This is a genomic window from Polaromonas sp. P3_B4, from assembly GCF_056402835.1.
Genome location: NZ_JBFUGQ010000002.1, coordinates 331,070 through 388,740, shown reverse-complemented (window position 1 = coordinate 388,740; position 57,671 = coordinate 331,070). Strand labels below are relative to the sequence as shown.

Sequence of the window (57,671 nt, the reverse complement as noted above, 5' to 3'; positions counted from 1 at the left end):
CGCCAACACTGCCCCCGTCCGTATCGATCTCGCGATTCCTGATGTCTACCCCGCCCTGCTCAAGGTCAGTCAAACCATTGGCGCCCAGGGCCTGGACAAAAAACTGCACCACCTGATTCACCTGCGCGCCTCGCAAATCAACGGCTGCGCTTTCTGCGTCAAGATGCACCTGCGGGAAGCCCGTGAAGACGGCGAAACCCAGGACAGGCTGGACCGCCTCGTCGTCTGGGCGCATGTCAACGACTTCAGTGAAGCCGAGAAAGCCGCACTGGCCTGGACGGAAGCCCTGACCACGCTCGACCACAAGACCGACTACGCCAGCCTGCGCGGCCGCCTGCGTCAATCGTTCAGTGACAAAGAGATTGGCGCTCTGACCGCTACCATCGGCATGATCAATCTCTGGAACCGCATTCAGGTCTCGGCACACTAAGGTTTACGCATCATGGCCAGCATCGACCCCACCGCCGTATTTGAAGAAAGGCGCAGGCACCTGTTTGGCCTGGCCTACCGCATCCTCGGTTCGCGGGCCGATGCCGAAGACGCCGTGCAGGACGTCTTCATCAAATGGCTGGCGGCCGACCACGCGAGCATCGCGACACCGGCCGCCTGGCTCACCGCCATCTGCACGCGCCACTGCATCGACATGCTGCGCGACGCGCAGCGCAGCCGGGTCGACTATGTCGGCACCTGGTTGCCTGAACCCATCCATACCCAGACCGAAGACACACCCGAAACACACGCCCTGCTGGCCTCGTCGCTGAGCATGGCTTTCTTGCTGCTGCTCGAACGCCTCACGCCCAAAGAGCGCGCTGCCTACCTGCTGCATGAGATTTTTGAGACCCCCTATGCCGAAGTGGCCGAGATGCTGGACATGGAGGAAGCCGCCTGCCGCAAGCTGGTCTCGCGCGCCAGCACCAGCATCTCCCAGGGCAAGGTACGGCACGTGACGCCGCCCAAGGTGCAGGACGACCTGCTCACCGCTTTCCGCGAAGCCATCACCGCTGGCAGTACAGAATCACTCGCCAGCCTGCTCTCGGACGACATCGCACTGAGCACCGACAGCGGCGGCAAGGTCAGCTCGGTTGAAGGCATCTTCCAGGGCAAGGGCAGCGTGCTCACCCTGCTGACGACGCAGCTGGCCCGCTACTGGGCCCACTACGAATGGGTACCCTGCGAGATCAACGGTGGCCGCGCCATCCAGCTGCGGACGAGCACCGGCGAGATCGCCGCCGCCATCACCTTTGCCTATAACGACGAAGGCAAGGCCAACAACATCTTCATCATGCGCAACCCGGACAAGCTTGACGGGCTGGCCTTCGGACCCGAGGCGCTGGAATGAACAACACCTCAAGCAACACATCAGGCATCGCTCCCACAGGCTGGATCGCCCTGCTGACCGGCGTCAATGCCATCCGCACGCTGGCGCTGGTCGGCGGCGTCGCACTACATGCCATCAACCTCTACATCGGCACCACCATCCTGCCATCCGTCGTACGCGACATTGGCGGGCTGGAGTTCTACGCCTGGAACACCGCCCTCTTCGTGGTGGCTTCCATCATCAGCGCCGCCATGGCGACGCAGGTGCTGGGCAAGCTCGGGCCGCGCTTTGCCTATGTGCTCGGCGCCGCGATCTTTGCCGTGGGCTCGCTCGCCTGTGCGCTGGCGCTTTCCATGCCCGTCATGCTGGCCGGGCGTGTGGTGCAGGGCTTTGGCGGTGGCCTGCTGCTGGCCCTGCCCTACGCCATGATTCGCCTGCTGTATGACGAGGCCTTGTGGTCCCGCGCCATCGGCCTGCTGTCGGGTATGTGGGGCGTGGCCACACTGGTGGGGCCCGCCATAGGGGGCGTGTTTGCCCAGATGGATGCCTGGCGCTGGGCGTTTGGCGCGCTCATTCCGGCGGCGGTTCTGTTCACCGTGCTCGCCGTCTGCGTGATTCCACGGCACAACTCCATCAGCAGCCCGCCGACATCCGTACCGTGGATGCAGTTGCTCCTGCTGGCCGGCGCGGTCTTCGCCGTTTCTGCTGGCAGCGTCAGCACACAAGTCATGTGGAATGCGGCCGGTGTAGGTGCAGCGGTTGCGCTCAGCGCGTTGCTGGTCATCGTCGACAAGCACGCCGCCAACCGCCTGTTGCCGCAGGATGCGTTTCGCCCCGGGGCGCTGGGCGCCCTTTACCTCGCGATGGGGCTGCTGGGCATGACGGTCACCAGCACCGAGATTTTTTCACCCTTGTTCTTTCAGGTCCTGCATGCCCAGACACCGCTGGTATCAGGCTATCTCGCCGCCATCATGTCGGCGGGCTGGACCCTGGGCTCACTCATCAGCTCCAGCGCCACCGGCAGCCGGGCCAGGCTGGCCATCCGCGTTGCACCAGTGCTGGCACTGGCGGGCCTGGTGGGCATGGCTGTGCTGATGCCCGCACCCAGTAATGGCGGCTGGCCCGTGCTGGCGCCAATCTGCGCCGCCATGGTGGCCGTGGGTTTTGCCGTCGGCATCGCCTGGCCGCACCTGAGCACGCGTGTGCTGCAGATTGCGCCGCCCGGCGAAGAAGACCTGGCTGCCTCTTCCATCATGACAGTGGAGCTGTTTGCCACCGCCATGGGTGCGGCCCTGGCCGGCATGGTCGCCAACCTCGGGGGCCTCACCAGCCCCGGTGGTGTACCCGGAACGGCGGGCGCAGCGCAATGGCTGTTCGTCGTGTTCGCCCTGGCACCCGCGCTGTGCCTGCTGACTTCACGGCAAACGGCGAAGCCAGACCCGCCTGCCCTCAGGCAGACAGCCAACAGCGCCGCATAAGGTGTGAGGCGTGAAAAAGCCGGCGCACCCGCAAAGGATGCACCGGCTTTACACCGAGATTGGCGTCTTGCTTACTTCCGCGAACGCAGCGCGTCAACGCTCCATGCACCACCGCCGGCAGCAGCAAAGAACAAAAACACAAAGCAGAACAACACGGCCGACTCGCCACCATTCAGCATGGGCGACAACACAAAGCCCTTGGTCGCATGGCCCATGAAATAGGCAAATGCCAGCAGGCCCGACAGCACAAACGCCACAGGGCGCGTGAACAAGCCCACAAGCAGCAGCGCACCACCAAAGAGCTCAAGAATCCCGGCAAAGCCGATCAGCGACAACACCTGCAGCCCGTCGAAATAAGCCACGTGGGGAAAGCCCAGCAGCTTGGCCGTGCCATGCTGAATAAGCAAATAAGCAGAAACAATGCGCAGGACTGAAAGCGCGCGTGAAGTCAGTTGGTCGTTTTGGGCAAAGGCCATGAGGTTCCCTCCGTTAAAAAGATGTCTGACAGGCCTGTAGCGAAAAAGTTCAGCGCCGCTGCGCAAGTTTCTGCCGGGGCCTGGGGCCACCCGATGCGGAGCTGGCGACGCTCGCCAAACTTTTCTCGGCCAGCAGTTGAACCAGATGCTGCCGGATCACCGCGGTGATGTGCTCGCGCTTGCCCTGCTCCAGCATGCCGATCAGCCGTGTCGGTGGCCGGCCCGGCAGCGGCAGCACACGCAGAAGCGCATCGTTGGCCCAGTCGGCGTTCTTGACATGCGGCACGATGGTGACACCGACGTTCTGTCGCACCAGGTCGATGATGGCCGAGAGCGAGCTGAGCTCCAGAAAGTCCTGCGGCACCAGGCCCAGCTTGCGCAAGGTCTGCTCTATGCGGATGCCGCTTTGCGTGCGCCGGTCAAAGCGCAGGAAGGGTTGCTCACGCAGCAGCTTTTTGAAGTCGCTGCCCGGCGACGCTACCTGGGAACTCGCGACCACCGTCAGCGGCTCGGTGTACAGCGGCGTCCAGCGCATGCCCTTTCGCTCCTGCGGCGAGTCGTCGACGAAGACCGCCGCATCGAGCTCACCGCTCCTGACACTGCGCGCCAGGCCGCTGGACTCCTGCATGACCAGCCGCACATTGAGACGCGGATAGAGCGGCTTCATCCTGACGACGGTGTTTGAGAGCAGCCCCATCGCCGTGACGATGGAGCCCACCGTCACGGTGCCGGCGATCTCTCCCTCGCCGTCCAGGCCTTCGCGCATCTGGTCGTAGTACCCGACAATTTTTTCCGCATGCGCAACCAGCGCGCGGCCTGCGTCCGAAAGCACCACGCCGCGCCCCGAACGCTCGAACAGCACGGTCTTGAGCTCGGTCTCCAGCGCGCGCATCTGCAGCCCGACTGCAGCCTGTGTCAGCGCGACGCGATCGGACGCCGCGGCGAACGAGCCGCCCTGCGCGACAACCAGGAAGGTCTTCAAAAACCGGATCGTGCTCATTCGCGCACCGCCCCAATACAAAAGAATAACTTTAGCATCTCAAAACATAATATAGATATATTTTTCAAACCGGATGGAGAACAATCCGGCTTAACAGGGTTGTGTGACGGACACATGTCTCCCGCCGCAACGGCGCATCTCCCTCGAAACGCGCGGCTTTTTCGGGCTTCTTCCGCAGCAGCCCGGCCGCTTGTCTGGCTTGTTTTTTGGGGCGATGATTTATGTCTGATGCACTCCTGGCGAATACCGGCACGGCTTCACCACTCTCATTTGGTGAGAAACGGGCGGCAGCCATTTACGACCTGGGCCACAGCACGATTTTTGCGTCGCGCACTGACCCGCGCTTTTCCTATTGCACTTATGCCCCGCCGCACCTGGGTGAGTCAAAGCAGCCCATGCAGCTCGTGGTCGTGGTGCACGGCACCGGCCGCGCCTTCACCGAATACCGCGACGCCTTCGCCGCATTCGCCAAGTGGAATGACTGCATCGTGTTGTGCCCGCTGTTCCCGGCCGGCCCGCAGGGCGACGGCAACCGCGACGGTTTCAAGCACCTGCGCGAAGCCGACATCCGCTACGACCAGATCCTGCTCAGCATGGTCGACGAAGTAGCCGTCAAGTTCGGTTGCGACTTTTCAAAGTTCGCGCTCTTCGGTTACTCCGGCGGCGGCCAGTTCGTCAACCGCTTCGGCCTGCTGCATCCCGAGCGCCTCTGGGCGCTTTCCATAGGCGCGCCAGGCTCGGTGACTCTCATCGACAACCAGCAAGACTGGTGGGTCGGTGTGCGCGACTTCGAAAAGCGTTTCGGCAAACCGCTGAACCTTGCGGCCCTCAAAGCCCTGCCGGTGCACATGGTGGCCGGCAAGGCTGACATGGAGACCTGGGAGATTACCCACCGCGAAGGCGGCAAGTTCTACATGGCCGGCGCCAACGACGCGGGGCGCACGCGCCCGGAGCGGCTGGAGACCTTGCGCCAGTCCTTTGTGCAGGCCGGCGTCAACGTCACGCTGGACCTGATCGACAACGTTCCCCACGACGGCCTGGCCTGCGTCGACACGGTGCAGGACTTCCTCGCGACCGTGCTGCGCGACGTCCGGAAAAAAGCGGCGGGCCGGGCCCAGTGATGTCACGCCAACCTCAAACCTGAAGACTGACCATGCTGCGTTTTACGCTGTCCCGTCTTTTCATGGCCATACCGACGCTGCTGATCGTCGCGGTGGCGGTCTTTGTGCTGATCCGGCTCATCCCCGGCGACCCGGCGCAGCTGCTGTTGGGTGACCTCGCCGACCCGGTGCGCCTGGCCGACCTGCGCGCCCAGCTCGGGCTCGATAAGAGTTGGCCGGTGCAGTTCGGCATCTGGGGCCGGCACGTGCTGGGCGGCGACCTGGGCGTTTCCATCAACACCGGCGAACCCGTGCTGCACCTGGTGTTGAGCCGCTTCCTGGTCAGCGCGCAGATTGTGCTCATTGCCGTGCTCTTCGCCACCCTGGTCGCGGTGCCCGCCGGCATGATCGCCGCGTGGAAGCAAAACCGCCTGCCCGACCTGATGCTGGTCGGCACCGCCACCCTGCTGGTATCCATCCCTACCTTCTGGCTGGGCCTGTTGCTTCTGCTCTTCTTCGGCCTGAAGCTCGAATGGCTGCCCGTGGTCGGCTATGTCTCGATCATGAACGACTGGAAGTCGGGCCTGCTGTACCTGCTGATGCCCATCCTCACGCTGTTCCTGCATGAGATCGGCGTGCTGATCCGCATGGCCAGGGCCAGCACGCTGGAAGTGCTGCGGCTGGACTACATCACGCATGCGCGCGCCAAGGGTCTGTCAGAGCGTGCTGTGCTGGTGCACCACGCCTTTCGCAACTCCTTCGGCCCGACCTGGACTTTGATCGGCCTGGTGCTGGGCAACCTGCTGGGCGGCGTGGCGGTTGTTGAAACCGTGTTCACGATTCCCGGCCTGGGCCGCCTGCTGGTTGACGCGATCTTCGCGCGCGACTACCCGGTGATCCAGGGCTGTCTGCTGCTGGTCGCCGTGATCTACGTGGTAACCAACCTGGTCATCGACCTCTGCTATCCGATCTTCGACCCCAGGGTGTTGGCCGAATGAAAAAATTTCTCACCCCTCAGGCCCTGATCGGCCTCTTCATCGTGGGCCTCATCCTCGTGGCGGCCGTACTGGCCTTCTTCTGGACGCCGCACGAGCCGCTCAAGATCAACTTCCTGGCACGCCTCAAACCACCCAGCGCCACCTATTGGCTGGGCACCGACGAGTTCGGCCGCGACGAGCTCTCGCGCCTCATGGCCGGGGCCTCCAACAGCGTCTGGATCAGTTTTCTCACGGTGCTGCTCTCTATCACCGCAGGCACTGCCATCGGCGTGCTGACGGGCTTTGTGCGCGGCTGGACCGACCGCATCATCATGGCCTTTGTCAACGCCCTGCTGGCCTTCCCCGGCCTGCTGCTGGCGCTGGCATTGCTGGCTGTCTTCGGCGCCAACAAGTACGGCATCATCCTCGCGCTGGGCCTGGCGTACACGCCCTCCGTCACCCGCATCGTGCGCGGCACGGTGATGTCGCTGCGCGAAAAGGAATTCATCGAATCCTCGCGCGTGCTCGGCAACTCGGAGCTCTACACCATGTACCGCCACGTGCTGCCCAACTGCGTGGCGCCGCTCACCGTGTTAGCCACCTCGATGTTCGGCTGGGTCATCCTGGCGGAGAGTTCGCTGTCCTTCCTGGGCCTGGGCGTGCCGCCGCCGGCGCCCACCTGGGGCAATATGCTGGCCGCCGCCCGGCCCTTCATGGCGCAGGCGACTTACCTTTCCATCTTCCCCGGCCTGTGCATTGCGCTCACGCTGCTGGGCATCAACTTCCTGGGCGACGCGGTGCGCGACCTGCTGGATCCGCGCATGAGGGGCATCGAATGAACCACCTTGTTGATGTCTCGGGCCTCAGCCTTTCCATCGGCAAGGGCGGCCGCGAAATCGTGCGCAATGTGTCCTTCACCGTCGCGCCCGGCGAGATCGTCGGCATCGTCGGTGAATCCGGCAGTGGCAAGACCCAGGCGGCGCGCGCCATCATGGGCCTCACGCCGCCGCCACTGGTGCGCAGCGCGGGTCGCATTTTGTTTGAAGGCGAAGACATGGCGGCGGCCGGCGATGCGCGTTTGCGACAGCTGCGCGGCGCGCGCATCGGCATGGTGTTCCAGGAGCCCATGACCTCGCTCAACCCTTCGATGACGATCGGCCGGCAGCTTGACGAAGGCCTGGCGCTGCACCGGCCCGAGCTCTCGCCGGCCGCGCGCCGCGACAAGGCTTTGGCCATGCTCGCGCGCGTCGGCATCACCGACCCGCAGGCCGCGCTCGCCGCATGGCCACATGAATTCTCAGGCGGCATGCGCCAGCGCATGATGCTGGCCTCTGTGATGCTGCTGGAGCCCGCACTGCTGATCGCCGACGAGCCGACCACTGCCCTGGACGCGCTGGTGCAGCGCGATGTGCTCGAGCTGATGGTCGGCCTCACACGCGAACACAATACGGCCGTGCTGCTGATCAGCCACGACCTGCCCATGGTGGCGCGCTACACCCAGCGCATGATCGTCATGCAGCAGGGCGAGGTCGTCGAAGCCGGCGACACCGCCGCCTTGCTGGCAGGCCCCAGGCAGGACTACACACGCAAGCTGCTCGAGGCCATCCCGCGCCGGCAAGCCGCGCGCACAATTGCCGACGACCAACCCGTCATCGAAGTGCGCAAGCTCGTATTCGATTACCCCGGCAAGCGGCGCCTCTTTGCCAAGTCCGCTGCCAAGCGCGTGCTGCACGGCATAGACCTGGTGGTGCGCCCGCGCGAGATCGTCGCGGTGGTGGGCGGCTCCGGTTCGGGAAAAACCACGTTGGGCCGTGCGATTGCGGGCTTGCTCAAGCCGACCGAAGGCGACATCCGTTTTCGCGGGCGTTCGATCGCGCGCAGCGATGCGGGCTGGCTGGACTACCGGCTCAATTGCCAGATGGTTTTCCAGGACCCGTATTCATCACTCAACCCGCGCATGAGCATTGGCCAGCTGGTCGGTGAAGGGCTGCGACTGGTTCCTGGCCTCTCTTCAGCCGAGCGGAAAACGCGCGTAGCGAAGATGCTTGATGAGGTTGGTTTGGAGCCCCGGCATGCGCAACGTTACGCGCACGAACTCTCGGGCGGCCAGCGCCAACGCGTGGCGATTGCCCGCGCGTTGATACGTGAGCCGGCCTTTGTGATTGCCGACGAGCCGGTGTCCGCACTCGACGTGACCGTACGCGCCCAGGTGCTGGCGCTGCTGGCCGAGCTGCAGGAACGCCACGGCTTTGCCTGCCTCTTCATCAGCCACGACCTGGGCGTGGTCGAACAGGTGGCCGACCGTGTGATCGTGATGCAGGCCGGCCAGATCATTGAGCAAGGCAGCCGCGACGAGGTGTTCGACAACCCGCAACATGCCTACACACGCAAGCTGCTCTCCGCGATTCCTGCGCTCACGCCCACCGGCCAGGGCGGCATGCAACTCAAGTGGCGTTTTGACGAACCCGATGCGCCGGCGGGCGCCTTGAATCTCATCAACCCGATAACCCCCATTCCAGTCTGATCTTTAAGGAGCTTTTGATGCTTTCCCTTCGATTGAAATTTCTGGCCGCTGCCGTGCTGGCGGCTTGTACCGCCGCCCAGGCCCAGACGGCGCAAATCGTGGTCGCGCAGCCGGCAGACATCCGCTCGACCAACCCCGGTGTCAACCGCGACAACACCACCGACGGCGTGGTGCTCAACATCGTCGAAGGCCTGGTTGCCTATCACGAGAACGGCACCGTCGGCCCGCTGCTGGCGCGCTCCATCGTCACCAGCCCCGACGGCCTGACCTATATCTTCAAGTTGCGCACCAACGTGAAGTTTCACAACGGCGAGTCCATGACTTCGGCCGATGTGCTGTGGAGCTGGAAGCGTTATATGGACCCCAAGACCGACTGGCGCTGCCTCAGCGAATTTGACGGCCGCTCCGGTGTCAAGGTCACCTCGGTCACCGCGCCTGACGCACAAACCGTGGTCATGCAGCTGGACAAACCCTCGGCCGTCTTCCTCGACAACCTGGCCCGCACCGACTGCGGCATGACAGCCATCCTCCACAAAAAATCCGTCAAGGAAGACGGCAGCTGGGACAAACCCATCGGCACCGGCCCCTTCAAGTTTGAAGAGTGGAAGCGCGGCGAGTACGTCACGCTCAGCGCCTTTGCCGACTACCAGTCGCCCCCCGGCACCAAGCCAGACGGTTACCTCGGCCTCAAGAAACCGCTGGTCGAGCAGGTCAAATTTTTAACCGTGCCCGACATGTCGACCTCCAAGGCCGGCCTGCAGTCCGGCGCCATCGATGCCGGCCAGATCACCTCGTCCGACGTGCAGGAGCTCAAGGCGAATAAAAACCTGAGCGTGGTCGCCGCTGTGGATGCGGGCAAAAACACGCTGCTGATGCAGACCAATGACCCGCTTCTTAAAGACGAGCGCATCCGCCAGGCCATCGCGCTGTCGCTCGACATGAACCAGCTCGTCGCGGCCGCGTCCGAAGGCCTGGCCCGCGTCAACAACTCGGCCATCCAGGACAGCTCGGCCTTCTACACCGCAGCGCAGAAAAAAGGCTATCGCCACGACCCGGCCAAGGCCAAACAGCTGCTGAAGGAAGCCGGCTACAAGGGCCAGCCTATCGTGATTCAGGCCAACAAGCGCGCCCATGTGCCGAGCTTCTCGGTGGCGGTGATGAGCCAGGCCATGATGCAGGCCGTCGGCATCAACGCGCAGATCGAAGTGCTCGAATGGGCCACCCAGCTGGACCGCTACAACAGCGGCAACTACCAGATGAGCTCCTTCACCTATTCGTCGCGCCTGGACCCGGCCCTGAGCTATGAGCAGTTCTCGGGCAACAAGGCCAAGCAGCCGCGCAAGGTGTGGGACGACCCGGCCGCGCAAAAGTTGATCGACCAGAGCTTCGCCGAAGCCGATCCGAAGAAGCGCCAGGCATTGTTTGACCAGCTGCACGCGTTGATGATCGCCAAGACGCCGCTGCTCATCCTCTACAACGTGACCGATTCGTGGGCCGTGCGCAAGCGCGTGAACGGGTTCACGGTGTGGGAAGGCAAGCCGCTGCTCTGGAATACGAAGCTGGCCGCCAGGTAAGTCTTTTCAGCTTCCCTCTTGGTCGCCTCGCGCGCAGGCCGCGCGCAAGGCATGGACAGGCACGCCTCGCGGCGGTCGTCATCTCTCTTCACGCAACTTCTTACGGCAGCCCAGCATGGCAAACATCGAACAATTCCCCTTTATCTCCGTCTCCGGCAGCCCGCATGAACGCGGCCTGCAGTACGGGCGGCAGGCCGCTGACCGGGTACGCGGCAGCGCGCGCCTGTACGGCCAGACGCTGGTCAACCTGGGCTACAGCGAACAGGCACGCGCGCGCTTGATCGACTTCTTCGCCAAGGAAATCGGCAACTTCGCACCCCACTACATCGACGAGATGCGCGGCATTGCCGAGGGCGCGGGCATGGACTTCCAGGACATCGTGATGATCAATGCCCGCACCGAGGTGCTGGCCAAGGCCCGCGCCGAGAAGGTCAATGCCGCCGACCAGGAACCCGGCGACGGCTGCACGGGCGCCCTCATCCTGCCCGAGCGTTCGGCCAACGGCAACCTGCTGCACGGCCAGAACTGGGACTGGCGCGCCGAATGCGTCGAGACCTCCGTCGTGCTGCGCGTGCGCAACGACAACGGTCCCGACTTTTTGACCTTTGTCGAAGCCGGCGGGCTGGCCCGCAGCGGCTTCAACAGCGCTGGTGTGTCGATCACCGCCAACTACCTCGAATCAGACCGCGACTTCAAGCAGCTGGGTGTGCCTTTATCGCTGATCCGGCGCAAGGTGCTGGAACAAGAGATTTTTTCGCTGGCCATGAAGGCCGTGGCCGCAACACCCAAGTCCTGCTCCAACAACATCATGCTGGGCATGTCGCAGGGCTTCGGTATCGATTTTGAATGCACCACCAACGAATCGTTTCCGATTTATCCCGGCACCGACAACCTGATCGTGCACGCCAACCACTGGATGAGCCCGGTAGCGCTCAGCAAGCTGGTGGACATGGGCATTTCCCAATCACCCGACAGCCACTACCGCGACTGGCGCGTGCGAAAACTCCTGAACGCACAGGAAAAACTCGGTCGGCAGGAACTGAAGAACGCTTTCTTCGACAACTTCGGCCTGCCCTACTCCGTCTGCCGCCCGCCCCGCATCGGCAGCCACGACAACCTGTCGGCCACAGTCGCCATGGTCATCATGGAACCCGCAGTGGGTGAAATGGAAGTGGCGCCCTTGCCGGCCCTGAACAAGGTGTTCACCTGCTACAGCCTGACGGAAGAGCCCAGGATTTCTGCCTGAGCGCATCGCGCAGCCCCTTTGCAGGATTGCTGCTGCCAACGGATCGAGGCACTGCGCCGCCGGGGTCAAGGCTTTGGTTCGCTTGACAACCTGTCGGCAAAGTAAGGCAAAAGAAATAGGAGGAGGCGCCAGGCGTGCTTCCTGACCTCGACGCGGCGGCGGTAGTGATGGCAGTGGTGGTAGTGGCGGCAACTGACTCCCCACCAAGCCTGTTTCCTACAGTGCAATCGGCCCTGCTCCGGGATGCTGGCGGTTTACTTCGCCACTCCCCACTCCATCTTTAAGGACAAAGGCAGAAGCCATGGAAAGCCCCACCGATGCACTCACCATCTCCCGGCGAGGTATCCTGATCGCTAGCGCCGCTTCAGCGGCTGTGACCACTATGCCATCAGACGCCACTGCAGCCCCCTCTTCACCGCTCGCCGCACCCGGCTCCGTCCCTCAGGGGCGCGTGACCATCGAGGTCAACGGCGCGGCCCACACCCTGAACCTGGACACGCGCACCACGCTGCTCGATGCCTTGCGCGAGCACCTGCACCTCACCGGCACAAAAAAGGGCTGCGACCACGGCCAATGCGGCGCCTGCACCGTGCTGCTCGACGGGCAGCGCATCAATTCCTGCCTGACGCTGGCCGTGATGCATGAGGGCAGCAAGGTGACCACCATCGAAGGGCTGGGAACCTTGCAGCGCATGCACCCGTTGCAGACAGCCTTCGTCAAGCATGACGGCTATCAGTGCGGTTACTGCACGCCGGGCCAGATCTGCTCTGCCGTCGGCGCACTCGACGAGCTGCGCCGGGGCGTCCCCAGCCACGTCAGCGCGGACATCACCGCGCGGCCGCTGCTCTCACCCGACGAGCTTCGGGAGCGCATGAGCGGCAACATCTGCCGCTGCGGCGCCTACTCCAACATCGTTGAAGCCATCACTGAAGTGGCGGGGGCGCAGGCATGAAACCCTTCACTTATGAACGCGCCACCTCACCGGCACAAGCCGCAGCGGCGGTGGCCCGCAACCCGACGGCAAAATTCATCGCAGGCGGCACCAACCTGCTGGATTTGATGAAGCTGCAGATCGAAGCGCCTGCGCACCTGGTCGACGTGAACGGCCTGGCGCTGGACAAGATTGAGGCAACGCCCGAGGGCGGCCTGCGTGTGGGCGCGATGGTTCGCAACACCGCGCTCGCCTCAGACGAGCGCGTGCGGCGCGACTACGGCGTACTGTCACGGGCCTTGCTCGCCGGTGCCTCGGGCCAGCTGCGCAACAAGGCGACCACCGCCGGCAACCTGCTGCAGCGCACACGTTGCCCCTACTTTTACGACACCGACCAGCCCTGCAACAAGCGCCAGCCGGGCAGCGGCTGCAGCGCCATCGGGGGCGTGAACCGCCAACACGGCATCATCGGCACCAGCCAGGCCTGTATCGCCACCCACCCGAGTGATATGGCCGTTGCCATGCGGGTGCTCGACGCATCGGTAGAAACCGTGCGGGCCGACGGGCGTGCGCGCGTCATTCCGATTGCTGACTTTCACCGGCTGCCAGGCGAAACGCCGCACATCGAAACCACGCTGGAGCCCGGTGAGCTGATCACCGCTGTGACGCTGCCGCGCCCGGCCGGCGGCGTGCACATCTACCGCAAGGTGCGTGACCGTGCCTCCTACGCCTTCGCGCTTGTTTCCGTGGCTGCCATCGTGCAGCGTGATGGCTCCGGCAAGGTCGCCCTGGGCGGCGTGGCGCACAAGCCCTGGCGCGTTGAAGCCGCAGAGGCTGCCATGCCGCAAGGTGCGCGGGCTCTTGCGGCCGGCGTGCTGGCCGGTGCAACGCCGACACATGACAACGCCTTCAAATTGCCACTGGTAGAGCGAACCATCGCCGCCGTGCTGGCCCAGGCGAGGAGCGCATCGTGAAATTCGACACCCCTGCCACCACCAACCCCATTGACCAGCTCAAGGTCATCGGCAAGCCCACCGACCGCATAGACGGCCCGCTCAAAACCACCGGCACCGCACCCTACGCCTACGAGCGCCACGACGCCGCACCGGACGCGGCCTACGGCTACGTCGCAGGCGCCGGCATCGCCAAGGGCCGCATCGCGTCGATGGATTTGCGCGCGGCCCGCACCGCGCCGGGCGTGCTGGCCATCATTACCGCAGAGAACGCCGGCAAGCTCACCAAGGGCAGCTTCAACACCGCCAGGCTGCTGGGCGGGCCGGAGATTGACCACTACCACCAGGCCGTGGCGCTGGTGGTGGCCAACACCTTCGAACAGGCTCGCGCCGCCGCGCAACTGGTACGCATCGTCTATGAGAGCACGCCGGGCAAGTTCAACCTGGCAACAGAAAAAGACGGCGCGCCGCTGGCCAAGGCGTCTGATTTTTCGGGAGAACCTGAGACCAAGGTGGGCGATTTCGCGGGCGCCTTTGCCGCGGCGCCTGTGCAGCTGGACGCCACCTACACCACGCCCGACCAGTCCCACGCGATGATGGAGCCGCACGCCACCACCGCCGCGTGGACGGGCGACAAGCTCACGGTATGGACAGCCAACCAGATGATCGACTGGGGCGTGGGCGATCTGGCCAAGACGCTGGGTATCCCCAAAGCCAACGTCAGACTGGTGTCGCCCTTTATCGGCGGGGGTTTCGGCGGCAAGCTTTTCCTGCGTGCCGATGTGTTGCTGGCCGCGCTGGGGGCGCGCGCGGTGCGGCGGCCGGTCAAGGTCGCGCTGCAGCGGCCGCTGATGATGAACAACACCACCCACCGGCCGGCCACCATCCAGCGCATACGCCTGGGGGCGGGGCGCGACGGCAAGCTCACTTCTATCGGTCATGAGGGCTGGTCAGGCGACCTGCCCGGCGGCGGGCCCGAGACCGCGGTGAACCAGACGCGCCTGCTCTACGCCGGCGCCAACCGGATGACCGCCACACGGCTGGCCGTGCTGGACCTGCCCGAGGGCAATGCGATGCGTGCACCGGGCGAGGCGCCCGGCTTGATGGCGCTCGAGATCGCGATGGATGAAATGGCGGAAAAGCTGGGCTTGGACCCGGTGGAGTTCCGCGTCCTCAACGACACGCAGGTAGACCCTGAAAAACCCGAGCGCGCTTACTCCCAGCGCCAGCTGATTCAATGCCTGAGAACCGGCGCGCAGACCTTCGGCTGGAACCGGCGCGTGGCCAAACCGGGCCAGCTGCGTGAAGGGCGCTGGCTGGTGGGCCTGGGTGTCGCCTCGGCTTTTCGCAACAACCTGACGATGCCGTCTGGTGCGCGCGTGCGGCTGGACAACACCGGCCTCGTCACGGTTGAAACGGACATGACGGATATCGGCACCGGCACCTACACCGTCATTGCGCAGACCGCCGCTGAAGTCATGGGCGTGCCGCTGCAAAAGGTGTTTGTGCGGCTGGGCGACTCCGCCTTTCCCGTGTCGGCCGGCTCCGGCGGGCAATGGGGCGCCAACAGCTCCACGTCGGGCGTGTACGCCGCCTGCATGAAGCTGCGCGAAGCCGTCGCCCAAAAACTGGGAATGACCCAGGGCGACATCACGTTTGCCGACGGCATGGTCAGCGCGGGTGGCCGCTCTGTGCCGCTGGCTGAAGCTGCCGGCGCCCAGGGCCTCGTCGCCGAAGACACCATCGAGTTCGGCGACCTGGGCAAAAAACTCCAGCAGTCGACCTTCGGCGCGCACTTTGTGGAAGTGGGCGTCGACATCTACACCGGCGAAATTCGTGTGCGGCGCATGCTGGCCGTCTGCGCCGCGGGCCGCATCCTCAACCCCAAGAGCGCGCGCAGCCAGGTGATAGGCGCGATGACCATGGGAGTTGGCGCGGCGCTGATGGAAGAACTCGCTGTCGACAAGCGTCACGGGTTTTTCGTGAACCACGACCTGGCGGGCTACGAGGTGCCGGTGCATGCCGACATTCCGCACCAGGATGTGATCTTCCTGGAAGAGACCGACCCAACCTCATCGCCCATGAAAGCCAAGGGCGTGGGTGAACTCGGCATCTGCGGCGTCGGCGCGGCAGTGGCCAATGCGGTCTACAACGCCACCGGCGCGCGGGTGCGCCACTACCCGATCACACTGGACAAAGTGCTGGACAGCCTGCCGGCGCTGGTGTGAGCGCCGGCGCGCCTTATCACGCCGGCGGCGGGTGTGGAAAACACCTTAAAAATGCCTGTTTCAGGCATAAAAAGTGCCTGGAACCTAATCAGGACGGGCGCAAGTAGCTCCTGATTTAATAGCGCCCCTGCTCAACCCTGAACCCCCTTGCGGAGGCCCGCCGGCGAGCGGAACGGCGGCCCGCCGCACCGCTGGAACAAGTCCTACACAGCAGCGTGTTCGCGCGCACTAGGATTGGTTTTACCTGTGAATCCGTTCCGTACTGACGGTGCCATGTCAACCCGCCCTTTTCGCCTCGCCACACGGCTGATCCTGGCGTCAGCCCTGGCTGCTGCCTGCCTGGGCACCGTTGCGCAGGACAAACCCGCAGGCACACTGCCGCAAGTCACCATCGCCGCCAAGGCAAACCGCGACCCCGTCGAAAAGTCCTACCGCAAGATGGTCCGCGGCATGGATCTTTTCGAGAAGCAGCGTGCTGCCATGGCGCCCAATGCGTCGCTGCGCTTCAAGCTGTTGCCGCGCAAGCGCGAAACGGAGATGGACCGCATCGAGATGGAGGTCATCGGGACGACGGTGGCGTTTGGCGTGGCGGTGGCGCCGGACCATACCTTTACGCTGGAGCGCAATCCCAAAGCGTTTGACGAGAACGCGCAAGTGATTCCGAACCGGAAGGCGCAGACCATGACGTGGCGCACGGAGATACGCACGCCGGGCCTGCCGCCCAACACGCGTCGGCTGGGTGACTTGCGGCTGGAATGCCAGGTGGGCATGGAGGCGGGGCTGGTGTCGAACACCACCAATGTGATCGGCCGGCTGGCTCGGGTGATTCTGGATACGCCGGCCTATTGCGACAGGAAGGCGCCGCTTTATCTTTTCTTTGCGGACCGGCCTTTGTTCAGCGTGGCCATGATGAACGGCGCGCGGCGGGAGATTCTTTCCATCGATAAGCTGTACGCCGCCGCCAGCGACGACCCCAACCTGAACGGCGACCTGCCGTATTGCGACTGCGAGGTGCTGGTAGACCGCACTTACGTGCTGCCGCTGGGCGACCGAAGCTGGCCGGACGACACGCTGGTGGAGTTTGAGTACATGGACGGGCCGTGATGAAAACCTTGCCCCGTCAAACGCTGCGGCATGCCGGTGCGATGCTGCTTGCCTGCCTCTGGCTGGCCGGTTGCGCGGGCCCGGGGGGATTGTTCGGCTCGCAAGAGGCGCCACCGCCTTTTCGCGACCCGGCCATGACGATGGAAAGCGCGCAGGGCGCCATCGTGGCCGGGCAGTCCACCAAGGCCGACGTGGCGGCAACGCTGGGCGACGCCGCCGCGTCGGTGAAGTTCGACAGCGGATTCGAGGTGTGGGTCTACCGGAAAAAGACTTCGCAACCCACAGCGGCCAACCCGGAGCTGGTGATTCTGTTCACGCCTGCCGGCATCGTCAAAAAGACGCGGATTCGCCCGGCTTACCTGGCGCAGGAAGAGCGCAGGGATTGACGGCTTAAGTTACTCAGGACCAGGTTCGCCACCTCAGACCGGAATGACGGTCGTCTCGAACACTTCCTTGAGGCACACAAAGGTGCGCACCTGCCGCACGCCGGGCAGGGCCACGAGCTGGGCGGTGTGCATCTCGTTGAACGAGTCGATGCTTTTGATGCGCAGCTTCACAAAATAATCAAACTCACCGGTCACCAGTTGCACCTCGAGGCAGCCCGTCAAACCGGCGGCGGCTTTTTCAAACGCGGCGAATGAGTCGGTGGTGGAGCGGTCGAGCACGACACCGATGATGACCAGGCCGTTGTAGCCCAGCGCACGCGGGTTGACCAGCACCACGGTCTTGCGGATCAGCCCCAGCTCCTTGAGCCTGGCCACCCGCCTGGAGCAGGCCGGTGCGCTGAGGTTGGTTTTTTCGGCCAGCTGCATGTTGGGCAATGAGGCGTCCTGCTGCAGCAGCTTCAGGAGCTTGCGGTCTACCCGGTCGAGTTCTTTTTCCATTGTGGAATTGTACAAATCTTGCATTAAATGGCAATTCAACAAAATAAATTGTGCATTTATCCAATTCAAAGATTTCTGGGTCGCTTTATTCGCTGAAGTATGCAATTCATTCCACAGACCCGGCGATACGATTTGACCCAGGACTGCACCCAACCATTCACCCACATGCCCTCCTTCTTTGCGGCCATTTCAGTCTACGCACCAGGGCTTCAACCGAGAAAAACTTCCATGCCTACCCCACTTCAATATCCGCTCCAGCTCCAGAAATTTGCAAAACACACGCTGACCTTCGGGCCCAGCCCGATACAGCCGCTCAAGCGCCTGAGCGCCCACCTGGGCGGCAAGGTCGAGCTGTTTGCCAAGCGCGAAGACTGCAACAGCGGCCTGGCGTTCGGCGGCAACAAGACGCGCAAGATGGAATACCTGATCCCCGAGGCGCTAGAGCAGGGCTGCGACACGCTGGTGTCGATCGGCGGCATCCAGTCCAACCAGACGCGCCAGGTCGCGGCGGTGGCGGCGCACCTGGGCATGAAGTGCGTGCTGGTGCAGGAGAACTGGGTCAACTACTCCGACGCGGTGTATGACCGCGTGGGCAATATCGAGATGTCGCGCATCATGGGCGCCGACGTGCGCCTGGACGCGGCCGGTTTTGACATCGGCATCCGCCCGAGCTGGGAGCAGGCGATGGAAGACGTGCGCAAAAAGGGCGGCAAGCCCTTCCCGATTCCGGCGGGCTGTTCAGAGCACCCGTATGGTGGGCTGGGGTTTGTCGGCTTTGCCGAAGAAGTGCGTGCGCAGGAGGCAGAGCTGGGCTTCAAGTTTGACTACATCGTGGTGTGCTCCGTTACCGGCAGCACGCAGGCCGGCATGGTGGTGGGCTTTGCGGCAGACGGCCGTGCCGACCGGGTGATCGGCATCGATGCGTCGGCCAAGCCGGCACAAACCCACGCGCAGATTGTGCGCATCGCACAGAACACCGCCAAGCTGGTGGAGCTGGGCCGCCCCATCACCGAAAAAGACGTTGTGCTCGACACCCGCTACGGCGGCCCCGAATACGGCCTGCCGTCCGAAGGCACGCTGGAGGCGATACGCCTGTGCGCCCGCCAGGAGGGCATGCTGACCGACCCGGTGTACGAAGGCAAGTCGATGCAGGGCATGATCGACATGGTCCGGCGCGGCGAGTTTCCGGCCGGCTCACGCGTGCTGTACGCGCACCTGGGCGGCGTGCCGGCGCTCAATGCCTACAGCTTCCTTTTCCGCAACGGTTGAACATGGAACGGCCTGCAGCACTGACCGTGGCGCTGGCAACCCGGCTGATGGAAGCCTTGTGCGCAGCGCCGCCTGACGCTAAGGCACCCGAGAGCGCCGGCATGCCCCTGCTGCGCGCGGCACTGAATGACCCGGCCATGCACACCGTGGTGCTGGCCATCAGCAAAAACGGACCGGCGGCCAGCCTGGTGCAGGTAATACGGCAGCCGGACACGCTGCATCAATGGGTGGAGCTGGCCTGCATCTGAACGCGACGTCAGCATTTTGCTATCAATTAAATAGCTGCTCGCGCATGACTCTATTGGGTTGCAGGCCTTTTTTACGCATCAAAAGCGGGCTCCAGGGCCTTTTTCCGCGGTCCAGCGCCTGCCTCCACACGCTAAAACCGCTTGAAAAAGGCCATTTTCAAGCATGAAAAGTGGTTGTATCCCAATAGGATCATGCGCAAGCAGCTATGGTTTTAATAGCATTCGTCGGCTAACGACCTCTAGATCCGGTCCTTCCAGCGCTGCATTTCCCATGAAGGCAGGCCCCGGAGGTCGCCGACCTTCGCGCTCTGGAATTCCCCGATGGCGGGTTTGGCACCCATCCGCTCGTAGGCCTGTTTGGCGAGCGGCGCGGTTTGCACGAACACACTTTTCACCTGCGCCCAGCTCAGGGGTTGCGGGATGATTTTTGCGCCTGCAATCATTTTGGACGTGGCGAACAAAGCCAGCGCGTCACCTTCGGTGGACCAGGACCAGCCGCGGCGGAACACGACTTCGTCGCGAACCACCCTGGCGCCATCTGCCGGCGACAGGCCCCAGTAGGACTTGACCAGCTGCGAGACGGCCTCCGGGTCGGCTTCGCTGAGAACGCTCACGGCCTCCTGCTGCGCCAGCAAAAAGGCCAGCACGAGGTTGGGGTGTTTTTCCACGATGTTGTTGTGGACGATGCGAAAGGAACGGTGCAGGTAATAGCCGTCTGGATAGAAAGGCGAATTCTTCACCGAGGGCAGCAGGATGCCGGCGCCCTTGCCGACTGGCCCGTCGTAATGCCCTTCGGTGTAGCCGTAGGAGTTCATCACAGCCACCGTGCCCGTGGCCTGCGCTTTCAGGAAGGCCGGGTACACGGCCAATGTGGCGTCCACGCCGCTGGGCACCTGCGCCGCTTCGGGCAAGGTGGGCAGATGCACCATGCGGATGCCGTGCGCGGCCGGGTCGGGGTTGCCAAGTTCATAGCGCAGGATTTGCGTGAACGCGTTGTACGGGTCAGCGCCCACCAGCGTGCCGACCGTCTTGCCCTTGAGGTCCTGCACGTTGCGGATGGGCGAGTCCTTGCGCGTGCACAGCAAAAAGCGCAGCCGCCCCTCTGCCACCGACACCAGGCTGAAAGGAAGCTTTGCCACGATGGCGCGCAGCGTCGGCGTGTTGCCCCACATGGCCATGTCGAGCTGGCCGGCCGCCAGGGCCTCGACTTGCGGGGCCGCAGCGGGATAGGCACGGTAGTCCACGGTGAGGTCGTAGCCAAATTCCGCCGCGTGTTTTTCGATCAGCTTTTTATTGATCAGGTACTGCGTGACCGGCGAGTTGCCCGCCGCCCACGGAACCCAGCCATAGGACATCGTGAACGGCTTGCCGGCCTGCGCGCGGGCAAGCTGTGCAACGCCCACCGTCGCTGCGCCGGCCAGGCCGGCGCCCTGGCGCAGCCAGTGCCTGCGCGTCAACATTGATCTGCCGGCCATAAAGACCTCTCTTTCACGTGAAGAACAGCCACGCGGACCCGACGGCGCAAACCTGCAGCTCACACGGCCGGCAGGCTCACGCCCTCGTGTTTCGCATGGTGTTCGTGGTCTATTCTTTCCACGAGCTCATACACCTCGCAGGGCTCATCCTTCGGGCCCAGCGGCACTGTGGCCACCAGCCTGAAACGGAAAAACCGCGCGGCCGCAAGCGCCACCGCACGGCTGGCGGCGATGTTCACGCCCAGCGCATTGGCCTGCCGCGCCAGCGCCCGGGCCCGGTCCAGCGGTGCGCCCACTGCGGTGAAGGTCAGGTGATCCCAGGTGCCAAAGTTGCCGACTGTGGCATTGCCGAAATCCAGGCCGAAGCGCGGTGGTTTTACCGGCACGTCCAGGCCTTCGGCCAGCGTCTTCATGGAGTCCACCGCGCGCAGGGCCGCCTCGCAGGCGTAGCCCGCCGGGTTGGACACATTGAGCGGCGTGTTCCACAGTGCGACGGCGGTGCAGCTTTCGTAGCGGTCCATCATGCCCTTGCCCTGCGCCACTTCCACCGCCAGGATCTGCAGGTAGTGGTCGGCATGCGGCGACCAGGTCATGGCCGTGGCGTGCTCCTCGTCCAGCGCGGCGCACAGCACGGCCAGCTCGCGTTGCTCGACGCCGGCCTGCGGCGTCAGGCGGTTGGCAATGAAATGCTGCACCAGTGGCCGCGGCACGTAGCGCGAAAAGCCCTGCAACGCGATGCGTGCCAGCGCCAGCGATTCCTGCAGCCGGCGCACCTCGGCGATGTCGCTGTCCTGGGGAATGTCGCTGTCGAATTCAAATTGCCGGATGTGCCTGGCCGAGCGCACCAGGTTTTTCAGGGGCCTGGCCAGCCGGTTGGCCATCCAGAACAGCATGGGCATCAGCAGCACCAGCCCGGCCACGCCTACCCCCAGCAACATCCAGCGCATACGCCGCACCTGCGCCAGTAGCAGGTTCTGGTCAGACACCAGGGCCACATAGGCCTTGCGGCTGAACACGCCCTCCATGGGCATCACCACTGCGGCAAAACGCTGGCCGTCTGCGCCTTCAACCGAATGAATCGGCGTATCTTTCAGAGAGGCCTGCGTCATCAGCGGCGGCAACGCGGCATACAGGGGGTCATCCAGCGCGGCGAGGCTCACGGGCCGGCCGGACGCCAGCAAACGGCGCAGACGGTCCGCATCGGACCAGCCCCAGACGCGGCCCTGCTCATCAAAGAGGATCAGCTCGGCATGGCTTTCCTGGCTGCGCGCACGCAGAAAATCCGAGAGGCCCGCGACCGTGAACGTTACCGCCGCGACGCCACCCTTCGGCCCGCTGAGCGGCCGTGACAACGCCATGCCGAACTCCGCCGGAAGCTGCAGCATGAAAGGGTCGGTGGCCTGGAAGGTGCCCAGGTTCAACTCGCTCACCCCCTCGTACCAGGGCCGGCTGCGGGGGTCATAGCGGTTGCCCCAGGGACGCCGCTCGCTGGCAATGGCGGTCATCTGCTGGTCGTAAAAAACCCATTCCTCCACCCGCTTTTCGTGTTCGTCGACCCGGATGATCTGCTCCGCATAGCGGGCTTCCGGCAATGATTTGGCCCAGGCCCGGTCGCGCTCGGTGCGCAGCACCATGCTTTGCAGGTAACTGCCGTCCGGGTAACCGAACACCAGCGAGGCGATCTGGGGATAGCGGTTTTGCATCGACATCTGCATGCGCTGCACTGAAATGTCGTTCTCGCCTTCGAGGCCGGCGTGCGGGTCATTGGTGGTGGCTTCCAGCCAGGCGCGGGCCGGCTCCTGAAAGCGCAGCAGCTGCTCCTGCGTGCGGCGGCCCAGTTGCTCCAGCTCGCGCTGCGCGCCGTCCAGCACGATGCGGCTTGCCGCCAGCTCGGCCAGTACCATGAGCGCCACAACAAGCACCGTACCCAGCGCGGCATAGGTCCAGAACAGGTGGGAGCGAATCGACCTGGCGTGAAAAGTCAGCGACTTCAACTTTTTCAAGCGTGTCCCCCTGCTGTGCTTGTTTGATCGCAAGATACGCTGCAGTAATACCTTTGACAAGGCGGTTGCTACTGCCCCGCGAGGGATCTTTTCGTCTTCCACATTTTGTGACGTTTGTCAGGATTTTCAGTGTGACGACTGACAGAGGGAGCGTCATCAGAAATGCAAATTTTTGGGCGCCCGTATGGATACAGATGGTGACATCGGCGCGGCCTGTTTGCGACATGTACCGCTGGAGTACACACCCCGGGCTATAACGGAAGCGCTACATGCGAGCGGCCGCCTTGCCGATTTGCTTTGTATTGCACTGGATCAAGGGACCTGCGATTGAGCGGAACGGTGCGGGAGCTATAACCTCGGCTGGACAAGCCAGATCCACAAAGCCGCGGCGAATCCGATCCAGATCAGCACGATCACGAACGCGGCAATCCGGCTGCCCGGCTTCGCACCCTGCTCCTTCACCCAATCATCAGCCCGGTTGCGGCAATCGGCGAGCACCTCTGGAGGCAGGAGCCTGATGGTCAACCAGATCAGCCCCGGGAGCAGCAAGGCATCGTCCAGATACCCGAGCACCGGGATGAAGTCCGGAATGAGATCAATGGGACTCAGCGCATAGGCCACGACGAAGAGCCCAAGCGCCTTCGCATACCAGGGCGTTGCCGGGTGCTTGCCGGCGAACCAGAGCGTCAATCCATCGCGCTTGATCCGCCTGGCCCAATTGTCGAGTTTGCCGCGCACTGTCATGCGCACAAGCATGCCACAGCGATTGGAATGATCACATCGATTGCAACGATTCCGTCGATTTGCAGACTGTCGTTTACCAGGGCCCGTCGAGGATCCGGGGAAAAGTATTGAGTTTTGCGAGCCGATCCGTGTATGCCCTACCTGTCAGTTCTGACAGGGGGATGAGGGTTGTGATCGGAGCGATTCGAAAGGTCACAGGCTTTGGGAATTTCCAAAAAACCCGATGCTCATTCGCGAGTTTGTAAGGCGTAATAGGTATCGACGATCAGACAAGAGCAGTCATCGCCACACAAGGTTTGTCAGAACTGGTCAGCACTGGAAAACGCCAGCCGTATTGGCGAAAGGCTGTCCGGTTGACCGTGAAAAGAGGCAAAAAATTCCTGGGGGAATCACCGCACCTCGAATGCAATTCACACATTCTGCTTACAGAAGTTTGAAGCTGAAATTCAGTGAATAGTTGCGTCAGCCTTCAGTGCAGTTCAGCAGCCAGGTCAATCACGAATTTTCGGTACTAATTGCTCCTGCAATTGGAGGATGTGAGGGGTTGGCAATTCTCTTATGTTTGCGCTTCCAGGCACTCGGTTTCTTCTTGCTTCCTCGCGAAAGCAGGCAGAAGCCCCTGAAGTAGCCGCAATAAAACGGGGGATGTTGATGAGTGCAAGATTCGGCTTCCAGTTGCTGGGATCTTCGGAATCCCTGGCGAAAGTGCGTACGCAGATCGAGCGTGTCGCCAGAGTTGATGCGGCGGTTCTCGTCGAGGGTGAGACAGGCACCGGAAAGGAAATGGTGGCACGGGCCATTCACTACGGCAGCAAGAGGGCCGACCGCGCTTTTGTTCCGGTCAATTGCGGCGCGCTGGCGGAAACCCTGGTGGAAAGTGAACTTTTCGGCCACGAGCGTGGGGCTTTCACCGACGCAAAAGTTGCTTCGCTCGGGCTTGTCAGCGAAGCCGGCGGCGGCACACTTTTTCTTGATGAGGTCGACGCGCTCAGCCTCAAGGCCCAAGCCGCGCTGCTGCGCTTTCTGCAAGATGGCAGTTACCGCCGCGTCGGCGGGAGTTCGACCAAACAGTCCGACGTTCGTATCGTCGTGGCCAGCAACGCCAACCTCAACGAGCTTGCCGAAGCACGCCGTTTTCGCAAGGACTTGCTGTATCGCATCAACGTGTTGTCGGTCTATCTGCCAACGCTGCGCGAGCGCGGCGATGACGGGATCGAACTTGCCAGGATTTTCCTGACGCGGCTTGGCCACCATCACGGAAGGCCGCAGGTTCGCCTGACACCCGCATCGATCGCATTCATCCAGAGCTATACGTGGCCGGGTAATGTGCGTGAGCTCGAAAATGTTGTCCAGCGAGCTTTCTTGCTCTGCGACAGCAACGAAGTCGATATCAGCCAGGCAATGCCACAGCCCCGCGGCGAGCGTCCCGCTACCGAGCCGGCGGTCTTTCGCACAGCCAAGCAGCAGGCCGTCAAGGAGTTCGAGCGGCTGTATGTAAGCCGCTTGCTGATGCAAACCAACGGCAACCTGACTCAGGCGGCACTGATCGCGGGACAGGATCGCAGCGCTTTCGGACGGCTGGTGCGCAAACACAGCCTGAGCCCCAGCCGAGCCCAGGCCACCACCGCTGCCCGCGCCGGCGAAGCCTGAGTCCGAGCGTGCTTGCGAAGTACGGCCTTGTCCTCTTGACCCTGGTATTCGGCATGATGGCCTTCGCCGCCGGGTTGCTTGCGCCTTCCTCATTCAAGGAAGGTGTGACAAAAATAGCGCAACAAATCGGAGCGAAAATCCCGGGCCGTGCCGCTCCAGGAACGGCGGCGGCTTCCACACCAACCGCAGCATCTGGCAGCACACCGGCCACCACTGCCGCTTCTGCAACCGCTTCTACAGCCGCTGCGGCACCGGCAAGCGCGCCGGCCGCCGCGGCATCGTCAACCCTGCCTGCGGCCAGCCTGATATTGCCGACAGTGGCCACGGCCTCTCCAAGCTTCGCGCTGCAGGCCGCACAGTTTTCGACGGCGCAGCCCGCCAGCCAGCTGGCTTCGTCAATACAGGCACAAGGTGTCACCAGCACGGTCGTGCTGATGGGCGAGCCCGAGGGCGGTTCATGGTCAGTGGTCACCGTCGGGCGTTTTGGCAGCGCGGACGAGGCACTGTCCCAGCGCAACTACCTCTCGCTCAAGCTCGGGCTGCCACCCAATATGGGCACCATCTCACTGCCGCCCCCACCCAAATAACAACTCAGCGCAGCAAGTGCGCTACCGGGTGCCGCTGCAGTTTGTTGACCCAACCAGCCTGGCCGTAGGTGTCGACATAGCAGACCACGAGCTGTGCCATGCCGAGCGAGCAAAAGTAGACGTACAGGTTCGCATCCTGCTTGGGGGCCATGTACCAAAGCCACGGGCGGGTGGCCAGGCCCCAGCTGCTGACCCGGTGCACGAGCAGGTCGGCCTGGCCGAGGTCACTGACGAGCGCGACACGGATGTTGGCGTCACCCATCGTGGGGGATTCATAGATGCGCGGCATGTATTTCTTTGTGGTCGGGGTTTTCCTCCCGCCGCCGGCGAGCGGTCTGCCGGATCGGGGTCATTTGTTTTTCAGACCGCCGGCGACTTCGGCACGGCACTTCACACAATACTCCATCGCGTGACCCGCACTGACCTCGCTGGTGGCGTGGTGGTGCACATTGGTCAGCGCGCCGTGCTGCTGGACGTCGTTCCAGGCCAGGAACGACGACTCCTTCGCCGCGTACTCGTGCCAGCTGTCCATGCCGGTCATGCTTTTGGCAAGGCCGTCGAGCGTAGCCTGGCGTTGCTGCATGAGCGTGCTGTGTTCCGCAATGCGGGTTGCCTCGGCCGCCTGGTACTTGCTCATGAGCAGGTTCTTGCGCGCATTTTTGGTGTTGGCGCCGAAGGTCGGTGCAGCTGCCGGCACATAAGCCGGTACGGCTGGTACCAGCCCGGCCGTGAACGCGTCGAGGTGTGCCGCCGCATGAGTGTTGCCGCGCTGGTTCAGCTCCTGGTGTGCGGCGATGAGGCTGTGCCCTTCGGCGCAGGAAAGCCCGCGTTTGTCCTCAGCCGGAGTCTGCTGGACATGCCGGTCCATGAGTTTTTGTGCAAGCGGATGGGCCGCGTGGTTGGCCTTCATATAGGCCACGCGGGTCTGGTATTTCGGTACGCCGGCGCCTCCATGCGGGACCGGTGTTTTGGCCCAGGCGGTGTTTTTTCCAGTCACAGACAGCGAAGCATCACCGCCCGTCAGGCGCCCTCCGCCAGGCGCTGTGACCGTCATCGTCGCATGCACGAGGTCTCGCGGCGGAGCAGCGGTGGAAGGCGATGCCGTACGCGTCGTCTTCGGGCCTGACTGCGCTGTGACCGGCTTGGACAGCGCTGGCGTTTGTCGTTTGGATGCCATGGTTTACTCCTTTGAAAGCCTGGGGATGGCCGGTGCCAGAACGCTGAAACAGCATTGACGGCCCGGCGAATGCGCGTATTTCATGACCGATCCACGCGGAACGGCTCTGATACGTATTGAGTGATGTCGCGCGCGCTCCCGCTGGCGGGGGGAGCTTTGGAGGCTTTCCCGCCAATCTGTGAACCGTCATAGCCGCCACCGGCAACCGCATTTCCGGCTTCCAGCGCGGTACTCCTGCGCGGCGAGCTGGGCTGAGCAGGATCAAGCGTGCGCGTCCCGCCGACGCTGATTGCCAGCGCCTGGAGGTGTCGCCGCACGACGGCTTTTTCTGCCGGTTTGAGCGCACCGTGGACCTGGGCGAGGCGCTCCTTGGCCTGGTTACGATCATCTTCCCAGGTTCCAAGCGCGCGCTTATCCTTGAGTTTTTCTGCTCCCTCTGCCCGGCTGGCCAGCGCGCCGGGAGCCATTGTCAAAACCGTGGCGGCCGCGGCAGTCACCGCCATGGCGGCGGGCGTCATCTCCGTGTCCTGCAACGCGGCCATTGAGGCCGCCCGCAACATATCATGCGCGGCAGCCTGACCGGTGCTGCGGACCCCGGAACCGCTGTGCCCGGCAACGGAACCGCCCGGTCCACTCAAAATAGTACGAGCGGTATCTGTTCTCGCACCGTCACCCGCCTCCATCATTGGTCTTATATTGCTTTCCGGGAAAGTAGCGTGAGAAAAAGCTTTCCAGGAGGCTTCTTCCATGGCCGGCATGGCTGACATGCCCTTGGCATGTTTCACCCTCTTTTGCAACTTGGGAGTCATGTCAGTCACGACGAACGCCTCGTGATAGCCGCTGCTGATCCCGTGGCTCGTCGGGTTGGAAGCGTAACGGAAGGCTCCTTTGGGAAACGCCTTCGATCCGACGACCATATCTACTACCTGGGGCCGAAACCCGTCCTTGGCCTGCATTGGTGTCAGCGTGCGATCTTGCGAGGCCTTATAGGCCATAACATTGCCAAGCCATTGGTCGGTGCCCTGACGCCAGCTCTTTTTAGTGGGCATACCCATGAGCGCCAGGTCGCCAAGCTTGCGGGGTTTTGCCTTGCCGACCCTCTGGATCGCCGCCAGTTTCGCCACCTTTGCAGCCTTTGCCTTTTGGGGGGAAGGCGGGCCCGGCAGATCGGGCAAGGTCTTTCTGGACTTCGTCAGTTTGGTCGGCTTAGGCATCAGGCACTCCCGCGGTCAGGGCAGCGGACCTGACACCGCAGGCCCAGCTGTCGAGCTGCCGGCGATCAAAAAGGCTTGAAGCCCGTGTAATGGCCCTTCTTCCTGAGATCAAACTTCATAAACGACGGGCCCCCAATCTGCTGGCTGCCCGTGATCTTGCCCTGGCTCACTGTCGTGTGATGAACCTGATCGGTGTACTCGTGAAGCACATCGTTCTCGATGAAGGACTTATGAAGCGAATCTTTGGTTGAAACACCCGATGTATTGGCCGGAATTTTGTTGCCTGCTGCCAGCCGCCTCTGCGTCAGCTGCAAGGCATTCATCACCCCGCCGGGCCCTCCCACCGGAGTCATATGCTTGGTCAACGCGTTGACCATTGCCCGGATCTTGTCGCAACCCGTCAGACCCACGAAGCCCAAACCCTCTTTAAGCAATCTTTGTTTTGCCATGTCGCACTCCTTAAAAAAATTAAACCATTCGCTGATGACTGACCGAGACCCAAAGCCCGCTTACACCCATCCTCATGAGGCTCATGACACTTCAGGCGGATACGCTGCCATCAGGATTTTTTTGGCCCCTTACCTTCAGCTTTAGTGCTCATTTTTTTGTACATGTCGGCAAGTGCCGCGCGCCGCTCGGTGACAACGCCCACAAGATGGCTTTCATGCGTCGAATCGATATGACCGGTGTTCTTGAGACGCTTTAGCATGTCGAGCTGTCTGTCCATGCCCCACTCCGCGTCCCGTCTCGGCACCACGCCCTTCTGCGATGGCTTGTCGAAGGGCCGCGGATCATGGAGTGTCGGTTTTCCGAAGAGAGTCGATTCCGTCGTCGTCGCACCGAGCTCGGCTTGGATCGCTGCCGCATAGTGATCCTGCGTTGTTTGCATCCTGCCCGCGAACGGCACCATTCCGTGGTGCGCTTGCAGCAGATATGCGCGAAAGTGCTGGGCAGCTTTGCTACTGCCGGTGGTGAGCTTGCGGCGGTGCTGGGTTTCATTCATCGCCGCTGCAGGCAGCCGCTTGCTCAGTGCCGCCCCACCACCGCTCTTTCTCGAACTGCCCACAGGCTGATGCAGTGAATCTGGAGTCATGTGGTCGACCTCGACCGATGCGCCAGACGGTGTTCTTTTATAGGTTGATTGTTGCGCGTGGGTTCCGAGCACCTGCTTGACACGTTTGACCGGCGGAAACTGGCCGGGCACCGGGCCTAGCTGCTTCTTGGCGGCAAGGTCGGCGGGTTGGCGCCGGGATATCGTAGCCGGTGCTGCGGCGGCCCCGCCGCCAGACGCACTGGCCACTGCGTTGCGCGCCAACTTCGCGGCGCGGAGCGCCATCGCAGACAGGCTGGACGCTGTTGCAGCCATTTTTCCCGCACCCGCTGCAGCAGGCGGAGCCGCACGCGCGATGGTGAGGCCTGCGCGCCTCGCGGTAGTTGGTGCTGCGCGAGCTAGCAGAAATCTAGACAGCATGAACACTTCCCCCTATGAGAGTTTGACCGGTCACCAGCGGCTCTCCGATGCAATCGCAGATCGCCGCAAGGCGCAATTCGAGTTCGTCATTGGTGCAGGCAAGCGCGCCAGGCAGCGCGAGGTGCATGAACCGGTAACCCACATCGTCGCCACGCGACTCGTGCCCGAGCGTGTCAAACCCGGCTTTCTCAAGCAGCCGGTGCGAGCGCGTGTTGCCCTCGTGTACCGAGGTGAACAGGTGCCGTACCGGTCCGCCGGCGAGGCTTGCCGTCAGCAATCGCACCGCACGCGCACCAAAGCCAGTGCCTTGATGATCGACACCTATCCAGAAATGGATATGCGCCATATCAGCCTCGCGGCGCAAACCGACGGCACCGACAAAACCGAAATTCCGGTGAACCACTGCATATTCGGTCCCCTCGCTGCCGCCTACATGGGCAAGATAGGTTTGCGCCTCCGCTTCACAGGTAATTGGCGGCAATCCGGCCACCACGGCGATGTTCGGGTCCCGGTATTGATGCAGCCATGCCGGGATATGCAGGACATCAAGTGGCTCGAGCGAGAGCTCATCGTCGCGCATCGCGTCGGCTTCATACCAGTTGCTGGCCTGCCAATTGGCCAGCCGGCGCTCCAGCAGCTCATGCATGCCTTGCGCCTCAGGGTGACCGGCATCCAGGCGCAGACATTCCCGTACGACGCGCAATGCGGTGGCGCTGCGCCCGGTTTCCGCCTCCAGTCGCGCACGCAGCAGCAGCTGATCGATGCGAGAAGCCGTCGGCGAATCGCTGTCGGGAGTCTCGGCGAGCACATCACGTGCCAGCGCCCACTGACCCACATGCACCAGCAGGCCTGCAAGGCCAAGCCCCGCATCACAACGCTGACGCGGTGTCATCTGCTGCCATGTGCGTGCCAGGCTGCGATGCAGTGTTTGCAGTGCACCTTCGTCCGCAGCGTCCAGCAGGCGAAGATCAAGGCTGTCGAGGATGGATTGGAGAGCCCAGGGATCATGACCCGAGCAGCGAAGGCGAAAATTGATTTCGTCAACGCTCCCCACAGGGCTGTGGGGAGCCCCGTGCCACCAGCGCTCCGCTGGATGGTCTTCATCTACCGTATCGATCAGACTGCTCCAGCTTGCGGCATCCATGCCGATGGCATCGTCGCGGCAGGCCATATGCTGAATGCATCCCGATGCGCCCCACTCCAGATGCGCAACATGCGCTCCAGCGCTTTCCTGATGCATCCCAAGTGCATGAAAATTGGCGGGGAAGTACAGTTCGCCAGGAGCGAGTTGCTCAGGAAGCGCCATGCAGTTAAGCCTGATCTGCCGCTCATCGGCGACTCCCTGGTCTGCCGCCAGCAGCAAATAGCGCCCGGCAGAAAAATCGGCAAGCGCATCCAGCAAGGACAGTGCGGCGTTTGAAAGTAGAACAGTGGCACTGATCAGGCTGGCGCGGTAATGGCCCAGCAGCGCGGAAGCGGCTGAGGCAAGCTCATCCTCCGCCAAAGCCTGCCATTCAGAAGTCAGCGCGAAACGACCTTCGCCGTCTGGCTGCGCCTGAACCCGCGCCTGCAATAGTTCGCCGTAGTGCACACCGTACAGTTCTGCCGGCAATGCGGAGAACCCGCCTGCCGTCATCGCGACCACCGGGTTGCGTGATCCGAACAAGGCAAAGCGGTTCGCACCGAGCAAAAGCGGGTGGCCGCGCCGAGCCTGCCAGCTTGCCTGGTCAAGCCAGCCGCGCGCGACAAAAGGCTGAAGTGCTGGCTGTTTGAGCAGCGCCAGTGCCGGTTCTTCACCCGCCAGGGGGCACAGCACATACCGGACGGGCCAGCCGAGCATGCCGCAGGCATGCATCTCATCGCGCAAAGTGGTCAACAGCACCGCAGCCAGGGCGCCGTCATCCGGACCCATGTTCAGGATGTAGAGTGGTTGCGACAAGTCCAGGCCACCCAGGCGTTCAAGCCTGCTCCAGTACATAACTACGGCACGCGCCCAGGTGCACCCCAGGCGCGGGCCGGTCAGGGCGGCAGCAATGCCCGAACGCTCCTTAAACAGAAGGGTCGGCAGTTCGCAAAGGTTTTTCCAGACCGAAGCGGCGATATCCATCGCCACTGACGGAGCCGACGGATCAGTCCCCGGGGAAACCGGTACGAGAAGCCCTTGGGGTTCAGATGATGCGATCATGTTTCCTCCCGCGCTGCGGGTGTTTCAAGCCCCACCAATTCGAAGATATTGAGTTGGCCGCCAAGACGGATAAACACCTCCTGGTAGAGCTCGGCCGTGTTGAGCCTTCCCCATTCGATCGCCCGGCGTATCAGGTAGGGCGCCGGGCTGTGCGGATCCATCTTGAGCAGTGTGTCCCCGAGTTGCTCCAGCATGGCGTAGACCTGGCGCCGGTCATCAATGGACCGCGGTACGGCAACGCCGGCCCACGTCTGGTCATCCATGATGGCCGTCTCATCGGATCCCGCGACGGTACCTGGCCCCGGCCCGGATTCGCCGCCTGCGGCCGCCAGCGTTATCCCGCGCCGCTGCAGCTCGGATTCGGCCAATGCGTACAGTTGAGCCAGCAAGCCGGCCAGCGCCGACAGACTCGGTCCGTCCACCGCGAAGTGGCGGTCGATGCTGTCTCTGAGCAGTTGCATCGCACCGAGCGCATCATTCAACTGCTGGTGCAGCGCCTGATACCAGGCCAGGGGCGTCGCGGCCATCGCTGCAGTGATCGTTTCCGTGCTGGCATGCTCCTCCTCATCAGCGCTGTTAGCTGCGGCCGCGGCGGCCGGGGCCAACCGTTCGCGGTGCATGGCAACTTCCCAATCGGCGAGGTTGTAATTGCGATGCATGCCCGTTGAAGTCATGGCGAGCTGCTTGAGCACAAACGGCAAACGGTTGTTGAGCGAACGCAGGATGTTGGCTCGGTGTTCGCCGCCGGAGTCAGCGTCCTGGGGATAGAGATCGTCCCAGTAATCACGCAACAAGCCATCAAGCAGCAAAAGGCTGGGAGCTATCGCGGAAAACCCATGCTGGTTCACTTCGGCCTCAAGCAGCCAGGCAGCGACCTGCAGGTCCTTGGATTTGGAACAAAGGGCCTCGGTGGCGACACGGCTCACTACTGGCCAGTCCGCTCGCTTGAGCTTGTGCTCCCACGGACCCAACGGCAAACTCGCATCGTCCTCGCGTCTGGCGTTCTGGATGGTGTTGTAGACACCATTGCCTTTAACCGAATAACCGGCGGGATTGCCCGCGTCGATCGGGTCGAGCAAGGTCTCGAGCGAACATCCAAGCCGTTCGCCGAAGTAACGCTGTGATCGGGTCATCAATTCAGTGTTCATGGTTTTGCTCGCTTTTGCGTGGAAACATCTTGCCGCTGCGGTGCAGACCTGGGAAAAGGTCCCGGCCAGACCAGGCTGGTACTGGCCTGGGATTTCGGATCGGTGCCAGACAGGGTCAAGCCGAGGTAGAACGTGGCCTGGCCCGTCGTGACTGCCGGGGCTGTTGTGGGTGTCGCCTGGGTCGTGCGCTGTATCGGCACACTGAATTCGAGCAACGCCTTGCCCGGCTTGAGGGGATCAGCCGGTCGTGCCGGCACAGGCTGGTAGCGCTGCAGCATGCGCAGCAACGCCCAGTTCCCGCTTTCAGTGAACGAAGCTGTGCTGCCTTCGACCCGGTAGCCACTTTGCACCGGGTATGCGGCCGGTCGCCAAACAGACAGCTCGGCCCAATTCAGATCAAGCGCGAGCACCTGGCCGTAGCTCCAGTCCACGGTCGGCGGCTTTCCACCCGGATAGCTCGCCACCCGAGAACCTGAGCTCACAACCCAGCTCACGACCTGTTCACTGCCAGGCGACTCCTGGGGTAGCGCACGGAAAGTGATGTCGAGCTTTAGAGGCTGCGGTGCTGCGCCTATACCCAAGCCTGGCCGCAGAAACTGATCGGCTGCATCGAGTTCACTGAGGAACCCGCGTGCCGAAACGACCCAGCCAGGGGTGCTCAGGCCGGACAGCGACTGTTGCAGCGATTCGCGTTGCGCGGCGTAGTCACTGAAAAAGGTCTGCACCTCCGCCAGCGAGGCGTCCGGACTGCTGGTTTCGCCGAACGGGAATCGCCCCTTGAGCCGGCTGTTGAAGCGTTTGGCCAGGGCATCGTAGGCAGTGGTTGCCTGTTCGGTACGACGGTCGACACAGCGCAGGTTCAGTTGCGCAATCAGGTCGCGCCGCCTCTCCGAGAACATGTCGTTCCCGTAGTCGGCCGGCTGGTAGGCCGCCAGCACCTTGCCGCAGTTCGCATAGGTGAGATCGGCAATGGTCTTGAGGAAAAGCGTGTCGAGAGCGCCGACTTGCTTGCCCGGGTCCTTGAACTGCACGTAACTGGTGACCTCATTGATCGTATTGCTCCAGTACGGCAAGGTTTGCGCGTTGTCGCGCTGCGCATCGTTGACGCCGTCAGTGTTGCGCAACAGATTCACGAAAGGATCAGCGTAGCCAGCGAGTACCTGCGCACGCGCAACCTGCCGCGCGAGGTAGTCGCGTATCACCGGTGTGGTGCCAAGGTTCACGAGCAGGCCGTCGGCAGGACCGGCCTCGGGGTCATAAAGCCGGCTGCCACCCACAAGGCCTGAGACGCGGCCCAGAGCATCCGACGAAAAGTCCCGCGCGCACTGTGAAACGCGTCCCGCGCTCGCTGTAAAGCCGAACTGGGTATAGAGCCGCAGGTTGCCGATCAGCGGATCCAGTGCGCGCGAAAAATCACCACTCTGCTGCAAAAGCTGTTGGTCTGCAGCCGAGACCGCGTCAAGTCCCTGAAGCACGAACGACTCTGTTGCCACCGACTGCGCCGAGCGCATCGCGTCATTCATGACCTGCTCAAGCTGCGCCCTCGCAAGCCGGTCGAACAGCGGCTTGCTGGTTGCCGGCGCACCGAGAGGCGGCAGTCCCTGGCCTGCTGCGAATCGCTGGTAATCAGCAGCGTAATTCATGGACCGGCCGAGGTCTGCCAGGCGCCAGCCGGGCGCTGAACTCACGCAGGCGAAGGCCTGCGGGTTCCGGACCTGCATGAAAGTCTGCTGTAGCAGGCTTTCGAGGCCGCGTACCTCTGCCGACAGTGCCGGATTCATGACGAGACTCTGGCCCTGTGCGATGAGCAGAGGCCCGTAGGGCGAAAGCTGCATGCCACGCAGCACCTGCATGGCCGGGTTGTAGCACCTTGCCTCATCAAAACCGCCGTCACCTGCCAACAGGTCTTTCGGATAGCTGTACTGTGTCACGAGGGGCGACAGCAGTTGCCGCAGTTCCTTCGCGTCATCGGCGCAGGGGTTGTTGTTCGGGTCCGATGGCACCCATGATTTGGCGACCCAGACCAGCCATGAGGTGAACCGCCTGGTGTTGTCAACAAGCGGCCCTTTTGCCGGATCAACCCTGGCCAGGAGGCTGGGGCCCATCGAGGCCTCAGCAAGCAAATCGACATGCAGTTGCCGGCTGGAATTCGCCAACTGGCGCGCCCAGTTGCCGCGCGAACGCTCGGGCACATTCACCACGCCGCTGTAAGGCACCTGCTCGAGCGAAGCGGCAACCACGCCGCCGGGCCGCGCCGCAGCAAGGGGCAATCCCGCTCCGTAGACGTAGAGATAAATCAGGTTGAGATCATCCAGCTTGCGGACGGTGGATTCGGCGGGTATGGCAGTCAAGCGTGCGAAACGCTGGAGCTTGTCTTCCAGGTTGTTCACCTCCAGCGCAAGCACCTTCAGGTTGGCGCGGGTTTTGGCATACGCCGAGTTGTTGACTGTGATACCGGCAAGCGTCGGCTCTGACGCCGCGACCAGACCAGCGTCGAGCCGCGCGACCCGCGCCTGCAGGCCGCAAGCCAGCGCCGGAAACACCGTGCGCGCCATCACGGTACTGGAGACAGCCTGCACCGCGTTGTTGCTGGCACGCCGATCGACCCAGGACAGCGGCATCGTCGCGAACACCAGGTCGATATCGAGGGCCGAGGCCCGGGACAGCGCATCGTCAATCAATGGGCGGCCGGCGCAGCTCTCCTGTGCACCTGCCAGCGCCTGCGACTGGTAGAGCGCGGCGATGCTGCGACCCAGACCATCAACCTGGCGCTGCAGCCGCCAGCCCGATAACACCAGTGCCAACAGCAGCAACCCGGCCAGCACGATGCAGGCTTGCTGAAGCCGCAGCAGCCCCGGCTCACGCGACCAGAATGACGCCAGCGTGGCGCGCGCCAGCCCACACTCCCCCAACGCCTTTTGCGTCAGGACGTCTTCGGCAAACGAGACATCGGCACGCGGCATGCCAGCTGGTGCGCCGGTGTCTTCGGTGCAGCCTGTGAAATAGACACCTCGGCACAGTGCAGGCTGCGTCGTCGCCGTGTCGTGAAAGACCTCGGCCAGGTAATCACGCAAGGGCGCATGCAAACGCTCGAAATGCCTCGGAAACAGAAAAAACGCATCAGCGTCGGCAATCTGCTCCTGCGCCGCAGCGGCCTCTACCTGGATTTCCTTGAGTCGTTCACCGATGTCAACAAATGCCTCGTCAATCCACTGTACCGGGCCGGACTGCAACAGGCCGTCGCGCGCCGACCAGCCGAACATGCTTTCCCTCTGCGAACGCCCCTGCAGACGCCAATACGGAGCAAATCCATCGACCGCGTCGCACTGGCTGACGATCACGTAGACCGGCAAAGCCAGGCTGGTGGCGGCACGCAGGTCGTCGAGCTGTCGCCGGGCATCGAGCGCGAGTTGAAGCACACTCTCACGGCCCATGCCCAGCAAGTTACGGGAGGAAACCACCAATAGCGCCCCGTCAAGTGCACGTTCGGGGCGCAGGTGGACGAGTCCGCGCAGTACGGCTTGCCAATCTGCCGCGTCGGATCCGGTTTGACCGGCAGCGCTGAGCTTGCCTTGCGGGTCTATGAGTTCACCCTGTGCCAGGCTGTGCCAGGCTGTGTGGGGGACGCCGGCGATCGTCGCCGCCTGTGCGTCTGGCTGTTGCCGGACCTGTCGCAACGAAGCGATCAAGCTGCTTTTACCAGCGCCGGCCTGCCCGATCATGATGACCCAGGTTTGTCGGTAGCGCTCCCGTGCGGTTCTGGACAGCACGGTCCGCAGCCCGCGCAACCAGGCCAGGAACGACTGCCAGCGCGTTCGCCAGAAACTTCCCTTCAAAACGGGCTTGATGGCACCGGCCGCAACTATCAATTTGGCCTGGCGCGAGCGCACTATCAACCAAAGCACCAGGATTCCGAGTGCACTGGCGACTGCGGCAAGCACGCCAAACCAGATACTGCTGATGCTGCTCATCTCAGACACCCGCAACCTTGACCAGCGGCTGGATCAGCCATAGCCAGAGCGCCGACGACATCAGCACAAAGCCAAGTGCATAACCCATCGCCAGACGCAACCACGGGCGCAGGGGCGCGACCCGCGCATCGGCAGTCGACTTGACCGTGTGTTCATAGGCTTGCACAAACAGCCTGCCGTCAGACTCTGCCGGTCGGCCGTTGACAAAACGGTATAGTCGCTGGCGCAGTGTGTCCAGGAACAGCTGGCCCTGCGTGCCCCGATGCATTCCCTTGAACCCAAGCTGCAGCGCGAGCAGAAAGCAGGCAGCGAGATCGCGATGCAAATGGGATCGGGACACCACAGCCAGCACCTGCTCCGCCATGTCGAAGAAGCGGCGCCCAGCCTGGCGCGAACCGAACTGCCGGTGCTCAAGCAAAACCTCGAGCCAGGCATCCTGCGCCGGCCACGAGAGTTCAAGGATGAAAATCTCGTCAGCCAGCACCACCATCACATAGCTGGCTGCCGTATAGGCGCGTTGCTGCGCTTCACTCGCGGTAGCCCGCATATCGCGTGCCTGGCCGGCCAGAAGGTCGGCCAGGCGCAGGCTCACACGGCCCGCGAGTTCGGCCGGCTCGGCCGGTGCCGCACCAGAGACCCCCAGGTAGGCTTGCAGCGACCCGCGTTCGCTTTCCTGCCGCACGCGCGCAACCTCCTCATAGAACTGCGCAAAGCAGCTCAGGAGCGGCATTTCGGGCATAGCAGCAGGCTGCATGGCTGCGTCTTTCAGGTCCGCGTGCCTGCAGCGCGCGCACGATAAAGCAGAATCATCGCGGGCGGGGTTCCCGGCGACTTCTTGTCACCGCTAATGACGAGGTTTTGCCCTGGGCCGAACAGCCTGGTATCGCCTTCTTTGAGCTGCAGGACCTGGTTGTCGATCGCGAACAAGGCCGCTCCCGAACGCAGGTTGCGTTTCGCCAACTCCTCAGCGGTCAAGAGGTGCGGCCTCGCGGTCACGCGCAACCGGGCTGCGGCAGGCAGCAACGCCTCGCTCGCGATGCAGGCGTCAAGCAACCAGCGTTCCATTGACGCGCGTCCATCGGCCCCCAGGCCCTGGCCGCCTTGCGGCCTGAGCTCGACAAGCAGTTGTTCACCCGCGTCAGGAGGCAACACATGTGTAAAAGTACCGTCGGCATGGCGTTCAAACGGCTGCAGCTCGAAACTGGTATTGATATAGCTGAGCTTGCGTACCACATAGTCCAGCGCACGCCGGAACTGTGGCGAACAGTCATCGTGCTGATAAGCGTCCAGCACAGGCGGGATGGGATTGGCGCCGAACGATGCCATCGTGCCAAGCAGGAGCGCCAGGCTGTCGTAGACCGCGCGCGGGCTCGACTCGGGGCGCTGCACGATGAGGCTGAACTGCGGCAGCACGGCAGCCAGCCGTCGGGCCATCTCCAGGTGCTTGCGGAAATGGGCGCCCTGCAATTCATCGTCCTCGGGGCCGTCGCTTTCCCGGTTAGCGCCCAATTCGCGCAGCTTGAGCCACAGCGCTTCATTGAGCAGCTGGAGCCGGTGCCGCAAGCCGGTTGCCTTGAGAAAATCGCCGGCCTGCCAGCACAGCATGGGCGGGTGGTAGGGCTTGAATTCGACATGCCTGTTTTCTTCGCGCCGGAACAACTCGAACAAGGGACAGACCTCGTAGCCGGCCGGGGCTGCAACTTCGGCTGACAGCGAGATCGCCGGCCGCAGGCGGTCGACCGGCACCGATCCGGTCAGGGTGTTCTCGTCAAGCGATACCAGGCCGTGCACAACCTCATTGCGCGCCGGTGTCGTATTCCAGTGATTGGAGGCGTTGCCCCGCACAGGCATGATCAGCGACAACCGCACCCCATCCGGCGTGCGCTGCAACTGCGCGGTGACATCAAGTTCGAGCGCTTTTCCGGTGTACGAGCCGGGAAACACGACCGGCGTGCCGTCTGGCATGATGCATTCAAGCCGTTTGATTGCGACGATACCGGCCTTGAGCTTCACCATATCCAGCTGCAGCAGGCTCAATCCCCAAAAATCCGGCGCGACGCACGATAGCCGGTACCTCAACTGCTCCTGCCAGTAAACATCGCTCTGCTGAAAATGCTGGGGTGACAGCAACATCCCTTCGATCCACTGGACACTGTCGGGCAAGGCCGGACCGGCCGCAGCTGAGAACAGCTTCGCTGCGGGCTGGGCGGCTTTAGGCGCTGAAATGGTTTCAGGCATGGGTTCTCCAATCATGAAAGGCAGCTCGTATAGCTGATCTGCGTGCTACGCAGGGTGATCAATGCGCATTTGTAGGCAGTGATGTTGGCGACAGCCTGACCGCCGGCGCTCACATAGCTTGCGTAGCTGTAGACATAGACGGCCTTGCCATAACCAATGGGCAGGGGCTGGTTGGTGACCGTGCTGCCAGGGACAACCTGCACACCAAGCACTGCGATGCCGCTGGCCAGACCGGCCTGCAGCGCGTCGCGATTGGCAAACCAGTCGGGTGAGGTCTTCGGCAAGACGGCCGCCGCGTTCTTGTCGAAGACAAACACCAGGTCGACCTCGGTTCCCATATTCTGATTGGCATCGAGTTCGGCGACGATGTTCAGCGTCTTTAGCGGCGTAGTAGGGCTGTAGCCCAGCGCGTAGCTGATAAAACCGCAGCCGGAAACAGCCAGCAATGCCGCTGTGCCGAGAAAAGCGTTGACGATGCGCATGATCATCCCAGCACCATCACGCATACCTGCGAAGGCGTGATCGACATACCGATCGCGTTGCCTATCATGCCGTTCTGCCCGACCACACTGGTCAGCCGTGTCGCAAACACACCGCCCATCGCGACCTTGAAGCTACCCATGAGGTATCGGTCCGGCCCAATTTCCATGCCCGAAACCACGCCCAGGTTGACGCCAGGCTCGTCGCCGTTGCTCAACGTGCCCTGCGTCACCAGGTTTTCAGCGAGTCCGCCGCCGACGATCACGCAGGCCTGCGAAGGAATGTGCGAAATCGTGATGACGATATTGGGAAACGGAATGGGCACCGGCCCCACCGGCGTAGGCACCAGACAGACGTCGGGAAACGCGAAATTGATGACGCAGAGGTTCGTGTTGGCGAACATGGTTCATCCCAGACTGATGCGTTCAGCATCGAGCTTGATGTCTTCTTCGGCCGTGACCAACGCCTGCCGCCCATGGAGCCGCAGCAGCGCCGAGGCCTGCATGATCCCGTGCTCGACACGCGTTACGAGATGGCGTGCCGACTGCACCATGGTCTCACTGACGGACGCCAGGAAATCCCTTGCGTTGACGCTGACGGAGCCGCTGGCCGACGTCAGCTCGACGTCACCAAGACAACGCAGTGCGATTTGACGGGTGCAGGCCAGCTCAAAAGCTGGCTGGGTGATCGCCATAAGCTCCGCACCCGGCACGGAAAGCTCGGCACGGCCTGCGCCCGGCGTGTCCGCGGCCGGCTGCGGACGCAGCAAAATATGGGTCACAAACAAGCCCGAAGCACTTTGCAGCACGGCCACCGTGTCACCTGGCAGGGGTGTGAGCAGGCAGGAAACCGCTTGTAACGCAAGCCGGCCGTCCGCCAGCCGCCACTGCGCTTGTCCGAGTGACCGGCCTATGCTCGCCTCTCCCCAGCCGTGCACGGTTGCGGCGCGCACGGGAAGGTCAAGCTGTTGTGTTGCCTGTTTCATGCTGCTTCCATTTCAAGTGAACGTTTTTCGGCGGCAGCGCGCGCCTCCTGGGTACCCAGGGCAGCGGCTACGTTGGCACCGGTGAAATCGGCACCGGTCCAGACCGCACAGTGAAAACTCGTACGGTCGAGCTTGCAGTACCGGAAATCCATTGCCCCGCCATTCGCATGCGCGAACTGGGCAAACTGCAAGTCCGATCCCGCGAAAACGACACTGTCAAGCCTGCTGTGATCCCAGATCGTTTTCACCAATCCGGCTCCGCGCAGCGAAACTCCGTTGAGTTGGGCTTTTTGCAATACCGCACCCTCGAGTTGGGCGCCGTCAAGATTTACCCGGTCAAACTTCGCTTTTACGAACTGGCAGCGCGTAGCGTCAATGCCGTTCATCAGCGTCGCACTGAAGCGGGCTTCGGCACAATTCGATTCACGGATGCTGGCGCGGCTCAGATCAGCACCTGAAAAATCGGCACCCTGCAAAGTGCAACGCAACAAGCTGGCACCGGCCAGTTTCTGCCCGGCGAAGCTGGCTTTGATAAACAGGCTGGTGCTGGCACGCATGCCAGCGAGCCTGGCTTCCTGCAGTTGTGCTTCGTTCAGGCTTACCTGCTGCAATTCGGCACCCTGCCAGTCGCTGCCGCCCCACTGGCAATCCGCAAATGCGCTGCGCAGCAAGCGCGCCTCAATCCAGAAAGAGCCGCCGATGTCGCACTTCGTCAGCATGGATTTCTCAAGGCTCGCACCGTCCCAACGACTTTGGCGGAGGTCACACTGACTGAAGGCCAGCATTGTGCCGGCCGTACCACGCCAATCGCTACCAGCCAGGCGGCTCTGGCAAAAAGCGGTGCGGCGCAACCCGGCATCGCAAAAGTCGGCCGCGCCGAGTTCGCAATCAATAAAGGACGCTCCCTCCAGCTGGGCACCGGCCCAATGCGAACCCGCCAGCTGGCAGCCGCTGAAAACCGCACCTGTGAAATCGTGGCCGCTTGCATCCAGTCCGGCCAGCATCTGGCCACGCACCGGACGGCCAAGCCGCACCAAGCGCTGGATCTCGGCCCAATCCTGGGCGGAGGCCTGGCTGTAAATTCTGCTCACGCGAGCCTCCTGCGCGCATCCAGACGTACACCGCGTGTGTCCGCATCAACCAGGCAGACCTCGGTGAGTTCGGCTTCATACAGGCTGGCGTCGCGCAGATCGGCTTTTCCAAAGTCAGCCTTTCGCAACAACGCCTGGTAGAAGTCGGTGCCCACGGCACTCGCACCGGGCAGTTGTGCCTTCATCATGAGCGTGCGCGGCAGGCAGGCACCGTCAAGGCTGGCGGCACTAAGGTCAGCCCGACTCATATCGCACGCCATGATGAAAGCGCCGTCGAGCCGCGCACCCTGCAACTGGCTTTGCGTCCAGCTTCCGCGTTCAGCGCGCAATCCGGACAGGTCGGCGCCACGCCAGTCGCTGTCATTCCCCTGGACCTGGACCAGTCGGGCCTCCCTCCATTTACTGGCCGACAGGTCGGAACCGATCAGTGCACTTCTCTGCCATCTCGAACCCGAAAAATTGGCCCCCTGGGCCTGCAGCTTCCAGGCAACACATTTGTTGAACGAGGCACCGCACCAGCTACTTCCAGCCAGTTTGGCCTGGTTGAAAATTGTTGTATCCAGCGTCGCGCGATCGAAGTTTGCGCCGCAAAGATCTGCATCGTCGAGTTGAGCGGCTGACAGGTCGCAATCGGAGCCGCAAGCTTGTCTCCAGGTCGCCTTGGAAGCACGGGCCGAACAAAGACTCGCCCCGCGAAAACTCGCTTCGCATGCATGGCTGCTGCAGAGATTGGCCTCATCAAGGTTGACCTCATCAAGTAGTGCGCCATTGAGCCGCGCCTGCGTCAGTACAGCGCGACGCAGGTTACAGCCGCGCAGGTCGGCACCGCTGAGGTCGGCGTACTCCAGCATGCATCCGCCAAGGTCAAGGCCCGCAAGTATGGCACCGCGCAGATCCGCGCCGGCAAGGTCGCGGCCCGCAAGATTTTCTCCGGCCTTCGCCCAGGCCAGCACCTGCGCCCCCAATAGCGACGCGACAGCGGGCGACAGCGCCTGCGCGGGCGACAGCGGGACGGGAGACGCATGGCGGGCTTTGCTTTTGAGTTGCGCGGCAGCCATAAGGTCGGCATGTTGGGATGGCGTCGCGGCCAGCGCGAGCGGCGCCAGTGCCTCTCGTGTCGCCGTACCATCGGCGCGCTGCAACACCTCCGTCCAGAGCGGCCCGGACTCCGGAGCATTTCCATGCTCCCCAGCGGGAACATCCGTCTGCCCCGTCAGTACCTGTAGCTCTGCTAGCTGGTGAGTAAATGCTGCCTGCTGTGCGGCCGCGTTTTCGCGGGTACTGGCCACCAGCTTTTCGACGCTGTGCATCAGGCTGGTCAAGTCCATGTCGCCGTCGGTCAGGGCCTTCGCCGACGGTGTCTGGAGCAGGGGCGGCCCGGCTTTTGGCGGCTCGTAGCCCGCGGGCGGCTTCATGCCGCTTTGCTGCCAAAATTCACGCGTCACTTCGTCAAGCACGTCCTGTCGTTTTTTCAGTGCCGCTTCGGCTTCGGCGGCAGCCAGCGCGGGATCGACTGGATCGAGCCGCGGCGCGAGTTGCGACTCGTTGAGCGCATGCAACGGTGCAGTCTTGGGGTCCAGGCGCAGCGTGAGCACTTCCGCGTAATGGTTCAAGGTACGCGGCGTTTCGGCCGCGCCTTCGTAAGCCAGCATCAATACCCCAATGTCCAGTGCATCGCTGTCGGTGATCTGCATCTCGCCCCGCCAGGCCGCAACACCGAGTTGCTGTTCGGGCAGGAACCAGACCGTGTCCATGCGCAGCCCGATTTCAGCCAGCGAAGCGGGAGAAGCGTCCTTTTTGAGCGCGAAAGCCTTGACGCGCTGCTCAGGCAGTTCGCCCTGGATGGTCTCAATCTGCGGATGCATCCCCTGTAACAGGTAGGCTTCGCCGCCCGCGAAAGGATTCGCGATGCGCTGGTCGGCGGCAGCCTGGTTATAAAGCCGCCAGTCAAGATCTCGCGGCAAGCCGGGATAATCCTCGCGCAGCCAGCGTTCATCGTAAGTACCGGCATAGCGCTTGCGAGGCACCCAATCGATAGGCATGGGCCCAAGTCCAGCTGGGGGATAGCGACGCCCGTGGCAGTCAACGGGCTGAGCGGCGTACTCGACGTTCGGCATAACCCCTTCGTTCGCACCGGCCATTGCGGCGAACCGGTTGCCGTCATGGCCACAGCCAACCGGATTGTCTTCGTAGCCCTGACCACCGAAGGCATGTGCGAAATCAAGCGGCATGTGTACAAATTCCGCAGGCTGCGAGATGCCAAAGAGCGGCAAGACGCCATAGCGCCATTGCCTGTCGCCAAAAACCGCCAGACGCTTGTCGATGGAGCCGACTTGCAGCCGTGCTTCCATACGCTTCACCGGACGATTTCCCGGTGCGCAAGCGCGACCCAGCACCATGGCCTCGGCTCCGGTCTTAGGCATCGCCTCGTCCAGCGCCTGGCCCGCCGGCAATGCGGCCAGTACCCGGGCCCATTGCGGGCCCTCCATGAGAAAGCGCTGCGGCCTGACTTCACCCAGCGGAAAGAATCCCAGCGCCGTCACCACCAGGCGGTTTATGCCGGATTGCCGGTATGTCTTGTAGAGCAGGCCTAGGCTCAAGGGCTTGATGATCTTCATGGCGGCCTAGAGATAGATCTTCAGCTCGGTGATCGTCAGGCTCAGGCCCGTGATCTGCATCGTCGCCTGCAACGCGGTGAGCTGCACCAGGATGCCGGCCCCGGTCATTTCAATCGAGGTTGATGCGCCTTTCATCGAGATCGCCGTGGTGTCGCCCGACAGCGAGATGTCAGTACTCGACCCCAGAACTGAAACACTGTTGCTCTGGCCCGTGAGGCTGACCCGGCTGGACAGGCCGGTCAGGCTGACCTCGTTGTGAGCGCCAACCAGGTTCATCGCAGTACTGGCACCGGTCAGAGAGGTGCTGCTGCTGACGCCAACCAGATTGGTGCCCGTATCGACCAGCGTCATCGAGACATGATCCGAAGCAAGCGTCACCGCAACGTTGCTGCTCGAACCGGTCGCGCTGGTCTGCATGCTCATGCCTACGACCGAGTCACTGTCGCTGAGGCCAACCATGCTGCTGCTGCTGCTCATTCCCTCCATCGAGCCCGACAGCCGCACCCCGGTCGCGCTTGCGCTGACAGCCATGCCGACCGCCGAGGTCGAGATGTGCTGGCCGGTTACGTCGAGATTGACGCTGCTGACCGTGAACGACTCGCTGGTTTGGCTCGCGGTCGTGGTTGTATTGAACACGGCGTTTTGCGAAGTCGTGTTGCTGAGCGTGCCTTCGGTCTTGCTGGTGTTGGTGGCGTCGCCGGTCACCAGCGAGTGGTTGGTGGTCGTGCCGAACTCGGTGCTGCTCCAGCTTTCCGCCCCCTTGTGGGTGCTGTGGGTCGAACCGAAGGAATCCGACTGGCTCAACAGGCCGTTCGCGCCGTCTTCGGAGGTCGAATAGCCATAGCTGGCACCCTGCGAATACGACGATTCGCGGAACTTTCCGCTGTCGTATTGCTGGCTGACGATGGCAACCGCGTTGTCCAGGTCGGCATCGGAGTGCAAGCCGAAACGGATGCTCTTGCCGTCGCCGTAGGCCGTCGAATAGCTGCTGCCAACGTTGGTATTGGCCGTCCAGCCTGACGGCATGATGACCTTGGTGCCATTAGCCTGGATGATGCTCTGGATTTCAGGCAGCTCGGATTGATCCTGCGCGCGCGTAATGATGACGGTCGTACCGATCTCCGGCACGGTCTGCATGTGCGCAGCCAATTTGACCCAGACCGGCTCCGCCGGGTCGGCACCGTCCGGTGAAAAGATGTCCTGGCCTGTCGAGAACCGCACATAGACACCCTGCGCCTCAAGCACCGGCGAAATACCCTCGCTGTCGACAATGCGGCTGGTCTCCGGGTCAAAGTTGTCTTTCCGCATATAGCGCCAGCCCACCGGCGCGACACCCTGGCTCCCACCCGAGACGACACTGGCGAGCACACTGCCTTGCTGTGTCTCCTGGATGGAGAACGGCGTGACCAGTCCCTGCGCGTCTGCCGCCTGGAACTTGTTGCTGTAGCTGCCGTCGAGCGTTGCCTCGTGCTGAACCTGCGTTGCGACAAAGCTCCTTCCCTCCAGCTGAGGTCTGACCTGCAACGGCCATTGCCCTGAACGAACTTCCTGCGTCACCGAGAAGCGGTGGCCGCAATGCAGATAGGGGCAATAGCTCGAACCACTGAATTGCCGGCTACCCGTATCCAGGGTGTCCTGCGTTGCATGGGCATAGTGATCGACCTCAACGTCGCTGCAGCCGTACTGGTAGATCTGGTATTGGTTGAATGGCAAGGCGCCAGGCGCCGGCTTGGTCTGTGCATGAAAACTCTGGAACCCGGCCACTGCATCCGACTCCCAGGCCGCCTCCTCGCGCGTGAACACCGAGGTCACCGCGCTGCTGGCCAGACTCTGCTGAAAGCGATAGTCGCTGATCATGTCGGGCTGAGCCAAGCCGAGAGTATCTTCCTGGGTGCCGCAGTAGCGTAGCGGCTTGCCACCGGGCAGGGCTTCCGGATAAACAGGCCGGTTGGCGAACACCACTGTGTGGCTAGTGCCGGTGGTCACGTAGAAATAATAAATGTGCGCTTTCGACATGAGCCGCCGCACGAACTCGTAGTCGCTTTCACCGGCCTGCAGCCAGTCCTGCTGCCTCGCGACTGCCAGATTTCCTGAGCCGACCAGCGCCGCGACCGAAAAAACAATGTTGTGCTTGTGCAGGACGCCCGCAATAGCATCACGCACATTCAGCTGGCGATGGATGCAGTAGTTGTTCGTGAGCGTAAGCTTCCAAAGTGCCGGCCGCATGGTCACGCGATAGACGCCTGGCTGTTCCATTGAGAAGGATGCGACGATGCCATTGAACAGGGACAACCGCACGCCTTCGTCCTGGCCGTGTACGGCCTGGTCAAACCACTCGTTGGCTTCTTCGCGCGTCGGCTGCTGCTGGTCATCCAACACCGGGTAGTGAACCCCCACAGTGACCGGTCGCCCGAGCAGGTCATCAAAGGCCAGCTCAAGGCCACTCTCGGGGTCCGAATTTCCGTGCAACTCCAATTCGTACTCAAAATGATCAGAAATGCTTTCCTGCCCTTTAAAGCTGACCAGCCGAAAGCTACCGTCACCCAGGATGACGCCCGTCTCCAGGAACAGCGCGACATGCAGGTAGACGACCGGCGCCGGCGATAGCAGAGCCAGCGCGGTCGTCATGCCAGTGACGCGGTCGTTCATGTCATGGCTCCCGATTCATAAGCAGGGACCAGAAAGCGCGCGACATAAACACCCGAAACGCCAGCGGCGCTATCCGTCGGCCGCGACTTCAACCATGCGTTAAAGCCCAGGCGCATACCGGAGAAGCCGGAGACCTGAGTCGATACCAGCCGCGCCAGCGGCACCTCTTCTGCAAGCACCGAAAGTTCGATCTCGGCATCGTGGCGACGGTCAAGCATCAACCGTAGCAAGCCTTGCAGTTCCTCATACGAGCTGCGCACGGCAGGCGCTTCGCTGCCGATATCGACCTGGCGTTGCAGCCGTTGCCATTGACGCAGCGAACGCTTTGGTTCTATGCCTTTTTTCAGCGGCGGCAACAGCGCCTCCAGTTGGGAATATGAGACAGGGCCTGCGGTCAGCCGGATGCGCGACTGCTGATCCCAAGTGCTGCGACCAAGCAGCATGTCAACACCAAGCCGGTGACCACTGCGGCCCAGGCGGTGCTGATCGTCCGGATCGATTGCGCGCCATGCGCCCACCAGGGGCTGCAACCTGACAGGAAATCCAAGCTGCACCGAGAGCACCTGAACCAGCCCGGCTGCCGACCGCCGGCCGTTCGCCAGCAAGTCCCCGATGCCGAGCCACTGGCGCTGGGGCATCGGGATTTGCCCGGCCTGCTCGGCGTTGTCCACCCCCATCAGCGCGCCAAGGTATTCGGCGAGCTGGCTGCGCTCAGGCCGCTCGTTGTTCAGCCCAGGCTCAAAGCCAGCGCGGGTTTCATAACGCAGCAGATTTAGCCGGTTATTGAAAATGTCGAGAAATGCGCGCGTCGCGGATTTTCCTGCGCGATCCAGCTCGCGCATCCACTCGAGAAAAGGTTCGGGCAAGGGACCGAGTGCACTGCCAACACAGAAGTCCGGGGTGGTGATCGCCAGCATTTGCGGCCGGTCACGCTGATCGCCTTCGGCGTCGATCAGCGCCGGTACCGCAGAGGACCCGGATGCAATGGCCTGCACACGCACTGCGCTCGCCGCGCGCGCGGGAAAGCCCGCATCAAGGTCAGCCTCGAAACGCACGGTCTGGCCTGACCCGCCGGCACGATCATCCGGCTGGCGCAGCCACAGACGGATCATCTGCAGGAAATTGAACTCCCCAAAACGCTGCTCGAGCCGGCGGCTCAAAGAACGATCTGGGCCCCAACCATTGGCGGCCATCTTTTGAGTACTCCTTTCTCGTCAGTGGTTTCCAGGCTTACGCAGACCATGTTGTTGACTGTTGAGTAGAGCGCGAGAAAGTAGCGCAGCACCGATGCGAACAGCAGCATGCTGGTCGACTCAAACTGTTTTCGATTCAGTGTGAGGGTGATATAGAGGCATTGCACATAGCCCCGCACTCCATCGCGTATCGTGTAGCGCATGCCGGGCCGGCATTGAAGCGCCTGAATTCCTTCAATGCTGCGGAAAGCCTGTGTCTGCAGAGGGTCGATGTGGTCGCGCAGCATGCTTTTGAATGCAGCGAGCGCCTGCGGTCCCTCTGCCATCGACAAGTGGCTCATGCCGAGCTGGGACACCAGCGACCAGGGACGTCGCCCTATCAGTGCCGGGGTGATGTGACGCGAAGGCCGGCTTATCACTTCGAGTACCGTGATCGGCCCCGCCCCTTCGAGCTGCAGGGATTGCTTGATCAGCAGCTGTTCTGCCAGCTTGCGATTGGTGCAAAGCGCCCGCCCGCCAACCACTTCTGCCGGCGGCAGTGCCATCTGCTGCCGGACGTCAAGAAAAGATACGTACACCTCGGTACCGGCAATACCGCCAAGCTGGTTTTCCTCGCGCCGCATGACATAAAAATAGTCATCTGTGCCACGCGTCTGCGCATTTCCAAGTTCGAAGTACGGCGCCAGCTTGCGTTGGCTGCCGTCGGCGCTAATGGAAACCAGCTCCTCAATGCTGTAAATCTCGCAGTTTTGGCGGTTCTGCACATCTGCGGTTAGCTGGTATTCGTACTGCGTGTGGTCAAGCGCCAGGGGTTCCATGCGCTGACGATAGAGGTTCACCATCGGCACGCAGTTGAGCTTGAGCGAGCGTGACGAGAGCTGGCGATCCTTATGGGAAGCCACGTCAAACTGGAACAACAAGTCAAAACCATTCTCAAACGGAGCGAGGTCAAACTCGCCGGTTTCGAAAAACATAAATTTTTCCGGAAAGGAAAAATATTCCTGGAGAAGCCGGTGTCCGGGATGCATGTTGCTTCGGACCGGGAGAGCGGCCTCTTCATCACCAAACCCGAGCCAGTGGACGGCGCTCTGGTTTTCGCCTGGCAGTGGCTCACCACCAATCTGTGCGATGTCAACGGCGTGCAGGTGCAGGCCCAGCATCTCCTGCAAATACCAGGCGTCTTTTTGGCTGGTGTCGATATAAAAACGCAACCGGGTTTTCTTGAGCGCCTTCACCGGATCGATACCCAGGCTGCGCACCCGAACACGCAGCACCGACAGGCAACGCTCGTCGCTCAACCCGACCGGAAAATCTCCCGCCTGCAGCATGTCAATCTCGACAATGCCCAGCGGCACCAAAGGCAAGTCGCAGGTTGTCGTAAAGCGGCAGACGCTTTTCCGGCCCCGGCCGTCCTCGGCCGTCACACTGGCCTGCCGCCCGCGCTCCAGAACCGCGCCGGCCGCGTCGTCCGGCTTGACGCGGACCTGAGCAATCAACATGGACGGCACGGGTGCCGCCAGGTGCGGATAAAGGTAACCGAGGAGTACGTTCGGGATCAGCGCCTTGCTGACTTCGGACTCATATTGCACACGGCCGGTCAGGAAAGCAAAGGACTGCAGCAGCATTTCCACGTGAGGATCGTGCGAGCCGGTGCGATCGAGTTTGAGCGCCTGCGCCTCCGTCGGATAGGCCTGCGCAAATGCAGCGGCGTCGTTACGCAGCCCTGCCAGTTCACGCTGGTAGTAGTCCTTGAGTTGAGTTCCGTAGACTTGCATGGCCTGGAAGCGCCTAGCGGCGCGGCAACCCGAAGCTGAAGGTCTCTGTCAGCGGCTGGTCGGCGAGCTTGCCGGTGACGACTACCTGGAAAGGCATGACGGAACTGCGGGTTTCCTCAACAGTTACACGTACGCCCGTCAGCCGGGGTTCGTGGCGCACGATCATGTCGCGGATGCTCAGCGAATAACGCTGTATGTCATCTTTTTGGGCGTAACCGGCGCCGGTCAGGGAAGGCAGGCCGACGCGCATGAGTTCCAGACCGGTCGAACCAGCCCAGACGTGCGAGCTAACCAGCCGCTGAATCTGCAGCCGCACGGCATCGCGCAGATTGAAGCTCTGGCCGCTTTGCGCCGGCGCCGCACCTGCAAACTCCAGGCGCTCAAGCAAGAACTGCATGTTTATCCCCTTGGGCCGGCGCGCCGCAACAACGGTACGCCATCTCAAAAACAACGAAAATCCACGGCCCCCGCAGGGCCGCAACGAGGCTCAAGTGAACGCCGTCAAAGGCCTGTTCTGCGCCAGACTCCAGCCGGCAGTGACATTCCCCTTGACCTGCATGTCCGGCGTCTGCACGGCGTAGGTCCAGACGATCTCTGTGAAGTTAAGCTTGAACTGCTCGGTCGGCATGTCGTCAGGATGTGACTGGAATTGAATTTCGCTGATAAGCGCGTCGCGCAGCATGAAGGTAATGATGTTGCCGACCTTGTCGCCCGAGTTGCGCAGGATGTAGATGTACGAGGGCTTGGCCTTGTCGCCCAGCGACTTCGCGCGCAAACAGAAGTCGTAGAGCTTGACCGAAGTCTTGTCAACATATTTGACGCAGGTGAACTCCGTGATCACCGGCCTGCCAGAGGTGCGCGCCGAATTGCTGACGTCCGTCGTCACCTGCTGCTTCATACCCTGGTGCACTGACACCAGTTCGATGCATTGGCCGAGCTTGAGTTCCTCATTGGCGGTCCAGTCGGCGCCGGTCGAAATCAGGCTGCCGCCCGTGGCCCAGTCATTGCTTGTTGTGGGGAACACAGAAGTGTCGCCGGGTTGTAGCAGTATCAGATCCATGGCTTGTCTTTCGTTGGTCTATGTTGGGTGGGAAGTGAATGCATCACTTCGGCAGATTCGCCACAAGGCGGATCGAGGTCGTCAATTCCTCAAGCTGGAAGTGCGGCCTTAGGAAGACCACCGCGTTGTAGGAACCCACAGCGCCCGGCACGTCCTTCACGATCACGTTCGCCTGGCTCAGGGGGAAACTCGCCTTTGCGTCCTGAGAGGCGTTCTCATCGAGCAACACGTAGTTCGATATCCAGGTGTTGAGGTAGGCCTCCACATTGCCGCGCGTCAGGAAGCTGCCTATCTTGGCGCGCATGATGACCTTGATGTAATGGGCGAAGCGCGAGGCTGCGAGCATGTAGGGCAGCAGCGCGGAAATCTGCGCGTTGGCATTGGCGCTGTCGGAAAAATACTTCTTCGGCTGGTTGCTGGTCTGCCCGCCAAAGAATGCAGCTTGCCCCTTGCCCTTGCAATGGCATAGCGAGATGAAGCCCAGATCGTTAAGCTCCTTTTCGCGCCGGTCGGTGATGGACACTTCAGTCGGACAAAACAACTCCTCCGCCCCGGAATCGGTGCGGTAGCTGTAGGTCGGCAGGTCCTCAACCAGTCCACCACCTTCAACCCCGCGTATCGCTGCTGTCCAGTTGTACTTGGAGAACGCGTTGGTCACGCGCTGCGCCAGCATGTAGGCCGCGTTGCCCCACAGGAAGCTGCCGCTGTCGGGTGAACTGCTGGAAGGCCCGACAGTCTCCTCGAAATCCATGCCGTCAACCGGCCAGCTGTTCTTGCCGTAAGGCAGGCGCAGCAGCACATGCGGCATCACCAGTGTCACATAGCGGGAGTCCTCGCTTTCGCGGAATTCCTGCCAGCCGGCCAGCTCAATGCTTTCAAAGATTTTTTCCAGGTCACGGGGCTTGGCGAGGTCGCGAAAGCTGTCGAGTCCGAACAGCGACGCCGAGGCCGCGGTGATGTATGGCGCATGGGCGGAGGCCGCAACTTCCGCGATCTTGCGCAGGAATTCGATATCCTTGGCGCTGCGCCCCACCTCGTAGCCGCCAATCAGAAGACTGTAGGGCAAACCACCGAAGGTGCCGTACTGGTCTTCGTAGATCATTTTGAAGAGTTTGCTTTGGTCCTTGTCGACCGCCTTCTCCATGTCATCCAGCAGCTCGTCCCTGGTGGCGTTGAAGACACTGAGCTTGAGCATCTTGCCGGTTTCGGTGTTTGACACGAAATAGTGCAAGCCGCGCCAGGTCGCTTCGACCTCCTGGAACTTCGGCGCATGCATGATCACGCTCAATTGCCTGCTCAACCAGCTGTCGATGTCGGAGATGTGCGAGTCAATCGCGGTTATCGCGGCGACCCGCGCATAGGTGGAACCCGGAGCATCGAGCCGCGCCAGTACATCGGTCGCAAAGAAACCAATCGGACCGAGGAATTTCTGCCTGTCTTCGTCGGTTTTCAGGCCGGCTGCATCCATGAGAGCGAAGACCGTATCAATGTTCTGCCTGGCTTGCTTTTTTGTCGGAGGCACCGGCTTTGCTTTCGGGTCAGGCGTGTCGGTAGCGCCGCTAAGAACAAGCAGCATATTGTTGGCCACCCTGCGATTGACCGCGTCATGCTTTTGCTCGGCCACTGTGCGCACCTGTGCTGCGTCAGCCGGCATCGCAATCGAATCGCTGTCGTCGGTCTGCTGCATGCCGAGCACAGCCAGAGCAGCCCTTTTCGCGTCGGCATCGATCTGGCCGTCCTTGGGTACGAGAGCTGCCAGTAGCGCTGTGGCGTCCGCAGCGAGCTTGGTCTGCGTCGCGGTCACAGTGGGGTCGGCGCCGAGATTGCTGGCAATCGCATTGCGTTCCAGCTGGATTTTGGAGGACAGGCCGGCATCCCACTGCGTAAGTTGCTGCAGCTGGGCTGACACTGTCTGCAGGTTCTCCGGTGTGTCCGGGGTCGAAAACACCCCCAGCAGCCTGCGCAGCGGCGCCAGGGTTGCATCGGCGTCAACCACCGGCTTGCCGTCCGCGCCCACGCTGTTGACGGTCTCATATCCCCAATCGGTGGCAGCCTTGAGCTTGGGCGTCTGATCGGCCTTGCCCATCACCATGGCCAGGTCGTACAAAGAAGATGTGGCCTTTTTGAGTTCGCCAGGCGCCTTGTCCATGTCTGCTTTGACGACGCTGTTGCGGTAGTCCGGCCCGGCCAGCACCTGAAGTTGTGCGCGCTTGGCCTGGCCGTCCGGTGTTTTGGCGATCAACAGATTCAGTTGGTCGTTGAGCCGGTCGCTCGACTCCGCCCGCGACTGCAGCATGCGGATGTTGCTGCGTACCCGATAGAGCTTGTTGAGGTCAGGAATGGCGCGCACGACGGCGATCGGGTCGAACGCATCCAGCGAACTGAAAGTAATGTCGCCGGACAGATTGGCCGATTCGACGGCTCCGATCTGCATTGCACCGGGTGGTGACGGGATACGCGGAACGCGGCCCAGAGCCACACGCGGCAACTGCGTCTTCATGACGTCGTTGAAGAGGTCCCGGTCAATAGGCACCATCTGCCGTTGCTTATAGGGCGGAAATTCCACGTCGGGATCGCGATCGCCGGCCAGGTCGGCGAACACTCCAACAATGAAGGGGAGCTCCTGCTTTTCGATGGCGCCGCCAGTCTCCACCTCGTAGGTGATCTTCACCCGGGGCGGACGATTACGCTCCAGCCATTTTTGAACACTTTCAGCCATTTTTAGCCTCTCATAGTCAATACCGCACGCACTTGCAGAAACGCTCGCCAAGCCACGAGGGCCGCGGGCGGAATTTCTCCCGCACTGTTTTTGCAAGCGGCATGCCAACCTTAAAAATCTCTTAACGCATTGATTTGCATGACTATTTTTTTCACCTCCGAAGGTGAGGGGGACTAATTTGCACCGCTCTTTTTTTAGTTGAGCGAAGGCATCGCATACCGGAAAAGCGTGCCGGTCGAAGGCCCTCGACATCTGTCCGTGCTTGTGCAACCAGCAGGACAAAAATATCCATGCCTTGGTGCAGATATGTCCCGTCACTTTGAAAACCGTGGAAACTTTCCAAAGAATGGAATGCCACTATTGCGAATAGTTAGTTTCCAAAGAAAATGACTGGTTTTGAGCTGACCAGGACAATAATGAAGTCATCTATTGCGAAGAAACTGCAGAACAGGCGCTTCGAAGACATTGCGGCATGCAGTAGTGCACGGCACGCGCACGCTTAATGACACGCAGCGGCATCTCCACAAAACAAGCTTGCTTGATGAACAAACAACTGGTCGATTTCGCCGTCCTCTGTATCCGCAGAAAGCTTGAGAGTGCCCCGCACTCAGTCGATACGGCCAGGGGAATCCACTCTTTCTGGATCGATTGGGAAGAGCCCGTCCCTCCGGAAGCTACAACACTGGAGGCGCTGGAAAGACTCGAGAGCGACGGAGTGGTAGAACGTGTCGCGCTGGACACCCAGGAACTCTGGATGATGAAGAAGGAGTCTCAGTTGCCCTCATCGACGTGAGCCCGGAGCCAGGAATATGACCCGACCCATTTCACTCGCCGCCTTGACTGTGCTGGAACTGACACCGCCGGAAATGGTGACGTGCGCCTTTGACGCCGGCTTCAGCCATGTCGGCATCCGCCTGCTGCCGGCAACGCCGACCGAGCCGCAGTACGACATTGTGGGAGACACGCAGATGCTGCGCGAAGTCGAACATCGCCTGGCGGACACCGGCATCAAGGTGCTTGATGTCGAAATCTTTCGCATCAAGCCCGGTACCCTGGTCGGCGACTACGAAGCCGCGATTGCCATCGCCGCCCGGCTCGGCGCGAGCGAGTTGCTTGTGGCCGGAAACGATCCCGACGAGGCCCGGCTCACCGATACCTTCGCCGCATTCTGCGACCTCGCCAACAGCTACGGGCTGGCAGCCGTCCTGGAATTCATGCCCTGGACCGACGCGAAGGATTTGACCCAGGCTGCGCGCATCGTTGAGCGCACCGGCCGCAGCAACGCAGGTGTGCTGATCGACCCCTTCCATCTGAGCCGCTCACGCAGTTGCATCAAGGACATTGCCGAGATCCCGCCATCGCGCTTTCGTTTCATGCAGTTTTGTGACGTGCCCGCAGCCATTCCACCGACGATGGACGCGATCCTCGCCGAGGCCCGCTCCGAGCGCCTGTTTCCTGGCGATGGCGAAGTGGACCTCCTCGGTCTCCTGCGCGCCGCGCCGCGCAACATCCCGCTCAGCCTCGAAGTGCCAACGCACACGCTGGCACTCACCGTCGGCGCCACCGATCGCGCACGCCGAGCCCTTGCCGCCACACGGCGCGTGCTGGCGCTACTCGACACATGAGCGAACTCTGTCAACCGGGCTCGTGCCAGGAAAGAAAAGAAACAGGCTGAAGGCGGGCGTTGCCCGACACGGCAACCCGAACGTTCTGAACCATTTTTATTCAGGTCGAACAAGCCATCTATCTGGCAAGGCATTGATCTAAAGCAAGCTTGTCGTGGCACATCACTCGCATAGTCAGAACTGCCGAATCGGCACAAAGACCAAGGAAACGCCACATGAAACGGACCCTCTCCCTCGGCGCCATCGCCGCCGCCATCGGTATCCTCGCCACGGCTTTGTCCGTGCAGGCGCAGCCTGCCGCACACTCGGCGCATACCGCTGCCGCGTCCGGCAACACTTCAACCGCTGCGGCACCCGCCCGGATCAAGCGCTACGAACTGCACACCAACATCGTCGACGGGAAAATGGTGTTCGTCGACGACAAAGGACAGGTGAACCCGACCCTTGCCGCCAACGTGGACGACACAATCGAGATCGTGCTGGAAAGCGGCGAAGGCGCGGAGCATGACCTGGTGATACCCGAACTCAACGTCGCATCGTCCAAGTTCAGCCCCGGCACTGGCAAGACCACTCTGCGGTTCAAGGTTCCGCGCTCTGGTACGTTCACCTATTACTGCTCAATCCCCGGTCACCGGCAGATCGGCATGGAAGGCCGGCTGCAAGTCAGCGGCCCCGCCTCTGCCCAAGTCCCTACGCCCGCTGGCAGCGACTCCGGCCAGGCTGCGCTTGCGCTCTATACCCCAGCCCCCGTGCCGCAGCGCGCAGCCGACCCCTCCGCAGTCAGCGTCGCCGCCAACCCGGCCACGGTGCCGGCTGCCGTAGGGGACCGGGCTCCCAAGACCCTGAAGTACCGCATGGAAACGGTCGAGTTGCCCGGCAAGCTCGACGACGGCACGAGCTTTACCTACTGGACTTTCAACCGCCAGGTGCCCGGTCCGATGCTGCGCGCCCGCGTAGGCGACACCATTGAGCTAACGCTGGCCAATGCCCGTGACAGCAAGATGATCCACTCGATCGACCTGCATGCGGTGACAGGCGGCCATGGCGGCGGCGAACACACGCAGGTTGCTCCGGGCCAGGAAAAGACCATCACCTTCAAGGCGCTCAACCCGGGCTTGTATGTGTACCACTGCGCCACGCCCCTGGTGCCACAGCACATCGCGGCCGGTATGTACGGAATGATCCTGGTCGAGTCCGCAGGCGGCTTGCCTAAGGTGGACCGCGAGTACTACGTGATGCAAGGAGAGATGTACACGGGCCGCCCACATGGCGTCAAGGGGCACCAGGAAGCCGATCTCGAAAAGATGGCCAATGAACTACCCGACTACTACGTCTTCAACGGCGAAGTCGGTGCACTGAGCAAGACCCATAAACTTCAGGCCAAGGTAGGCGAAACCGTGCGCATCTACTTCGGCGTCGGTGGGCCCAACAAAATCTCGTCTTTCCACGTTATCGGTGAGATCTTCGATACCGTGTACAGCGAAGGCTCCTTCACGGGTCTCAAGCACGACGTACAGACAACGCTGGTGGCACCCGGCGGCGCGACCATCGTCGAAATCAAGGTCCAACACCCCGGAAGGTATTTACTGGTGGACCACGCCTTGTCACGCGCAGGCAAGGGCGCGGTCGGCGTGCTCGAAGTCACCGGCGAACCGGTACCCGGCGTCTACAAGGCCGGTGTGTTGTAACCCTGGACAGGGCCGCGCCACGCGAGGCAGCGTAAATCTGCCCCTCTGCAGCTATGCCTCCAGGCGTACGACGACTTTGCCGGAGTGCCGGCCCTGCAGCAGGTCTGACAGGGCGGCGGGTGCTTGCAGAAGACCATCCACAACGTGCTCCAACGCCTTGACCTGTCCACTGTTGATCCATTCTTCCATGTCACTGCGGAACACGTCAAAGCGCGCGCCATAGTGGTCAAGAATGATGAACCCCTGCACCCGCACCCTCTTTTGCAAAATGGCGGCCAGGAACTGCGGCAGCTGACTGATGCCGGGAAAACCTGCCGAGTCGTTGTAATGTGCGACAAAGCCGCACACAGGCATACGGGCGCCAAGATTGAGGAGCGGAAGGACTGCCGCCAATACGTCGCCTCCGACGTTTTCAAAGTACACGTCAATGCCCGCCGGGCATGCGGCAGCAAGCTGTTCCCTGAACAATGGCCCGTGCCTGTCGACGCAGGCATCAAAGCCCAGATCGTCGACCGCCTGCCGGCATTTGTCGGTACCGCCGGCGACGCCTACCACGCGGGCGCCCTTGAGTTTCGCGATCTGGCCGACCATGGCGCCCACCGCACCGGTCGCCGC

Annotated in this window: 49 protein-coding genes (2 of these 49 running past the window's edge); 21 read left to right on the top strand and 28 right to left on the bottom strand. The window is 62.3% G+C overall.

Annotated features, from left to right (window positions below):
• The 3 genes in view from AC1DVV_RS18615 to AC1DVV_RS18605 are tightly spaced (at most 12 nt apart) and all read left to right on the top strand, a layout consistent with a single transcriptional unit that may run on beyond the window.
• Positions 1–430: the 3' portion of a carboxymuconolactone decarboxylase family protein gene (locus AC1DVV_RS18615; protein WP_457282577.1), read on the top strand. 23 nt of this gene lie to the left of the window's left edge; only the last 430 of its 453 coding nucleotides appear in the window; its start codon lies beyond the left edge, outside the window; the stop codon is at positions 428–430.
• A gap of 12 nt (positions 431–442) precedes the next feature.
• Entirely contained in the window at positions 443–1,339 is an 897-nt protein-coding gene (locus AC1DVV_RS18610; RefSeq protein WP_477667378.1) for a sigma-70 family RNA polymerase sigma factor, read from the top strand.
• Positions 1,336–2,796, top strand: a complete 1,461-nt coding sequence (locus AC1DVV_RS18605; RefSeq protein WP_457282575.1) for an MFS transporter — start codon at positions 1,336–1,338, stop codon at positions 2,794–2,796. Before AC1DVV_RS18610 ends, AC1DVV_RS18605 begins: the two co-directional genes overlap by 4 nt.
• A 71-nt stretch (positions 2,797–2,867) precedes the next feature.
• Here the strand turns inward: AC1DVV_RS18605 and AC1DVV_RS18600 are convergent, their stop codons facing one another.
• Together AC1DVV_RS18600 and AC1DVV_RS18595 are read right to left on the bottom strand one after the other, a co-directional pair.
• The gene (locus tag AC1DVV_RS18600) at positions 2,868–3,272 is read right to left on the bottom strand and encodes a DoxX family protein (RefSeq protein WP_457282574.1); all 405 of its coding nucleotides are present in this window, start codon (positions 3,270–3,272) and stop codon (positions 2,868–2,870) included.
• 49 nt (positions 3,273–3,321) lie between these two features.
• The gene (locus AC1DVV_RS18595; RefSeq protein WP_477667379.1) at positions 3,322–4,272 is read right to left on the bottom strand and encodes a LysR family transcriptional regulator; all 951 of its coding nucleotides are present in this window, start codon (positions 4,270–4,272) and stop codon (positions 3,322–3,324) included.
• A 221-nt stretch (positions 4,273–4,493) separates the two neighbouring features.
• Between AC1DVV_RS18595 and AC1DVV_RS18590 the strand changes: the two genes are divergently transcribed.
• From AC1DVV_RS18590 to AC1DVV_RS18540, 11 genes are all read left to right on the top strand, one after another.
• Entirely contained in the window at positions 4,494–5,393 is a 900-nt protein-coding gene (locus AC1DVV_RS18590; protein WP_477667380.1) for an alpha/beta hydrolase, read from the top strand.
• 32 nt (positions 5,394–5,425) lie between these two features.
• Entirely contained in the window at positions 5,426–6,370 is a 945-nt protein-coding gene (locus AC1DVV_RS18585) for an ABC transporter permease (RefSeq protein WP_477667381.1), read from the top strand.
• Positions 6,367–7,188: an ABC transporter permease gene (locus AC1DVV_RS18580; RefSeq protein WP_477667382.1), complete on the top strand. Its 822-nt coding sequence runs from the start codon at positions 6,367–6,369 to the stop codon at positions 7,186–7,188. The genes AC1DVV_RS18585 and AC1DVV_RS18580 overlap by 4 nt, the downstream gene beginning before the upstream one ends.
• Positions 7,185–8,873: an ABC transporter ATP-binding protein gene (locus tag AC1DVV_RS18575; protein WP_477667383.1), complete on the top strand. Its 1,689-nt coding sequence runs from the start codon at positions 7,185–7,187 to the stop codon at positions 8,871–8,873. Before AC1DVV_RS18580 ends, AC1DVV_RS18575 begins: the two co-directional genes overlap by 4 nt.
• Positions 8,874–8,890: 17 nt before the next feature.
• Positions 8,891–10,447 carry an ABC transporter substrate-binding protein gene (locus AC1DVV_RS18570; protein WP_477701643.1) on the top strand — a complete coding sequence of 519 codons (1,557 nt, stop codon included), beginning with the start codon at positions 8,891–8,893 and terminating at the stop codon, positions 10,445–10,447.
• Positions 10,448–10,562: 115 nt separating this feature from the next.
• Positions 10,563–11,693, top strand: a complete 1,131-nt coding sequence (locus tag AC1DVV_RS18565; protein WP_477701642.1) for a C45 family autoproteolytic acyltransferase/hydolase — start codon at positions 10,563–10,565, stop codon at positions 11,691–11,693.
• 301 nt (positions 11,694–11,994) lie between these two features.
• Positions 11,995–12,645 carry an aldehyde dehydrogenase iron-sulfur subunit PaoA gene (gene paoA, locus AC1DVV_RS18560; RefSeq protein ID WP_477647584.1) on the top strand — a complete coding sequence of 217 codons (651 nt, stop codon included), beginning with the start codon at positions 11,995–11,997 and terminating at the stop codon, positions 12,643–12,645.
• A complete protein-coding gene (locus AC1DVV_RS18555; protein WP_477701641.1) occupies positions 12,642–13,598 on the top strand; it encodes an FAD binding domain-containing protein in 957 nt (318 codons plus the stop codon). The genes paoA and AC1DVV_RS18555 overlap by 4 nt, the downstream gene beginning before the upstream one ends.
• The gene (paoC, locus tag AC1DVV_RS18550; protein ID WP_477701640.1) at positions 13,595–15,805 is read left to right on the top strand and encodes an aldehyde oxidoreductase molybdenum-binding subunit PaoC; all 2,211 of its coding nucleotides are present in this window, start codon (positions 13,595–13,597) and stop codon (positions 15,803–15,805) included. The genes AC1DVV_RS18555 and paoC overlap by 4 nt, the downstream gene beginning before the upstream one ends.
• 273 nt (positions 15,806–16,078) lie before the next feature.
• Complete coding sequence (locus AC1DVV_RS18545; protein ID WP_477701639.1) at positions 16,079–16,909, top strand: hypothetical protein; 831 nt, start codon at positions 16,079–16,081, stop codon at positions 16,907–16,909.
• The gene (locus tag AC1DVV_RS18540) at positions 16,909–17,295 is read left to right on the top strand and encodes a hypothetical protein (protein WP_457282562.1); all 387 of its coding nucleotides are present in this window, start codon (positions 16,909–16,911) and stop codon (positions 17,293–17,295) included. The genes AC1DVV_RS18545 and AC1DVV_RS18540 overlap by 1 nt, the downstream gene beginning before the upstream one ends.
• Positions 17,296–17,328: 33 nt before the next feature.
• Here the strand turns inward: AC1DVV_RS18540 and AC1DVV_RS18535 are convergent, their stop codons facing one another.
• Complete coding sequence (locus AC1DVV_RS18535) at positions 17,329–17,793, bottom strand: Lrp/AsnC family transcriptional regulator (RefSeq protein WP_457282561.1); 465 nt, start codon at positions 17,791–17,793, stop codon at positions 17,329–17,331.
• A 228-nt stretch (positions 17,794–18,021) separates the two neighbouring features.
• Between AC1DVV_RS18535 and AC1DVV_RS18530 the strand changes: the two genes are divergently transcribed.
• Together AC1DVV_RS18530 and AC1DVV_RS18525 are read left to right on the top strand one after the other, a co-directional pair.
• Positions 18,022–19,062 carry a 1-aminocyclopropane-1-carboxylate deaminase gene (locus tag AC1DVV_RS18530; RefSeq protein WP_477667389.1) on the top strand — a complete coding sequence of 347 codons (1,041 nt, stop codon included), beginning with the start codon at positions 18,022–18,024 and terminating at the stop codon, positions 19,060–19,062.
• Positions 19,063–19,064: 2 nt separating this feature from the next.
• Positions 19,065–19,310: a hypothetical protein gene (locus tag AC1DVV_RS18525; protein WP_457282559.1), complete on the top strand. Its 246-nt coding sequence runs from the start codon at positions 19,065–19,067 to the stop codon at positions 19,308–19,310.
• A 239-nt stretch (positions 19,311–19,549) separates the two neighbouring features.
• On the opposite strand, the gene AC1DVV_RS18520 is transcribed toward AC1DVV_RS18525, so the two are convergent.
• The 3 genes from AC1DVV_RS18520 to AC1DVV_RS18510 form a co-directional block, all read right to left on the bottom strand.
• Positions 19,550–20,785, bottom strand: a complete 1,236-nt coding sequence (locus AC1DVV_RS18520) for an ABC transporter substrate-binding protein (protein WP_457282558.1) — start codon at positions 20,783–20,785, stop codon at positions 19,550–19,552.
• A 59-nt stretch (positions 20,786–20,844) separates the two neighbouring features.
• Complete coding sequence (locus tag AC1DVV_RS18515) at positions 20,845–22,788, bottom strand: hypothetical protein (protein WP_457282557.1); 1,944 nt, start codon at positions 22,786–22,788, stop codon at positions 20,845–20,847.
• A 348-nt stretch (positions 22,789–23,136) separates the two neighbouring features.
• Positions 23,137–23,532 (bottom strand): YkvA family protein, encoded by a 396-nt coding sequence (locus AC1DVV_RS18510; protein WP_457282622.1) that lies wholly within the window; start codon positions 23,530–23,532, stop codon positions 23,137–23,139.
• 651 nt (positions 23,533–24,183) lie between these two features.
• Between AC1DVV_RS18510 and AC1DVV_RS18505 the strand changes: the two genes are divergently transcribed.
• Both AC1DVV_RS18505 and AC1DVV_RS18500 read left to right on the top strand, forming a co-directional pair.
• The gene (locus AC1DVV_RS18505) at positions 24,184–25,182 is read left to right on the top strand and encodes a sigma-54 interaction domain-containing protein (RefSeq protein WP_477701638.1); all 999 of its coding nucleotides are present in this window, start codon (positions 24,184–24,186) and stop codon (positions 25,180–25,182) included.
• Between the two features lie 35 nt (positions 25,183–25,217).
• Positions 25,218–25,769 (top strand): SPOR domain-containing protein, encoded by a 552-nt coding sequence (locus AC1DVV_RS18500; RefSeq protein WP_477701637.1) that lies wholly within the window; start codon positions 25,218–25,220, stop codon positions 25,767–25,769.
• A gap of 4 nt (positions 25,770–25,773) precedes the next feature.
• On the opposite strand, the gene AC1DVV_RS18495 is transcribed toward AC1DVV_RS18500, so the two are convergent.
• The 21 genes from AC1DVV_RS18495 to tssC all read right to left on the bottom strand — a co-directional run bounded on the left by AC1DVV_RS18495 (position 25,774) and on the right by tssC (position 54,061).
• Positions 25,774–26,058 (bottom strand): 7(1) septoil knot domain-containing protein, encoded by a 285-nt coding sequence (locus tag AC1DVV_RS18495; RefSeq protein WP_457282554.1) that lies wholly within the window; start codon positions 26,056–26,058, stop codon positions 25,774–25,776.
• 60 nt (positions 26,059–26,118) lie between these two features.
• Positions 26,119–26,946 carry a hypothetical protein gene (locus tag AC1DVV_RS18490; protein WP_477701636.1) on the bottom strand — a complete coding sequence of 276 codons (828 nt, stop codon included), beginning with the start codon at positions 26,944–26,946 and terminating at the stop codon, positions 26,119–26,121.
• A gap of 80 nt (positions 26,947–27,026) precedes the next feature.
• Positions 27,027–28,160 (bottom strand): hypothetical protein, encoded by a 1,134-nt coding sequence (locus AC1DVV_RS18485; RefSeq protein ID WP_477689918.1) that lies wholly within the window; start codon positions 28,158–28,160, stop codon positions 27,027–27,029.
• A 65-nt stretch (positions 28,161–28,225) separates the two neighbouring features.
• Entirely contained in the window at positions 28,226–28,609 is a 384-nt protein-coding gene (locus AC1DVV_RS18480; protein WP_457282551.1) for a hypothetical protein, read from the bottom strand.
• A gap of 110 nt (positions 28,610–28,719) precedes the next feature.
• Positions 28,720–29,526 carry a hypothetical protein gene (locus tag AC1DVV_RS18475; protein WP_477701635.1) on the bottom strand — a complete coding sequence of 269 codons (807 nt, stop codon included), beginning with the start codon at positions 29,524–29,526 and terminating at the stop codon, positions 28,720–28,722.
• 94 nt (positions 29,527–29,620) lie between these two features.
• Complete coding sequence (locus tag AC1DVV_RS18470; RefSeq protein ID WP_477701634.1) at positions 29,621–31,816, bottom strand: GNAT family N-acetyltransferase; 2,196 nt, start codon at positions 31,814–31,816, stop codon at positions 29,621–29,623.
• Complete coding sequence (tssA, locus tag AC1DVV_RS18465; protein WP_457282548.1) at positions 31,813–32,964, bottom strand: type VI secretion system protein TssA; 1,152 nt, start codon at positions 32,962–32,964, stop codon at positions 31,813–31,815. The genes AC1DVV_RS18470 and tssA overlap by 4 nt, the downstream gene beginning before the upstream one ends.
• Positions 32,961–36,935 carry a type VI secretion system protein gene (locus AC1DVV_RS18460; protein ID WP_477701633.1) on the bottom strand — a complete coding sequence of 1,325 codons (3,975 nt, stop codon included), beginning with the start codon at positions 36,933–36,935 and terminating at the stop codon, positions 32,961–32,963. The genes tssA and AC1DVV_RS18460 overlap by 4 nt, the downstream gene beginning before the upstream one ends.
• 1 nt (position 36,936) lies before the next feature.
• The gene (locus tag AC1DVV_RS18455; protein ID WP_457282546.1) at positions 36,937–37,689 is read right to left on the bottom strand and encodes a DotU family type IV/VI secretion system protein; all 753 of its coding nucleotides are present in this window, start codon (positions 37,687–37,689) and stop codon (positions 36,937–36,939) included.
• Between the two features lie 11 nt (positions 37,690–37,700).
• The gene (tssK, locus tag AC1DVV_RS18450; protein ID WP_477667393.1) at positions 37,701–39,173 is read right to left on the bottom strand and encodes a type VI secretion system baseplate subunit TssK; all 1,473 of its coding nucleotides are present in this window, start codon (positions 39,171–39,173) and stop codon (positions 37,701–37,703) included.
• A gap of 11 nt (positions 39,174–39,184) precedes the next feature.
• Entirely contained in the window at positions 39,185–39,655 is a 471-nt protein-coding gene (locus AC1DVV_RS18445) for a hypothetical protein (RefSeq protein WP_457282544.1), read from the bottom strand.
• Between the two features lie 2 nt (positions 39,656–39,657).
• On the bottom strand, positions 39,658–40,056 hold the full coding sequence (locus AC1DVV_RS18440) for a DUF4150 domain-containing protein (RefSeq protein WP_477667394.1): 399 nt from the start codon (positions 40,054–40,056) through the stop codon (positions 39,658–39,660).
• A gap of 3 nt (positions 40,057–40,059) precedes the next feature.
• Positions 40,060–40,638, bottom strand: coding sequence for a DUF3540 domain-containing protein (locus AC1DVV_RS18435; RefSeq protein WP_457282542.1), 579 nt, complete (start codon positions 40,636–40,638; stop codon positions 40,060–40,062).
• A complete protein-coding gene (locus AC1DVV_RS18430) occupies positions 40,635–41,642 on the bottom strand; it encodes a pentapeptide repeat-containing protein (protein ID WP_477667395.1) in 1,008 nt (335 codons plus the stop codon). The genes AC1DVV_RS18435 and AC1DVV_RS18430 overlap by 4 nt, the downstream gene beginning before the upstream one ends.
• An 83-nt stretch (positions 41,643–41,725) precedes the next feature.
• A complete protein-coding gene (locus tag AC1DVV_RS18425) occupies positions 41,726–44,347 on the bottom strand; it encodes a DUF2169 family type VI secretion system accessory protein (protein WP_477701631.1) in 2,622 nt (873 codons plus the stop codon).
• Between the two features lie 6 nt (positions 44,348–44,353).
• Complete coding sequence (locus AC1DVV_RS18420; RefSeq protein ID WP_457282539.1) at positions 44,354–46,996, bottom strand: contractile injection system protein, VgrG/Pvc8 family; 2,643 nt, start codon at positions 46,994–46,996, stop codon at positions 44,354–44,356.
• Positions 46,993–48,189 carry a type VI secretion system baseplate subunit TssG gene (gene tssG / locus AC1DVV_RS18415; RefSeq protein ID WP_457282538.1) on the bottom strand — a complete coding sequence of 399 codons (1,197 nt, stop codon included), beginning with the start codon at positions 48,187–48,189 and terminating at the stop codon, positions 46,993–46,995. The genes AC1DVV_RS18420 and tssG overlap by 4 nt, the downstream gene beginning before the upstream one ends.
• On the bottom strand, positions 48,153–49,964 hold the full coding sequence (gene tssF, locus AC1DVV_RS18410; RefSeq protein ID WP_457282537.1) for a type VI secretion system baseplate subunit TssF: 1,812 nt from the start codon (positions 49,962–49,964) through the stop codon (positions 48,153–48,155). Before tssF ends, tssG begins: the two co-directional genes overlap by 37 nt.
• A gap of 13 nt (positions 49,965–49,977) precedes the next feature.
• On the bottom strand, positions 49,978–50,361 hold the full coding sequence (locus AC1DVV_RS18405) for a GPW/gp25 family protein (RefSeq protein WP_477701630.1): 384 nt from the start codon (positions 50,359–50,361) through the stop codon (positions 49,978–49,980).
• A 90-nt stretch (positions 50,362–50,451) separates the two neighbouring features.
• Complete coding sequence (locus AC1DVV_RS18400) at positions 50,452–51,024, bottom strand: Hcp family type VI secretion system effector (RefSeq protein ID WP_348049164.1); 573 nt, start codon at positions 51,022–51,024, stop codon at positions 50,452–50,454.
• Positions 51,025–51,067: 43 nt separating this feature from the next.
• The gene (tssC, locus tag AC1DVV_RS18395; RefSeq protein ID WP_477707230.1) at positions 51,068–54,061 is read right to left on the bottom strand and encodes a type VI secretion system contractile sheath large subunit; all 2,994 of its coding nucleotides are present in this window, start codon (positions 54,059–54,061) and stop codon (positions 51,068–51,070) included.
• 223 nt (positions 54,062–54,284) lie between these two features.
• On the opposite strand from tssC, the gene AC1DVV_RS18390 reads away from it, so the two are divergent.
• From AC1DVV_RS18390 to nirK, 3 genes are all read left to right on the top strand, one after another.
• Positions 54,285–54,536, top strand: coding sequence for a hypothetical protein (locus AC1DVV_RS18390; protein WP_457282534.1), 252 nt, complete (start codon positions 54,285–54,287; stop codon positions 54,534–54,536).
• 16 nt (positions 54,537–54,552) lie between these two features.
• Complete coding sequence (locus AC1DVV_RS18385) at positions 54,553–55,368, top strand: sugar phosphate isomerase/epimerase family protein (RefSeq protein ID WP_457282533.1); 816 nt, start codon at positions 54,553–54,555, stop codon at positions 55,366–55,368.
• 215 nt (positions 55,369–55,583) lie between these two features.
• Positions 55,584–57,056, top strand: coding sequence for a copper-containing nitrite reductase (nirK, locus tag AC1DVV_RS18380; protein WP_457282532.1), 1,473 nt, complete (start codon positions 55,584–55,586; stop codon positions 57,054–57,056).
• Positions 57,057–57,107: 51 nt separating this feature from the next.
• Here the strand turns inward: nirK and AC1DVV_RS18375 are convergent, their stop codons facing one another.
• Positions 57,108–57,671, bottom strand: the 3' portion of a protein-coding gene (locus tag AC1DVV_RS18375) for an NADP-dependent oxidoreductase (protein WP_477667401.1). 477 nt of this gene lie beyond the right edge of the window; only the last 564 of its 1,041 coding nucleotides appear in the window; its start codon lies beyond the right edge, outside the window; the stop codon is at positions 57,108–57,110.

Excerpts from the sequence above, each read along its gene's own strand:
- AC1DVV_RS18610 (WP_477667378.1), top strand. The coding sequence starts at position 443 with ATGGCCAGCATCGACCCCACCGCCGTATTTGAAGAAAGGCGCAGGCAC.
- AC1DVV_RS18605 (WP_457282575.1), top strand. The coding sequence starts at position 1,336 with ATGAACAACACCTCAAGCAACACATCAGGCATCGCTCCCACAGGCTGG.
- AC1DVV_RS18600 (WP_457282574.1), bottom strand. The coding sequence starts at position 3,272 with ATGGCCTTTGCCCAAAACGACCAACTGACTTCACGCGCGCTTTCAGTC.
- AC1DVV_RS18595 (WP_477667379.1), bottom strand. The coding sequence starts at position 4,272 with ATGAGCACGATCCGGTTTTTGAAGACCTTCCTGGTTGTCGCGCAGGGC.
- AC1DVV_RS18590 (WP_477667380.1), top strand. The coding sequence starts at position 4,494 with ATGTCTGATGCACTCCTGGCGAATACCGGCACGGCTTCACCACTCTCA.
- AC1DVV_RS18585 (WP_477667381.1), top strand. The coding sequence starts at position 5,426 with ATGCTGCGTTTTACGCTGTCCCGTCTTTTCATGGCCATACCGACGCTG.
- AC1DVV_RS18580 (WP_477667382.1), top strand. The coding sequence starts at position 6,367 with ATGAAAAAATTTCTCACCCCTCAGGCCCTGATCGGCCTCTTCATCGTG.
- AC1DVV_RS18575 (WP_477667383.1), top strand. The coding sequence starts at position 7,185 with ATGAACCACCTTGTTGATGTCTCGGGCCTCAGCCTTTCCATCGGCAAG.
- AC1DVV_RS18570 (WP_477701643.1), top strand. The coding sequence starts at position 8,891 with ATGCTTTCCCTTCGATTGAAATTTCTGGCCGCTGCCGTGCTGGCGGCT.
- AC1DVV_RS18565 (WP_477701642.1), top strand. The coding sequence starts at position 10,563 with ATGGCAAACATCGAACAATTCCCCTTTATCTCCGTCTCCGGCAGCCCG.
- paoA (WP_477647584.1), top strand. The coding sequence starts at position 11,995 with ATGGAAAGCCCCACCGATGCACTCACCATCTCCCGGCGAGGTATCCTG.
- AC1DVV_RS18555 (WP_477701641.1), top strand. The coding sequence starts at position 12,642 with ATGAAACCCTTCACTTATGAACGCGCCACCTCACCGGCACAAGCCGCA.
- AC1DVV_RS18545 (WP_477701639.1), top strand. The coding sequence starts at position 16,079 with ATGTCAACCCGCCCTTTTCGCCTCGCCACACGGCTGATCCTGGCGTCA.
- AC1DVV_RS18540 (WP_457282562.1), top strand. The coding sequence starts at position 16,909 with ATGAAAACCTTGCCCCGTCAAACGCTGCGGCATGCCGGTGCGATGCTG.
- AC1DVV_RS18535 (WP_457282561.1), bottom strand. The coding sequence starts at position 17,793 with ATGGAAAAAGAACTCGACCGGGTAGACCGCAAGCTCCTGAAGCTGCTG.
- AC1DVV_RS18530 (WP_477667389.1), top strand. The coding sequence starts at position 18,022 with ATGCCTACCCCACTTCAATATCCGCTCCAGCTCCAGAAATTTGCAAAA.
- AC1DVV_RS18525 (WP_457282559.1), top strand. The coding sequence starts at position 19,065 with ATGGAACGGCCTGCAGCACTGACCGTGGCGCTGGCAACCCGGCTGATG.
- AC1DVV_RS18520 (WP_457282558.1), bottom strand. The coding sequence starts at position 20,785 with ATGGCCGGCAGATCAATGTTGACGCGCAGGCACTGGCTGCGCCAGGGC.
- AC1DVV_RS18510 (WP_457282622.1), bottom strand. The coding sequence starts at position 23,532 with ATGACAGTGCGCGGCAAACTCGACAATTGGGCCAGGCGGATCAAGCGC.
- AC1DVV_RS18505 (WP_477701638.1), top strand. The coding sequence starts at position 24,184 with ATGAGTGCAAGATTCGGCTTCCAGTTGCTGGGATCTTCGGAATCCCTG.
- AC1DVV_RS18495 (WP_457282554.1), bottom strand. The coding sequence starts at position 26,058 with ATGCCGCGCATCTATGAATCCCCCACGATGGGTGACGCCAACATCCGT.
- AC1DVV_RS18490 (WP_477701636.1), bottom strand. The coding sequence starts at position 26,946 with ATGGCATCCAAACGACAAACGCCAGCGCTGTCCAAGCCGGTCACAGCG.
- AC1DVV_RS18485 (WP_477689918.1), bottom strand. The coding sequence starts at position 28,160 with ATGCCTAAGCCGACCAAACTGACGAAGTCCAGAAAGACCTTGCCCGAT.
- AC1DVV_RS18480 (WP_457282551.1), bottom strand. The coding sequence starts at position 28,609 with ATGGCAAAACAAAGATTGCTTAAAGAGGGTTTGGGCTTCGTGGGTCTG.
- AC1DVV_RS18475 (WP_477701635.1), bottom strand. The coding sequence starts at position 29,526 with ATGGCTGCAACAGCGTCCAGCCTGTCTGCGATGGCGCTCCGCGCCGCG.
- AC1DVV_RS18470 (WP_477701634.1), bottom strand. The coding sequence starts at position 31,816 with ATGATCGCATCATCTGAACCCCAAGGGCTTCTCGTACCGGTTTCCCCG.
- tssA (WP_457282548.1), bottom strand. The coding sequence starts at position 32,964 with ATGAACACTGAATTGATGACCCGATCACAGCGTTACTTCGGCGAACGG.
- AC1DVV_RS18460 (WP_477701633.1), bottom strand. The coding sequence starts at position 36,935 with ATGAGCAGCATCAGCAGTATCTGGTTTGGCGTGCTTGCCGCAGTCGCC.
- AC1DVV_RS18455 (WP_457282546.1), bottom strand. The coding sequence starts at position 37,689 with ATGCAGCCTGCTGCTATGCCCGAAATGCCGCTCCTGAGCTGCTTTGCG.
- tssK (WP_477667393.1), bottom strand. The coding sequence starts at position 39,173 with ATGCCTGAAACCATTTCAGCGCCTAAAGCCGCCCAGCCCGCAGCGAAG.
- AC1DVV_RS18445 (WP_457282544.1), bottom strand. The coding sequence starts at position 39,655 with ATGCGCATCGTCAACGCTTTTCTCGGCACAGCGGCATTGCTGGCTGTT.
- AC1DVV_RS18440 (WP_477667394.1), bottom strand. The coding sequence starts at position 40,056 with ATGTTCGCCAACACGAACCTCTGCGTCATCAATTTCGCGTTTCCCGAC.
- AC1DVV_RS18435 (WP_457282542.1), bottom strand. The coding sequence starts at position 40,638 with ATGAAACAGGCAACACAACAGCTTGACCTTCCCGTGCGCGCCGCAACC.
- AC1DVV_RS18430 (WP_477667395.1), bottom strand. The coding sequence starts at position 41,642 with ATGCTGGCCGGACTGGATGCAAGCGGCCACGATTTCACAGGTGCGGTT.
- AC1DVV_RS18425 (WP_477701631.1), bottom strand. The coding sequence starts at position 44,347 with ATGAAGATCATCAAGCCCTTGAGCCTAGGCCTGCTCTACAAGACATAC.
- AC1DVV_RS18420 (WP_457282539.1), bottom strand. The coding sequence starts at position 46,996 with ATGAACGACCGCGTCACTGGCATGACGACCGCGCTGGCTCTGCTATCG.
- tssG (WP_457282538.1), bottom strand. The coding sequence starts at position 48,189 with ATGGCCGCCAATGGTTGGGGCCCAGATCGTTCTTTGAGCCGCCGGCTC.
- tssF (WP_457282537.1), bottom strand. The coding sequence starts at position 49,964 with ATGCAAGTCTACGGAACTCAACTCAAGGACTACTACCAGCGTGAACTG.
- AC1DVV_RS18405 (WP_477701630.1), bottom strand. The coding sequence starts at position 50,361 with ATGCAGTTCTTGCTTGAGCGCCTGGAGTTTGCAGGTGCGGCGCCGGCG.
- AC1DVV_RS18400 (WP_348049164.1), bottom strand. The coding sequence starts at position 51,024 with ATGGATCTGATACTGCTACAACCCGGCGACACTTCTGTGTTCCCCACA.
- AC1DVV_RS18390 (WP_457282534.1), top strand. The coding sequence starts at position 54,285 with ATGAACAAACAACTGGTCGATTTCGCCGTCCTCTGTATCCGCAGAAAG.
- AC1DVV_RS18385 (WP_457282533.1), top strand. The coding sequence starts at position 54,553 with ATGACCCGACCCATTTCACTCGCCGCCTTGACTGTGCTGGAACTGACA.
- nirK (WP_457282532.1), top strand. The coding sequence starts at position 55,584 with ATGAAACGGACCCTCTCCCTCGGCGCCATCGCCGCCGCCATCGGTATC.